Origin of the sequence: Peribacillus sp. NPDC076916 (assembly GCF_050269675.1) — a bacterium.
GTDB classification, from domain to species: Bacteria; Bacillota; Bacilli; order Bacillales; family DSM-1321; genus Peribacillus; species Peribacillus aracenensis.
On the sequence record NZ_JBNNIU010000003.1, the window covers coordinates 734,985 to 792,655 of the forward strand.

The window sequence follows — 57,671 nt, forward strand, 5'->3', positions numbered from 1 at the left end:
AAGTGGCAATCATTTCCCTTGGCGGAATCGTTACAAGCCAATCGATCCGTATTGCCGGTGATGAAATGGATGATGCCATTATCGTTTACATCCGTAAGAACTACAATTTGATGATCGGTGAGCGTACTGCTGAAGCGATTAAAATGGAAATTGGTTCTGCCGGTGACACGGAAGGCGTAGAAAACATGGAAATTCGCGGACGTGACCTATTGACTGGATTACCGAAAACAATCGAAATCACAGCTGAAGAAATATCCAAAGCATTAAGCGACACAGTTTCTGCAATTGTGGATTCCGTGAAAAACACTTTAGAGAAAACACCACCTGAATTAGCCGCTGACATCATGGACAGAGGCATTGTATTGACAGGCGGGGGTGCTTTGCTGCGCAATTTGGATAAAGTCATCAGTGAAGAAACGCAAATGCCGGTGATCATCGCCGAGAATCCACTGGATTGTGTTGCAATCGGAACGGGAAAAGCGCTGGACCACATTCATTTATTCAAGACTAAATCAAGAGATTCGCGATAAGCATTACTTCTCAAATAGGGCCGGCTCAACAAAAGGTGCAATTTTGAGCCGGTTTTTCTTATGTTCTGCAGTTTAATTAAATCCATAGTGTAAGTTTAAAACCATAGAGTAAATTTTTAGATAGAGGTGTAATCACCATGCCACAGTTTTTTAATAAAAAGCTCCTTCTCTTGCTCGTTAGTATTATCGTTCTCGTGGCATTGATCGGTTTTTCATTAAGGGAGAGAGAAGAGTTGACTTGGCCGGAGCAATTCCTGAAAGATACGACAGGCTGGGTAGGTAATGTGTTTAATAAGCCAGTATCGGGTATAACAGGTTTTGTAGGGGGCTTAAAAGACCTTCAACATACATACGATGAAAACAAAAAATTGAAAGCCCGCTTGGATGAATATGTATTATTGAAAACCCAAGTCCAGGATTTAAAGGAAGAAAATGAAGAACTTCGCGATAACCTCAAAAAAGAAGATGACCTGCGGAAATATTCGCCAACTCAGGCGACGGTCATTGGCCGTAATCCCGACCGCTGGCATGAAATGCTGACTATCAATAAAGGGAAGCGTAATGGGGTAGAAAAAAACATGGCAGTCATCACGTCCAATGGGTTAGTCGGTAAGGTGAAATCAGCGACGGATTTCACGGCATCGGTTCAACTTTTAAGTTCGATCGATAAAGCCAACCGTGTCTCGGCCATCGTTCAAGGTGATGATAAAGCATATGGCTTGATTGAAGGGTTCGATGATAAAAAGAACCTTTTGCTGATGAAACGGATTCCATATGATAAAAAGATCAAGAAAAATTCATTGGTCATCACATCCGGTTATGGCGGGATCTTTCCGAAAGGTCTGCTGATCGGGAAAGTTGTCGATGTAAAAGTGGATCAATATGGATTGAACCAGACCGCATATATTGAACCTTCGACGGATTTTTATGATATTAATAATGTTATGGTCGTTCAGCGCGAAGTGGACGGTGTACCGAAAGAAAGTGAAGGGGAGGATGAAGCTGAGTGAGATATTTCATCCTTTCTTTTATAGCCTTGGTTTTTTTTGTTTTTGAAAGCATCTTCGCCCAGATGTTCGCTGGAGATGCATTCGGGTCCGATAAAATACTCGTGCCCCATTTCATGATGATTTTCGTTTTTTTCCTGACCATGTACGGATCCAGGAAAATGGGTATGCTTTATGGGGCGATTCTTGGGTTGACTTATGATGTTGTATATACGGAAATCCTGGGGATTTACATGTTCCTGCTGCCTTTTCTTGCCTATCTGATATCGAAAAGCATGAAAATCCTGCAAAATAACATATTGATCGCCTGCCTTACTGCGCTTTTATCCACGGCAGTTTTAGAGGTTGTCATCTTTCAGATGAATATCATCCTATCTTTTGCAGATATGGGATTTGGTGAATTTGCGGAACGGAGATTGATTCCGACATTATTATTCAATCTAGCGTTCATTATCATCAGTTGCTATCCTTTAAAAAGAATGATTGAAAAGCTTGATTTGCAAGGAGAAACGGAATAACGTTCCTGTGTCTTAAGAAGCAGGGGAGGGAAATGTATTTTCTCTTTTCCTTGTACGTAGAAAAAGGAAATTTGTTTTCCTATGTCGAATTATATTTCATTGAGGTGAAACAAACGTCATGAATAAAAGAATTCAGCAAAATGTAATGATCAAGGGAACAAAAGACGGGTTTATGCTTCATCTCGATGATTCTTGCTCATTTTCCGAATTATTGAAAGAGTTAGAAGTGAAGCTTTCGGCAAACTATCAGTTTCAAGAAAATGACCCGTCCATTTCCGTAAAAGTACATACAGGGAACCGCTATCTTGATGAACAACAAGAAGAAAAGATTAAAGAGGTCATCCATAAAAAGAAGAAGCTTTTCGTGGATGAGATGATTTCGAATGTCCTGACGAAGGATGAAGCGAAACGATGGAAAGATGAAAACCAAGTGACGACCGTGACCAAGGTCATAAGGTCGGGACAGGTTTTTGAAGTTCCCGGAGACTTACTTTTAATTGGGGATGTCAATCCCGACGGTACGGTTCGTGCGGGTGGCAACATATATATCATGGGACAGCTAAAGGGAATAGCCCATGCCGGTTATAAAGGGAATAATGAGGCCATAATAGCAGCCTCTGTCATGAAGCCTGCCCAGCTGCGCATTGCCGGACAAGTGAATTTATCTCCTGACCAATATACGAAATGGGGACATGACTTGGAATGTGCCTTCATGGATGAAGAAGAAAATATCATAATAGAAAAACTGCAAGTCTTAAAGAAATATAGACCTAATTTAAATAGATTAGAAGGGGGTCTCTAATCGTGGGAGAGGCAATAGTTATAACATCCGGTAAGGGTGGTGTCGGGAAAACGACCACCTCCGCCAATTTAGGAACATCTTTAGCTCTTCTAGGCAAGAAGGTTTGCTTGATTGATACGGATATTGGTCTTCGGAATTTGGATGTGATCATGGGATTGGAAAATCGCATCATCTATGATTTGGTCGATGTGGTCGAAGGGCGCTGTAAGATACACCAGGCGCTCATTAAGGATAAACATTTCGAGGATTTGCTTTACTTGCTTCCAGCTCCGCAAAATAGTGATAAAACAGTGGTGAATGAAGAGCAGATGAGGAAACTCATAAGCGATATGAAGCCTGACTATGATTATGTCATCATTGATTGCCCTGCAGGCATTGAACAGGGCTTCAGGAATGCCATAGCTGGGGCGGATAAGGCAATCATCGTTACGACTGCAGAGAGACCGGCTGTCAGGGATGCGGACCGTATTATTGGCTTGCTTGAAAAAGAAGAGCATATTGAACCGCCTCAATTGATCATCAACCGGATACGCGGCCATTTGCTACATGAGGATGAAGAAATGGATATCGATGGTGTTGCCGATTTTCTTAAGATTGATTTGATCGGCGTCATTCCTGATGATGACCAAGTCATTGTGGCAGCGAATAAAAAGGAACCCATTGCCTATAATCCGGACAATAGAGTTTCGCTTGCCTATCGGAACATTGCCAGAAGGATCCTTGGTGAATCTGTGCCCTTGACTCCAATTGGCAGCGAACCAAAGGGCTTCATGTCCAAATTGAAAAAATTCTTTAGCGTGCGGTAAATCTATATTCTTTTTTCAGGAAGCGGGGTGCATTTGATGCCCTCGCTTATTTTTTATGCTTCTTGCAAAATAAAAAAGGCAAGCCATATTGGCTTGCCTGATCTATATGCTAAAAATGCAGCGCGGTTTATCCGCGTCTTCCGCCTCTTCCGCCGCGTTTTGATTCGGTGCTGCGTTTAAGAGTCGATAAATTTTCTTCACTAGTCTTTAAAAAGCGAACCATTTTATCTTCGAAATTTTCCTTTGGTTGAAAATTACTTTTAGAACGAAAATCTTTAGAACGGCTATCCCCTTGGCGTGGTGGGCGTTTGGTATAAGAAGAGGTTTGCCCTTCGGGTCTATCTATAGCCTTTTTGATGGACAAGGCAGTTTTTCCGTCTTTCTCACTAATCACTTTTACTTCAATTTGGTCGCCTACTTTAAGATGGTCATTTACGTCTTTTACATAGCTATCTGCTACCTCACTGATATGCACAAGACCTGTTGAGCCTCCTGGTAATTCTACGAATGCTCCAAAATTAGTGATACCTGTTACTTTACCTTGTACTTTGCTGCCTATTTCGATTGACATAAAAAAATGTTCCCCCTCAATAATGTTAAAACCACTTTATTATAACAAATTTCGGGGAACAATATCAATCTCAATTATTCGATTTTCTGAATTGATATCGAAATCCCTTTGGAAATTCATAAGTTTGCGGATGATTTTTCATTGAAAAAAATTTTTTCAGGGAAGTGCAGAAAGAAAATCTTTTCTCCGTCATAGTCTGGACAAGTTGCTCATACGCTGTAATATAGCGCTTTGACATGAGCAGGGGGGAAATCTGGAATGGATGATCGCAGGAAAGATATCCGAAATCGTATCGCCAAGAGACGCAAGTTCAATGATAAACCGGCAGGTGGCAGCAGTTGGACGGAGATCAACAATGAAGAACCATATGGGATTGATTCATATAACGGGTATTCCGAGAAAGATCATCCGCTTTTCAAGAAAGAATATTTTTTCTTTAAAATCCTTGCCAGTGTATGCCTGTTCCTGATTATCGCCGTGATGTTCAAACACCCTTCTGTGCGGCTGGACCCTGCCAGAAGTTTTGTCACGGAGAACATGAACAAGGAATTTCAGTTCGCTTCAATCTCCAACTGGTATGAAAGTGCGTTTGGTAAACCGATCGCCTTTTTACCGAAAGAAGCCGATAAGGAAACTGTGGATTCGAATGAAGAATATGCAATGCCAGCCTCTGCGAAGATTACCCAAAACTTCGAGACGAACGGTGAGGGAATCATATTGGAAACGAGCAAAGGCTCAAAGGTCGAGGCCGTCAATGAAGGGGTAGTCATCTTTGCCGGTGAAAAGGAGGGGATTGGAAAGACGGTCGTCATTCAGCATGCCAATAAAAGTGAGTCTTGGTATGGGCAGCTGGAAGGAATTGATGTGAAATTGTATGAGTTCGTTAAAAAGGGCAATGAAGTCGGACAGGTTACACTAAGTGAAGATGGATCCAAGGGAAGATTTTATTTGGCGATAAAAGAAAATGATGCTTTCGTCGATCCTAAAAAGGTGATTTCCTTTGAGTGAATATGGGAAATTACTGTTTAAAATCAGGGTGCACCCGACATTGTGGTTTGTCATTGGCATCGCCATCCTCACTGCCCATTTCGTTGAAGTGATGATGCTGTTGCTCATCGTCTTCATTCATGAAATGGGGCATGCTGTCTGTGCCCAGCATTTCAAATGGCGGATAAAGTCTATCCAGCTGCTTCCTTTTGGCGGGGCTGTCGAGACTGAGGAGTACGGAAATAAGAGTTTGAAGGAGGATTTGGCGGTGGTGCTTGCCGGTCCGCTTCAACATGTTTGGCTCATTGGTGCAGCTTTTTTGCTCTATTTCTTTTCTATCATCCCATATGAGCTGTATCAGCCCTTTTTGTATATGAATCTTATGCTGCTGATTTTTAATCTGCTGCCAATTTGGCCCTTGGACGGGGGACGGCTGCTATTCATCGGTGTATCCCTATACTGCACCTTTCTGGAAGCGCAGAAACATACACTTCACTTTTCTGCAGTATTCGCTGTCCTGGCTTTTGCGACCTGGATCATTCTGGATCCGCTCAATTTGAACATCTGGCTCATCATCTTTTTCATAAGTCTCTCACTGGTCATGGAATGGCGGCAGAGGTATTATGCTTTCATCCGTTTTCTTTTGCAGCGCCATTATGGGCATACGAATGATTTAGCGAAACTGAAGCCGATCTCGGTGGATTCACAAGAACCGATTTTTAAAGTGCTGGAACTGTTTCAACGCGGTTGTAAACACCCCGTCATCATCATGAAAAACGGGAAAGAGACCGGCTCGTTGGATGAAACGGAAATCCTTCACGCCTATTTTTCCGAGAAAATGACAAACGGGAAAATCGGCGACCTATTATATTCTTATTAAATATGTTATCCTTTCTTCAAATTGAGGAGAGGATTTTTTTTGATGAAAAAAATGATCGCGAACTTAGCTTCACGCGAAAAAAGAGTGGCCGTACTTGAGAATGGTGTTTTACGTAAACTTGAAATCATGCCGCCTCAAAAGCGCAGTACGGTCGGCAATATTTATCTTGGGAAAGTGACGAAGGTTTTACCGGGAATGGATGCCGTCTTCATTGATTATGGTGCAGAGAAGAATGGTTTTTTACACCGTGACGAGATTCCCTCTTTCCAGCAGACAAAAAAAACGGATGGGAAAGCATCCATCGGTCAATTTGTCCATCAGGGAGAAAAGCTGCTAGTTCAGGTGACTCGGGATGAAACGGGCACTAAAGGAGCTAAATTGACTGGGCTGATCGAGTTTTCAACAGAATCCCTCGTATACATACATGGAATAGATTATGTTGGTGTTTCAAAGAAATTCAAAAACGATGATCTTCAAAAGCAGTGGCGGGAAACGGCCTTACAGTATAAAAATGCTGATGAGGGATTGATTGTCCGCACCTCGATGGAGAACGAAAGTGAAGCGGTATTCCTTGACAGGTTAACTGGATTGCGCGAGCTCTATAAAGGGCTTGAAGTTAAGGCTGCTTCCCTCAAGGCCCCGTCCATACTCTATGAGAGGGACGCATACCTGGACATGATCATTTCTGAAATGTCGGGAGCGGCGACAGGGGAACTGGCCATCGATGATTTCGAGGCTTATCGGGAGCTGAAAAAGTGGATACAGGAAAACCGTAAGGAGTGGGAAATATCCCATGTATCGGGTCCAAAGAACATTTTTTCCGAATGGAATGTCGAAGCGCAAGTGGAGAAGATGGCCAAGAAAATCGTTTGGCTTGAGAATGGCGGATATTTAATTTTTGAAGAAACGGAAGCTTTCACCGTAATCGATGTCAATTCAGGTAAATTCACCGGCAAGGTGGCGAAGGAAGCTACATTGTTTGCGGTTAATCAGGCTGCGGCAAAGGAAGTCGCCCGTCAACTGAGATTGAGGAATATCAGCGGAATCATCTTGATAGACTTCATCAATATGGACAATTCGCGGCATGAGCAGGAAATCATCGACATCGTCAAAAAGGAAGCGGTGAGAGATGAGAAGCGAATTCAGGTCATCGGCTTTACGGAATTGGGCATTTTACAAATGACGAGAAAACGAACCTCCCCGTCTTTAAGTGAAATGATGTCGGTACCATGCCCGGTGTGCAGTGGAAGCGGTAAAATCGAGAGCCCGGAAACGGTGGCCTTCCGGTTGGAACGGGAACTGCTGGAACACAGGAAGACGGATGATGAAGCGGTCTGGGTGGAGGTCAGTAAAGCGGTGGCGGACGTGCTGCTTGGCGAAAAAGAATCATATCGGCCGACACTGGAGGAATTGATCGCTAAAAAGATTTTCCTATCTTTTATCCCAGGTTCGAGCAATGCCTATTCCATCAAGCGCTTCGGAAGCATGCAGGAAATCGGGCGGGCTTTCAATTGAAGAGCGGGAATTCTAATAAATATATTGACAGCCTTTCCTGTTTCATGATAGGATTTTAATGTTATGTTTGTAGCACCCGTGCTACAACCGCTCAACAACAGGTTTTAAGCTTTTGCCTATCTGGTAAAACGCCTGTGATTGGCGAGTCTGAGACATTTAAGGAGGTGCAAGTATGTACGCAATTATCGAAACTGGCGGTAAACAAATTAAAGTAGCAGCTGGCGAAGCGGTTTACATTGAAAAATTAAACGCAGAAGCAGGCGAAACTGTTACATTTGACAAAGTTTTATTCGTAGGTGGCGAAGACGTGAAAGTCGGTGCTCCACTAGTTGAAGGCGCTACTGTAACAGGTACTGTCGAAAAACAAGGTAAGCAAAAGAAAATCACTGTTTTCAAATACAAAGCGAAGAAGAACAATCGTAAAAAACAAGGTCATCGTCAACCATACACTAAAGTTGTTATCGAAGCAATCAACGCGTAAGGGCTGATTCTAGATGATTAAAGTTGTATTTGATGCTCCGCAGGAACGGATTGCTTCGTTCACCTTAAGCGGACATGCTAATTTTGCTAAAAAAGGTTCTGATATCGTTTGTGCAGGTGTATCGGCTGTTTCCTTCGGGGCAGTCAATGCAATCATGTCCTTAACGGACGTAGAACCTGAGATCGAGCAAGGGAGAGAAGGCGGCTATCTTCGCTGCGTCATTCCGGGGAATCTTTCGCCGGAATCGGAAGGGAAGGTTCAGCTGCTTTTGAACGGCATGCTCGTATCGCTGCAAACCATCGAACGTGATTATGGTAAATACATGAAAATTATCCTCAACCAATAGGAGGTGGAACAAATGTTAAGATTAAATCTTCAGTTCTTCGCTTCGAAAAAAGGAGTAGGTTCTACAAAGAACGGACGTGACTCAATCTCCAAGCGTCTTGGCGCTAAACGTGCAGATGGTCAATTCGTATCTGGTGGTTCTATCCTTTACCGTCAACGCGGAACGAAAATCTATCCTGGTGAGAACGTAGGCCGTGGTGGAGACGATACTCTATACGCTAAAGTAGACGGTGTTGTTAAATTCGAACGTTTCGGACGTGACCGTAAAAAAGTAAGCGTATATCCAGTTGCACAAGAAGCATAATTGGCATCTTTGAACAGAGGCTGACTCAAAAGGGTCTGATTCCTTCTACAAGACACTATATACCGCGTCATTTTTAATAATGGTATGTTATATAGTGATGAAGGGGTCCGGCCCTTTATTTATACTATAGGAACGAACCAGCATTTTGCAGGAGACTTTAGTCATTAGTATAAGGAAAACAACCTCTGACTTACAAAAGGCTCGCCAATAGGCGGGCTTTCTTAAACTTTCAGGGGGAAATCCAAGAATACTCATCCATCCGATTTGGTTAAACCAAATAGACACTCCAATTCAACTATAATATCTCCAATTGGTGCATAAATAAGGCCCATTCTCTTTTTTAGTTCAAATGGCTCTACCATCGTCCAAAGAACTCAGGGTGTGCGGCTGTATTTTTTGGACGGGGGCTTTCATGTGAAGACATGTGAATCAAGCTTCATTTCCTGTTTGTTGTTTTTTTGTTATACTGTACAAATGGAAGTATTCAACATGATAGAGCCGAAAAAAGTTTCTTTATCATAATTGAAGGTGTTAATAATGGATAAAAATTGGACGACTATTGAAACTCTGCGTCAAACCAGGCATGACTGGCTGAATAAAATTCAAATCATCAAAGGGAATCTGGAGTTGAACAGAATCGACCGTGTCAAGGGCATCATCGATGAAATCATTGTTGAAACCCAGAATGAAGCACGCCTTTCCAATTTGAATTTACCTAAGTTCACCGAGATGTTGTTGACGTCGAATTGGAATAATGGATCCTTTTATTGCGAATATGAAATCATTGATGTTTTTGAAGGTTCAACTGAGATGGACGGGCTGATGTATCGCTGGACAAACGATTTCTTTAAAATTCTCGATAAAAATCTCGATCCGTTTTTTGAAAATATACTGGCTGTTTCCATGTGTAAAAAAGAAGTGAGCGATATGCACTGTTCATTTCATATGCAAGGCAGGTTCATTGATCAATCTCCAGTGATCGAGTTTTTGGAAGGTTCATTGACGGCCGAGCAATCAATTGAAATTCTTGAATGTAATGAGGATGAAATATTTTTTAAGATGGATATTAATTTTTAGAGAAGTATACAGCAAGAAATGACTTGCAGAAAACAAGGAAGTGATAGCATGTTTGTCGATCAAACGAAAGTCTATGTAAAAGGCGGAGACGGTGGTAACGGGATAGTTGCTTATCGTCGTGAGAAATTCATACCTAAAGGCGGACCTGCCGGCGGAGATGGCGGTAATGGAGCCGATGTCGTTTTTGAAGTGGAAGAGGGCTTGCGTACATTAATGGATTTCCGTTATCAACGTCACTTTAAGGCACCTCGCGGAGAACATGGCATGTCTAAAAACATGCATGGTGCGGCTGCAAAGGATATGGTCATCAAGGTTCCACCTGGCACCGTTGTCATTGATGATAAGACGAAGGAAGTCATTGCCGATTTAGTTGAGCACGGACAACGCGCCGTTATCGCCAAAGGTGGCCGTGGAGGCCGGGGGAATTCCCGTTTTGCCACACCAGCCAATCCTGCACCTGAAATCGCTGAGAACGGCGAACCGGGCCAAGAACGCGATATAATCATGGAATTGAAACTGTTGGCTGATGTCGGTTTGGTTGGTTTTCCAAGTGTAGGTAAATCCACTTTGCTTTCGGTCGTATCCGCAGCAAGGCCCAAAATTGCCGAATACCATTTTACGACGATCGTACCGAACCTCGGTATGGTGGAAACGGAAGATCACCGCAGCTTTGTCATGGCCGATTTACCTGGTCTGATCGAAGGCGCTTCAGAAGGTGTGGGCCTTGGGCATCAATTCCTGCGCCATATTGAAAGAACGAGGGTAATCGTTCATGTAATCGATATGTCGGGTCTTGAAGGCCGGGATCCATATGAAGACTACCAAACAATCAATAAAGAGTTGGAAGAGTATAACCTGCGCTTGACTGAACGTCCGCAAATCATTGTAGCAAGTAAAATGGATATGCCGGACTCAGAAGATAACTTAGCGGCTTTCAAAGAAAAGCTGGAAGAAGACTATCCTGTCTTCCCGATTTCTGCCGTGACGCGTGAAGGGATCCGTGAGCTTCTTTATGCAATTGCGGATAAAATCGAAGAGACGCCCGAGTTCCCTCTTGAACATGAAGAAGAGAATACAGGAATCCACCGGGTTCTTTATAAACATACATCACAGACTGATGAATTTAACATTGAACGCGAATCAGATGGCAGCTTTGCCGTATCAGGATTCAAGATCGAGCGTCTATTCAAAATGACTGACTTCACCCGTGAAGAGTCCATACGTCGTTTCGCCAGACAGCTTCGTTCATTCGGAGTCGACGAGGGCCTTCGCCAAAAAGGTGCGACGAATGGCGATATCGTCCGTATCCTTGAATATGAATTTGAATTTGTTGATTAATTGTAAACCATGATGGCAGGCAAAAGGAGGCGTGCGGAGTTTGAATAAGGCCGATCAGAAATTTTTCCTCGTTCGAGAGGATGTCCTTCCCGAAGCGATGAAAAAAACGCTGGATGCAAAAGAAATGATTGAACGGGGAAAAGCAGAATCAGTTTGGGAAGCGGTACAGCGGGTGGACCTAAGCAGGAGTGCATTTTACAAATACCGTGACACGGTTTTTCCGTTTCATACAGTTGTTAAGGAAAAGCTGATTACACTGTTCTTCTATCTCGAAGATCGTTCTGGTACTCTATCGGAGCTCTTACGGCTCGTCGCCTCATCCGGTTGCAACATCATGACCATCCACCAAACGATTCCTTTGCAGGGACGTGCAAATGTCACCCTATCCCTTAATACGGGCGGGATGACGATGGATATTGATGATCTGCTCACTAAACTGCGTAAAATGGAGTTCGTCGAAAAAGTCGAAATCATTGGTAACGGCGCATGAAAACAGCCTGTACATTTCAGATGTACAGGCTGTTTTCTTTTGTAAGAGGAAATTAACGATTAAGTATTGTAAAAAATCAGAAAATGGCATAACATAAACAGTAGATTTTCCGTGAGAAGGAGTTTATAATATGACATCAAAAATTGCATTTCTTGGACCAAAAGCAACATTCACGGATTTAGCTGTATCGCGACTATTTCCTAATGATATAAAAATACCGATGAACACGATTCCGGACTGCCTTGATGCTGTTCGGGACGGGGAAGTGAATCACGCGCTCGTGCCGATCGAGAATGCTTTGGAGGGTTCGGTAAATATAACGATGGATTACTTAGTCCATGAAGTCACATTACCGATGAAAGGCGAAGTCACGATTCCAATCCAACAGCATTATATGGTGCATCCGGATCATGCATATCCTGGTTTCAAACCTGACATGGTTTATTCGCATTCCCATGCCATTGCTCAATGCCGCAAATTTCTACATAATGAGCTAAGGGGTGTTCCATATGAGTATGTCACATCCACTGCAGCCGCTGCGAAGATGGTGATGGAGAATCCCGATATCAATATTGCTGCGATTGCAAATGATATGGCTGCGGAAGAGTACGGTTTGACGATTGTAAAACAAAATATTCACGATTACGAACATAATCACACCAAGTTTATCGTCGTATCCAACAGTGAAGTCGACTTTGAAGGGCATTTGACCGTTGAAGGGGACAAGAAAACGACCTTGATGATTCAGCTGCCCGCTGACCACTCAGGGCAGCTGCACCAAGTCCTTTCCGCTTTTTCCTGGAGGAAACTTAACCTTTCCAAGATTGAATCGAGACCAATGAAAACAGGATTGGGCAATTACTTCTTCATCATCGACATCGAAATGTCCCTTGATGATGTCCTCATCCCAGGAGCGATCTCTGAGCTCGAGGCATTAGGATGTACGGTTTCGATCATGGGAAGCTATTCATGCTTTAAAGTCCAAACAGGTATACCACAACGATGAATGAATGGTATAACCTCATCAGAGGTTTATACACTGAATAAGAAGGGTGCCCAGGGAGTATTTCCGGGGCATTTTTTGTGTTCGTTAAGATTGTATTCAAGCGTATGGCGGAGGTACCGCTTTGGAAAGGCATACGAAAATACGGATAACCGGAGCAGGCTTTCCATGCTAAGGAAAATTTGTTGCAGGCGATAAGCGGAATTGCAGAAAGAATAGTGTTCTAGAAAAAGACCAAGAAAAGGATCAAAGGAAGAAGAGCAAGGTAAGGAGCAGGGACTACAAAAATATCAATATCCTTATTTGGAAGAGAAGCCATCTGATGCTGAATTAATCCAAGTGACGGGATGCTGGGTTCAGGCGGTCGGTACCGTCATTCGTCTTATCTGCAGTTGAATAGTAACGAGGAAGAAAACTCCGGGGGAGGCAGCTCAAATGAAAGCAATTCCGTTATGGGTGAGCATAATGGCCAATAAAAAAATCCTCAAAAGATATGGCTTTTGAGGATTTTGCGTTTCTTTCAATCGACTAAAATGCCAGCCTCCCTTAAAGCACACTCCGCTTCGTCGAGCAGTTCTTCAGATGCTGCGCTCAGTGTATGGAGATGAATGCCGCTCGTCAGTTCCGATAAAAAAGATGCTTTCGTTGCCGTCACCCTTGAAAGGAATTGCTGGACTTCCTTCCGGCTGCTGACCATGATGGAAGCGGTTAGGTCGCCGTATACGGGGTGCTCGATTTTGACATCTTTCACCGTGATGCCGATATCCACAAGTAAATATAGCTCTTCTTGGGTCCGGGAAGGATCGTGTTGGCAAGCAATGATCCTTTCCGGCTTTTGCGTGCTCCCCGTTTGTAAGTACAGATAGCCTTGGCTTGTGGCGATGATAGGTTCATTCCGCGCTTTGAGTAGGGTTATGTCACCAACGATAACCTGCCGGCTTACATTCGTTATCTGCGAAAGCTCGCTGCCCGTTACAGGCTCTGCGCTTGTTTGCAATAAATGTAAGAGTTTCGTCCGTCTTTCTTCCCCGAGTAATTTTTTTCTTTCCATAAACATTCACCTCTTTAATTACAAACATTCTAACACAGATTGGAGGGTTTTATCGAATGGCAGCTATTCCTTCGATGCAGTCCGCCAACTTGTGAATGTCGTCGGCCGTCGTGTTTTTGCCAAAGGAAAGGCGGACGAATTGATGGGCTTCATCTTCACTTTTCCCAATGGCCATCATCGTTTTTGAAGGATCCTGTTTACCGATTTGACAGGCGCTTCCCGTCGAAACAGCGAATCCTTTCTGATTTAATTCCAGCATGATGTACTGTCCTTGCAATCCAGCGAAGGTCAGCCCCAGAATGTGAGGCAATTGCTCGTTTTTTCCTTCGATGATTTGAAAATTGATTTTCCTTTCCATTAGCAGTCGGATCAATTGCATCCTAAGTGTGGAAATCCGTTTTCGTTCATCTTCCATGATATCCCCCAATTTCTTGGCAGCGGTTACGAAGGAAGCAACTCCGGGGACATCCACTGTTCCTGGTCTGAAACCATATTCATGAGTGATATTCGGTACCGAAGGCTTCAACTGATGGATGGCCGGGAAAATGACGGCCCCAATCCCTTTTGGACCATAAACTTTATGACTGGAAACGGATAGTCCATCACATGAGGCAGCTATCTTCCCAAGCGGTACTTTAGCAAATGATTGGACACAATCCACATGAAAAAAAGCCTGGTGTTTTCGAACGATTTCACTTATTTGCTCAATGGGTTGAATGACCCCGATTTCCGAATTCACATGCTGGACTATGACCAAGCATGTTTTCTCCGACATACATTCCTGCAGATGTTCAATATCAACCCGGCCATCTTCCAAATGCCGTAAATAAGTAACCTCGAATCCTTCTTGTTCAAGTTTTTCCACGAAATTGGCAAGAGATGCATGTTCAGTTCGGCTTACAATCAAGTGGTTCTGCCAGGAGGGTTTCGAAGCGATGAATGTATTGATCGCAAGCATATTGCTTTCCGATCCGCCGCTCGTAAAGATGATTCCTTCCTTTTTTATGTTCAGCATTTCTGCGAGTTGCTGCCGTGACATATCCAATAAACGTGCCGCCTCAGAGCCAATATCATGCAAACTGCTCGCATTCCCGAAAAATTTCCGGGAGGCTTGGCTGAATACCTCGAGAGCCTCCTCATCAATCGGAGTTGTAGCGGCATAATCCAAATAAATCAAGAAATCACTTCCATCCTTTAATCTAAAAAACTCTTGATAATAGTTTAATAATATGTAAATATAGTTGTCAAGACACCTGTAATAAACAGGAGGAATGAAAGAATGGTAAAAGCGGAAATCATCGTGATAGGCAGTGGGATTGCTGCCTTGAAAACGGCATTGGAAGCAAGTGAACATAAGCATGTGATACTCATCACAAAATCAAATATCCGTCATGGTAATTCTTATTTAGCCCAGGGCGGGATTGCCGCAGCATTATCTGATCGTGACCGAGTATCCTTTCATAAAAAAGATACGCTGGCAGCTGGTCAGCGATATAACAAGGTGAAGGCAGTGGAAAAGCTCGTTGAAGAGGCACCTTCTGTTATAGCTGAACTTATTGATTCGGGTATGCGATTTGACCATGATGATGACGGAACTCTATTGCTTGGCATGGAGGGCGCCCACAGTGAACGAAGAATCCTCCACAGTCACGGGGATGCTACAGGAAAGTACATGATGGAACATCTTATAGGGTGCTTGAAAAAATCATCGATTACTGTGATGGAGAACGTTGCTGCAGTGGAGTTGATCATCGGGCAAGATGATACTTGCATAGGCGTCAAAACATTTGATAAGGCAGGGGAACTTGTTGCCTATCATGCGGAACAGACGGTTTTGGCTACAGGCGGCTGTGGTTCCCTATACCATTTCACTTCAAATTCACAAACGGTTTCAGGTGATGGAATCGCACTTGCATTCAAGGCCGGTGCAAAAGTTCGTGATATGGAATTCATACAATTCCATCCGACCTTGCTTTTTGTGAATGGCAAAGCGAAAGGGCTCGTTTCAGAAGCGGTTCGCGGGGATGGAGCGAGATTAGTGACGGAAATGGGAAGGCCGATCATGGAGGATGTCCATAGCTTGAAAGATCTAGCACCAAGGCATATTGTTGCACAGACGATTTTTTCTTATTTGCAGCGCGGTGAAAAGATATTTTTGGATATTTCGATGATTAAGGATTTTAAAAATCGTTTTCCGACAGTGAGCTCATTATGTGAAAAAAGCGGGCTGGACCTTCATTTGGGGAAAATCCCGGTTGCACCAGGAAACCATTTTCTAATGGGAGGGATTGAAGTGGATGAAGCGGGGCAAACCTCAGTGCCTTTTTTGTATGCAGTTGGTGAAGTGGCATGCACTGGTGTACATGGTGCAAACCGATTGGCAAGCAACTCCCTTCTCGAAGGATTGGTTTTTGGAAATGCGCTTGGCCGTTTCCTTGCTAAAGTCCCGGCAAGGTCGATACCGGAAGAAAAAGAGCAGTCCAAGAGTTCCAGTCAAATTCCCTTTCTACCTGATCTTACGACATTGCGGGAAAAATTAATGAACGAAGCGGGAATCGTTCGAAATGAAACGGGTTTAACTCGACTGAAGGATTATCTTGAGACATTTCCTATCGAAAAATTGCTGCATATGGAAGTAACGGCATTATCGATACAAGAAATAACGAAAATCAACGCCATCATCGTGGCTTGGCTGATTGCCGAATCCGCATTGACCAGAACGGAAAGCAGGGGCGGCCATTTCCGCAGTGACTATCCTGACGAAGATGACGCAAAATGGCTTGAGAATTCGGTTATCCTTGCTTGCACGGATGTAAAAAACCGAGTGAAAGGGAGACGACTTTATGAATATATTGAAGCTTAAGCAGATGCTGCAACAATTTTTAATGGAAGATATAGGGGAATGCGATGTAACGAGTGATACGATTTTTGATCAAGGTGAACAAGGAACTTTGACATTCATCGCCAAAGAAGGAGGGGTCTTTAGTGGAGGGGATGTCATCAAGACGGGATTTGCATTGTTGGATAAGCAAATCGAGGTTTTCCTTTTTGTTCAAGATGGCGAATTTTTCGAAAAAGGACAGCAGCTTGCGAAAATGACCGGCGATATGGCCTCCCTTTTAAAAGGGGAACGGGTAATTTTGAATTTAGTGCAGCGTATGTCCGGCATTGCGACACAGGCTCATAAAGCTGCCATAATTTTGGCGGGGACGAAGACGAGAGCTTGTGATACGAGGAAAACTACACCAGGCCTGCGAATGCTTGAAAAATATGCGGTCCGTTCCGGCGGGGCATTCAATCACCGATATGGTCTTTATGATGCAGTTATGATAAAGGACAACCATATTTCTTTCGCTGGGTCCATAACGAAAGCGGTCCAAACGGTAAAATCCAAACTGGGACATACCATTAAAGTGGAAGTGGAAACGGAATCACCACAACAGGTACTTGAAGCAGTGGAAGCCGGTGCAGATATCATCATGTTCGATAACCGGAGCCCCGAAGAAATCAAGCAACTGATTAAATTGGTTCCCGCCCACATCATAACGGAAGCTTCAGGAGGGATCCATTTAGACAATCTAGCCTCATATCGGGAAACAGGGGTAGATTATATTTCGCTGGGCAGCTTGACGCACAGTGTCAGAGCACTTGATATTAGCGCAAAGGTCAAAGAGCGGGAGGAGATATTGAAATGAATATATTGGAGATGGCTAAAACAGCAGGAAATGCATTGCCTGAAAAATATAAAACGATGACAAAAGAAGAAATGGAGAATCGGGTCCTTGACATTAAGAAACGACTGGGGAACCGTCTTTATATTCCAGGTCATCATTATCAAAGGGAGGAAGTCATTCAATTTTCAGATTCAACGGGGGATTCACTTCAATTGGCCCAGCTTTCCGCGCAAAATCGTGAAGCGGATTATATCGTGTTCTGTGGCGTGCATTTCATGGCTGAAACAGCCGATATTTTGACAGAAGAAGGGCAGACGGTTATCCTACCTGACATGCGTGCAGGCTGCTCCATGGCAGATATGGCGGATATTGAACAAACGGAACGGGCATGGACAAAGCTTCAGGATTTATTTGGCGATACGATCCTTCCGCTAACTTATGTGAATTCCACTGCGGCCATCAAAGCTTTTGTAGGGAAAAATGGCGGGGCGACGGTGACGTCTTCCAATGCACAAGGGATGGTCTCGTGGGCCCTCTCGCAAAAAGAAAGAATCCTATTTCTTCCCGATCAGCATCTTGGGAGGAACACTGCCTTTGACCTTGGGATCCCATTGAATGAAATGGCTGTCTGGGATCCGCATAAAGATGAATTGATCTATGAAGGGGAACTGGAAGATCTGAAGGTACTTCTTTGGAAAGGACATTGTTCAGTCCATGAAAATTTCACTACGGCAAATATTGAAACGCTTAGAGCGGAGCAGCCTGAAATGAATATCATCGTTCATCCCGAATGTCGCCGTGAGGTAGTGGCCCTGTCAGATTATGCGGGTTCGACATCGTACATCATAAATATGATTGAAAAAGCCGAACCAGGCAGTTCTTGGGCAATTGGCACGGAAATGAACCTTGTCAAGCGTCTTATCGCCAATAATCCTGACAAGAACATCATCTCGTTAAATCCGAATATGTGTCCATGTCTTACAATGAACCGGATTGATCTGCCTCACCTGCTATGGGCGCTTGAATCCATTGAAGAAGGTATCATCATCAATCCGATAAAAGTGGAGAAAAGCATTGCGGATAATGCCATCCTAGCATTAAACAGAATGCTGGAGCGCGTTTGAGTCAGTGCTTTCTAAGAGGATTTTGGAGCATAAGAAAAAGGGGGATTAGACCCCCGAAACAGGCAATTACTTTTAAAGGTTATTCGCTTTAAAAGTATTGCCTTCATTCATATCACCCGATTTAAATCCTTTAGTGAACCACCGTTTCCTCTGTTCGGAAGTACCATGCGTGAAGCTGTCTGGCACCACGTAACCTTGTGCCCTTTCTTGGATACGGTCATCCCCCACACCACTTGCTGCATTCAAGGCCTCCTCAAGATCGCCTTCTTCAAGCAAATTCTCTCCTTGGACATGATGTGCCCAAACTCCAGCCAAATAATCGGCCTGTAATTCAAGACGGACAGAAAACTTATTATATTCGGTCTCGCTGACCTTTGAACGATCGGGCATTTCTTTTTCCGTTGTCCCTAAAAGTGTCTGAACGTGATGTCCGACTTCGTGGGCAATGACATAGGCCATGGCGAAATCCCCGGGTGCCTGGAATTCTTGCTTTAACTCTTGATAAAAGCTGAGATCAATATATAGTTTCATGTCACCCGGACAATAAAATGGCCCTACCGAAGAAGCTGCCAACCCGCATGCCGATTCGACACTGCCCGAATACAGGACAAGGTTCGGTTCCTTATATTCCAGCCCATTTTTACGGAATTCTTCTGTCCAGACCTGCTCCGTTTCTGCAAGGACGACAGATACGAACTGCGCAAGTTCCTCCTCCTCATCAGTTTCGACATAAGAGCTGCCATTGTTCGATTCAGTGGAATTCAAGCTGCCTAGCAATTCGCTTGGATTACCGCCAAGGAGCGTCAAGATCAAGACAATTACCAATCCGACACCTCCGCCGATTCCGGCCATGCCTTTTCCGCTCATGCCTCTTTTGTCTTCGACGTTCGTGCTGCCCTGTCTACCTTTCCATTTCATTATTATTACCCCCAGGGATGTAAGATAAGTACCTGAAGACAAAGCCTTAGGTCATTTCCTTTCTTATACCCGGATTTCCCTGAGTTTAGACAGAAGCCTGAAAGATGTGTTTCAGGAATGGAATTCAAAGGGGCGAACTTCCTTTTTTGAGACGTCCCATCATTTATTTCCTCTCCCAAAAAGTACCTTCTATGTCCCTAAATCATTGATCCAATCATAAAAGTCATTTTTCACGCATAAGTTTTCATGATAAAAATAATAGCAATTCACCCACTGCTTCATAGAATATATGGACATATGCACAGGAGGGGTTAACAGCGTGAAAATTCATATAGTCCAAAAAGGCGATACACTTTGGAAACTCGCCAAAAAATACGGCGTCAGTTTTGAAGAACTTAAAAAAGTTAACACGCAATTGAGCAACCCGGACATGATGATGCCCGGAATGAAAATTAAAATACCAGGGACATCCGGAGCAGTAATTAAAGAAACGGGTAAACCAAACGTGAATATTCATTCGGGAATGAAAGAATCCCAAATTCAACCGCAACCGAATCAGTCAGCAAATATGAAAGAGCAGCAAATTATGAAAAAACCGGCTGTTAAAGAACAGCCAAAATTTCAACTGCCGGTAAAAGAACAGCCGAAATTTCAACAGCCTGTAAAAGAGCAGCCAAACATTCAAAAACCAATGAAAGAGAAGCAGATCGTTCCACAGCCGGTTAAGAAAGAGAAGCAGATCGTTCAGCCAAAGCCAATCATTAAAGAGAAGCAAGTAATCGTTCCAAAAGAAGTGCCGGTGCCAATGCCGGTGATTCCGGAGATCGACGTCAATAATTATTATATGGTCAACATGACCAATATGAGTGTGCAAAAGCCTCCAGCACCACCACCTTTACCGAAGAAAAAAGAAAAGCCTGCAGTGACAAAAAAGAAGAAAAAGCCAGCTGTACAGCCAGCTCAGGAATATAGTGAGCCGGTGGATGATTGTATTCCTGTAACGCCAATCTTGCCTGGAAGCGGTTATTGCATTCAGCCGCCACCATGGGCGCATATGCATGGCATGCAAGCACCATATCAAGGTGCACAAGGGTATCAGGCGGCTCCGGAAATGCAAGGTTATCCAATGATGGAAGAGAGCTCTGAAATTATGGAGGAATCTTCTGACATGCAAATGATGGATCAAGGATTCGTCCAAGGGGCGAGCATGAATGCAACAAGCCCGCAACATTATCCATATCAAGCCTCCGCACCGGTTCCGCACCATTATTATGGAGGGATGAATCAACAAGCTCATGCAGCAGGTTCATATATGCAACAAGGTTATGAGTCACCAGGCGAATCGCCTTCTTTATACAATCAAAACTTCCCTCAGCATTATTCCCAGACTGCCGGTGAGGAGGATTGCGGCTGTAATAAGGGGTTACTTGGAACTTATGGGCCGGAAGTGAAGGGGCAGTATCAAGGGAACAAGAAAATGGATGCCAATGCACATCACCATCCAGATTATCACCAATATCAATCCGTTCAATCACATGCCCCATACCCAGGGGTGTCACCAAAAGAGTCTCAGATGGGAATAGCGATGCCATCCCAATATGAAGATGAGTCAGAAGAATCATATGATGGATTCATGATGATGGGCGGCCAAAACCCAGGTCAGCCGGGTATGATGATGGGCGGCCAAAACCCAGGTCAGCCAGGTATGATGATGGGCGGCCAAAACCCAGGCCAGCCAGGTATGATGATGGGCGGCCAAAACCCAGGCCAGCCAGGTATGATGATGGGCGGCCAAAACCCAGGTCAGCCAGGTATGATGATGGGCGGCCAAAACCCAGGCCAGCCAGGTATGATGATGGGAGGCCAAAACCCAGGCCAGCCAGGTATGATGATGGGAGGCCAAAACCCAGGCCAGCCAGGTATGATGATGGGCGGCCAAAACCCAGGTCAATCAGGTATGATGATGGGCGGCCAAAATCCAGGTCAGCCAGGTATGATGATGGACGGCCAAAACCCAGGCCAGCCAGGTATGATGATGGGCGGTCAAAACCCAGGTCAGTCAGGTATGATGATGGGCGGTCAAAATCCAGGTCAGTCAGGTATGATGATGGGCGGCCAAAACCCAGGCCAGCCAGGAATGATGGGCGGCCAAAACCCAGATCAGCCAGGTATGATGATGGGCGGTCAAAACCCAGGTCAGTCAGGTATGATGATGGGCGGCCAAAACCCAGGTCAGTCAGGTATGATGATGGGCGGTCAAAACCCAGGTCAGTCAGGTATGATGATGGGCGGTCAAAACCCAGGCCAGCCAGGAATGATGCCGGGACAGTTTGATGGTCAGCCAGGAATGATGCCGGGACAGTTTGGTGGTCAGCCAGGAATGATGCCGGGACAGTTTGGTGGCCAGCCAGGAATGATGCCGGGACAATTTGGTGGCCAGCCAGGAATGATGCCGGGACAATTTGGTGGTCAGCCAGGAATGATGCCGGGACAGTTTGGTGGTCAGCCAGGAATGATGCCGGGGCAATTTGGTGGTCAGCGAGACATGATGCGCGGCCAGCTTGGTGGTCAGCCGGAAGCTATGTTACCTGGACAAATGGGAGGCCAGCCAGGCCAATTCGGGGGCGTCCGTGCGCCTGAAACATTTGGGATACCGACATATGTAGATGAAAGCGATGACTACTAATTATCAAGGAGACAGTGTTTTTAACACTCGTCTCCTCTCTTATTTAAATCGTAAGCCAAAGAATGTCCACCATATTCAAAGCAGTGTCTATTTATTAACTTTTGAAAAGGGTCATCCTATGATCCTTAAAGGATTCGACAGTTTTGAAAAATGGGATCGGCAAAGGGAATTGACTTCTTTGTTAAAACAAAAGGGGTTTCATCAAACGTATTATATTCATCAGAATCTAATGCCCTTTCAATTTAAAGGGAAATGGTATGGCAGTATGGACTATTTTCCGCCGAGTAAGAAAAAATTCAAATACTCCAATCATAAGGACCGCTTAGAGGGCATTCAGTTACTGGAAAGCTTCCATGATGTGTCGGAACATGTCTCCATTAACGCTCCAGTGTTCAATCAATCAAAAAAGTGGAAAGAACGCTTATCACTATTTAAAAAGAACTTTTCTTATGTTCGCCAATATGTTTCCGAAGATATTATCAAGGAATGGATTAGATGGGGGGAATGGTCGCTAGAGGGGTTTGATAAAAATCAGTCTTTATGGAATAAGGAAAAGAAAGTCATCATTCATGGTGATTGTGCCCACCATAATTTCTTGCGGAGAGCGGACGGCACTTTGACGTTAATCGATTTTGATTTAATGGCGAATGCCCCGAGGTGCATTGATTATTTACAGTATGCAAATCGTATTTTGCCTCATTTGGGAGATGCGGCCACCGAAATGTGGGAAGTTCCGCAATTGCAAAGGTATCAGTCAGACCCGGCCTTTTTATATGCTTTAACTTATCCTACCGATATTTTCCGTGAATGGAATCGTCTTAATAAAAGTTCTTCCCAGATTCATTCGGTTTGGAAAATGTCCGTGGAAGGATTTTCGAAGCGAATGGAGATGAATGAAAAATTGAAGGAAAGGATTTCTTCCCTTAATAGGAATTAAAACGGGTTTTTGGCCGTATCTTACAGAGTACATTTCCCGTTCGACACCCATGCTAATTATGAGCGGAATATAGCTCATTCTATTGCAATGGGAGGGTTATTGGTGCAGAAAATAAAATGGGCACATCCGCTTTGTACGGTATTGGCTGTCGTCAGTTTGGTTGGATGTGCTAATAATGATACAGCGGAAAATGAAAAAATAACGAATGATACAGGGTACCATGAAAAAGATGCATTGGTACGCAACATCAATTATGAGAATATGGTGCAAGGTTTATACAATAAAGATGATGCGTACAGTAAGAGTGACCGTAACTACCATGGACATGAAAGTAAACCGCTTAAGGCAAAATCATCTTATTATAATTCTTATGAAGGTACTTTTGCCGATCAAGTTAATGGTATCGCCAAGAAAGCGGAGCCGGTCATCGATGCCAGGACAATCATTATGAAAGATGAAATGCTGGTCGCTTTGCGGCTTGATGACTACAGCCATGCAAATGATGTTAAAGAGGGAATCAGGAGGGAAATCGAACCCCTTACAAATGGCCGCACCCTATATGTAACCACCGATGAAGGTGTCTATTTCAGGACGATGACACTTGATAACAATCTTCGGGATGGCGATACGCGGGAAATGATCATTTTGGATGCCAATGACATGTTCGATAACCTTAACATTCACGAAAAGCACTTAAAATAACAAGTGGGCTGACCCAATATGGAGTCAGCTCTTTTTGATTTTTTTCTGGTTAATAATCCTTATTTGGGGTCAAACTACATAAAAAGTAAACGCCTTAAGAGGTGAATATATTGATTAATCAACTTAGAATCCAATTTTTCATGACGCTTTTCATATTGCCAATTTGCCTAACCGTTTTTGCGGAAGAAACCGTTCAAAAGGAAAATGATCCTATTGAAAGGAAGGTCATTCTTCAGCGTATGTATCTGGATGGTGAATTAAGTGAAGAGAAATTGACAGAAACAATTTGGTCGATGGAGGACTTTTGGTCAAAATATGAAGGATGGATAGTGGTCGATCAAAATGAAGAGCAGATTGTCATGAAGAAAATTGAAAATGACATATCGCCGCTTTTAAAAGCGAATGGTTACCTTGGGATGAGGGAAGATGGTACGTTATCCATTTTTATCGGAAGGCCCGAGCACGCCAAGATCATTCATACTTTCTACCAAATAGACGTTGGTAAACTTGAAGCATACAAGCAGGAGGAACTGCAAAAAGGGATTCCAATCATGAATAAAGACCAATATAAACAGCTCATTAAAGAATATGAGCCATATTCGGTAAACTAGGATGGGATGATACCCACCCTTCAGACTGTAGGTAAACTCGATGAAAATCGGGTTTGTCTGCAGTTTTTTTAGGGTTAGTGCTATGTGAACGTTGACTGCTGTCACTCGCTTTCCCCGCGGGAGTCCAGTACACCCGTTCCAATTAACTTGTTTAAAATTTAGGTAGAACCCCAATTGTCTACGAATGGATAATACCCAAATGTAATGAAACGGGATATCCTCCATTGTAAAAGTCTTTGCGCCCACTAAATAACTTTTAATGAACAACGCTTCTTTTTATGATAAAATGAGAGGTACAGCAAAATCAGGGAGAGAATGAATTTGTATGATTATATAAAAGGCAAGGTCGATTATATTGGACCTGAATACATAGTTGTGGAAAATGGGGGAATCGGATATCAAGTGATGACACCGAATCCTTTTATTTTTTCCGCTCAATTCCAGAAAGAAATTCAAGTTTTCTTGTATCATTATGTTCGTGAGGATATGGTCGCATTATACGGGTTTCAGACTCGTCAAGAAAAGGCGTTATTCACAAAATTATTGAATGTAACGGGAATCGGGCCGAAGGGTGCTCTAGCCATATTGGCATCAGGCCAGGTTGATCAGGTGGTACAGGCGATCGAAAATGAAGATGAATCGTTTTTGGTGAAATTCCCGGGAGTCGGAAAGAAAACGGCACGGCAGATGATTCTCGATTTAAAAGGGAAACTTGAGAACATTATTCCGGATGCGTTTCCAAGCTTGTTTAACGAAGGAGTAACGGCTGCACTCAGTCCAAATGGCTATACGGAGGAATTGGATGAAGCCATTCTTGCATTGAAGGCTCTTGGTTATTCTGAAAAGGAAATCCAAAAGGTTGCCAAGAAATTGCAGGCTGAAGATATGACGACCGAGCAATATATTAAGAAAGCATTGCAAATGATGTTAAGATAAGGAGTGGCGCAATGGAGGAGAGAATATTCAATCAGGAAGCCGATTTGAACGAACTGTCCTTTGAACAAAGCCTGCGGCCTCAAAACTTAAAGCAATATATCGGACAGGATAAAGTGAAAGCGAATTTAAGTGTATACATCGAAGCGGCAAGGATGCGTGAAGAAACGCTCGATCATGTACTTTTATATGGACCGCCTGGTCTTGGAAAGACGACGCTTGCCGTCATCATCGCCAATGAAATGGGTGTGAATATCCGCACGACTTCCGGTCCCGCCATTGAGCGGCCGGGAGATCTGGCGGCCATTTTGAGTGCACTTGAACCAGGTGATGTATTGTTCATCGATGAGATTCACCGTCTTCCGCGTGTCGTTGAAGAAGTGCTATATCCGGCTATGGAGGACTTCTGTCTGGATATTGTAGTAGGTAAGGGACCGGAAGCCCGTTCGATCAGGATCGACTTGCCGCCGTTCACCCTCGTAGGGGCCACGACACGTGCAGGCTCATTGTCTGCACCGCTCAGGGACCGTTTTGGCGTTTTGAGCCGTCTTGAATATTACACGGAAAACCATTTGACTGATATCATCATCCGTACAGCAAGAATCATGGATACGGAAATGGATGATCAAGCAGCGGCCGAGCTTGCAAGAAGGTCAAGGGGCACCCCGAGAATTGCCAATCGGCTTTTACGGAGGGTCCGGGATTTCGCCCAGGTGCGCGGTGATGGTACGATAACGGCCGAGCTTGCCGATTATGCGCTTGAATTAATGCAGGTCGACCGTTTAGGACTCGATCATATTGACCATAAATTACTTAAAGGGATCATTGAAAAATTCCGTGGCGGACCAGTGGGTCTGGAAACGATTGCGGCAACGATTGGCGAAGAGGCACATACGATCGAAGATGTGTATGAACCATATCTGTTACAAGTCGGTTTTCTTCAGCGTACCCCAAGAGGCCGGATGGCAACACAGCTAGTTTATGAGCATTTCGGCATGGAGTTGCCTGAATGATGAATATACCAAAGATGGTTATGATTCTGGGTGTGATTATATTCGTGATTGGTTTTGCGATGAAATATATACATCTCGGCAGGCTGCCGGGAGATATTTTTCTGAAAAAGGGGAATACGACGTTTTACTTTCCTATCGTTACATCAATCATCGTCAGTGTTGTGTTGTCCGCGATTTTTTATTTGATCGGCCGTTTTAAATAATGATTACAGCTTGATAGACATGTAAGGAAGTGGAACAGATGAAATTGGATATGTTTGATTTTCATTTACCGGAGGAACTGATTGCCCAAGTTCCTTTGGAAGATAGGGAAGCTAGTAGATTGATGGTGCTGGACAAAGAAACCGGTAAGCTTCAGCATGATGTATTCAGCCATATTACGGAATATATCAAACCGGGAGATTGCCTGGTGTTGAATGATACAAAGGTGCTTCCGGCCCGACTATACGGCAGTAAAGAAGGAACCGGTGCAAAAATCGAAGTATTGCTGCTTAAGCAAGAGCATGATGATGTATGGGAAACGCTTGTGAAGCCGGCCAAACGGATTAAAGAAGGATCGACGATCGTTTTTGGCGATGGTAAGCTGAGTGCCGTCTGTACAGGCGTGCTTGAGCATGGCGGCCGAATCCTTGAATTTAAATATGACGGCATATTTTATGAAATACTGGAGCAGCTTGGCGAAATGCCGTTACCTCCATACATCAAGGAGCAACTCGACGACCAGGACCGCTATCAAACGGTATATGCACGTGAACGTGGATCTGCTGCGGCACCTACTGCTGGCCTGCATTTTACGGAGGATTTACTTGAGAAACTTAAAGGGATGGGGGTCCACATCGCCTTCATCACACTGCATGTTGGACTTGGTACATTCCGTCCAGTAAGTGTCGACGATATTGACAGCCACGAAATGCATTCGGAATTTTATCAAATGACGGAAGGCACAGCCAGATTGCTGAATGATGTGAAAGCTAAGGGCGGGAAAATCATTACGGTCGGCACAACGTCCACAAGGACATTGGAAACGATTGCGTCCCGCAATGATGGGGTCTTCAAGGAAGAGAATGGCTGGACGAGCATCTTCATTTATCCTGGTTATGAGTTCAAAGGGATCGATGCGATGATAACGAATTTCCATTTGCCCAAATCTACTTTAATCATGCTTATTTCTGCACTCGCAGGCAGGGAGCATGTCCTACATGCTTATGAAACGGCTGTGGAAGAAAAATACAGGTTCTTTAGTTTTGGAGATGCAATGTTAATTAAGTAATATAAGAGTGTGAGGCTCTTGAAGGGAGTTATTGCGTTGACTGCAATACGATATGAGTTAATCAAAACATGTAAACAGACAGGGGCAAGGCTAGGCCGCGTCCATACGCCGCATGGTTCTTTTGAAACGCCGGCATTTATGCCGGTTGGAACGATGGCTACTGTCAAAACGATGTCCCCGGAAGATTTGAAACAAATGGGGGCAGGTATCATCCTGAGCAATACGTACCACCTATGGCTGCGTCCGGGGCATGAAATCATCAAGGAAGCTGGCGGATTGCATAAGTTCATGAACTGGGATCGGGCGATTTTAACCGACTCAGGCGGCTTTCAAGTCTTCAGTTTGAGCGAGTTCCGTAAAATTGAAGAAGAGGGCGTGCATTTCAGGAACCATCTGAATGGCGATAAATTATTCTTATCTCCGGAAAAAGCGATGGAAATACAAAATGCGCTTGGTTCCGATATTATGATGGCATTCGATGAATGTCCTCCATTTCCGGCGACTGAAGAGTATATGAAGAAGTCGGTAGAACGGACGTCGCGCTGGGCGGAACGCTGTTTGAATGCACATGAGCGCCCAAATGACCAAGGTCTGTTCGGAATCGTTCAAGGCGGGGAGTTTGAAAATCTTCGCAAACAAAGTGCAAAAGACCTTGTCTCCCTTGACTTCCCGGGTTATGCTATTGGAGGACTATCCGTAGGGGAACCGAAGGATATCATGAACCGCGTCCTTGAGTTTACAAGTCCGCTTTTGCCAACTGACAAACCGCGTTACCTTATGGGAGTCGGTTCACCGGATTCATTGATCGATGGTGCACTCCGCGGTATCGACATGTTTGACTGTGTACTGCCGACGCGAATTGCGCGTAATGGTACGCTCATGACAAGCAATGGGCGTCTGGTTGTGAAAAATGCGAAGTATGCACGCGATTTCGGTCCAATCGATGAAAATTGCGATTGCCATGTTTGCAAGAATTATAGCCGGGCATATATCCGCCATTTGATTAAATGTGAAGAAACCTTTGGGATTCGTCTTACGACTTACCATAATCTTCACTTTCTGTTAAACTTGATGGAACAGGTCAGACAAGCTATTCGAGAAGATCGTCTTGGAGACTTTAGGGAAGAGTTTTTTGAGCAGTATGGTTTCAATGAACCAAATGCGAGAAACTTCTAATTCCATAAATATTTTAATGAACGAAAGGAGTGAATATACAAGATGGGTTCTTTAACACAAATACTTCCATTGATTTTAATGTTCGTATTGTTCTATTTCTTATTGATCCGCCCGCAGCAAAAACGCCAAAAGGCTACGCAAAACATGCAAAGCAGTTTGAAAAAAGGTGATAAAGTTGCTACAATCGGCGGCATGCACGGAACAATTGATGCAATCGATGACTTGAAAATCGTCATTAAATCACCAGACGGCACAAAACTGACTTTTGACCGTGCAGCAATCCGTGAAATTACGGAAAGCGCACCGAATAAAGAAGTATCCGTATAAAACAAACGAAAACCGGGCCATGTGCCCGGTTTTCGTTTGTTTTTTAATCGGGACGGGAGTCGGAACTCATGTTGACCCCAAGCACGCCGCCCATCATGGCCGTAATCACAAAACAGCCATAGTATATCCATTGCTTGATGGTGAAGAGTGCATCGTGGCCTAAATATTGAAAAAGGAACACGACCAACAGATAAAGCAGCCCAGTGCTCCCGCCCAAGAATAGTCCTTGCTTTTTCCCTTTGCCTCCTGAAATGAATCCACCAATGAACAGCGATAAAAAGGACACGATCATGATCACGTATGTCAGGGATGATTCCGTCAATGAAGTAAAACGAAGAAGGATGGAAACGATTAAACTAGCAATCATCGCTATTGCAAAGATGGAGCCTACGCCATAAATCACGGCGACACTCATTTTTTTAGTTTCGATGGGTATTCCTCCTTTTTGAAAGGCTGATACGTATAGCCTGTTTATGTGTTTGTACAAGCATATTCCCGATATCGAACCTTTAGACCAGGTTTAAGGAGCTTCCGGAAAAATTAGAAAAGATTATGGAGTAATTTTTCAGCTCCCAAGCCATGCTATGGATGAAGGAGTGTTATTCATTGGATACCCTGGCTATTATTTTTAGAACAACAGTGATCTATCTAGTCATATTATTACTTTTCCGATTGATGGGTAAGCGGGAAGTTGGGGAACTGAGCATTCTTGATTTGGTGGTATCCATCATGATAGGGGACATTGCCGTCCTTTCCTTTGAAGATTTGGATAAACCATTTTTAAGGCAAATCATACCGATGTTCGTACTTGCTTTCATCCAAATAATCATGGCCTACATTTCATTGAAAAGCATAAGGTTTCGAAACATCGTGGACGGTAAGCCGCAGATCATCATCAATCAAGGGAAAATAGATGAAAAAGCGATGCGTAGGCAAAGATATAATTTCGATGATTTATTGACCCAGCTGCGTGAACAGGGGATAAGCGATTTAAATGAAGTGCAATTCGCCATCCTCGAATCCTCAGGAAAGCTTTCAATCATCAAGAATACCAAAGGTAAAAGGTCTAAAACCAAGGAAACACCTTATCCCCTTATAATAGACGGGGAAATACAGGAGAGGAATCTCGATAGAATTGGCAAAAATCATTTTTGGCTCCGGCACCAGTTGAAAAAACGGGGAGAAACGAAGATTACAGAAATTTCGATTTGTGGGTACATAGATGGCCAATTTTATATCGATAAAAATGAAACGAAGAAATGACCGAAGCCTTTTAATGCTTCGGTTCATTTTATTTCCAAGCGAATTTTGATAAAAAGCCGCCCACTACAGGAATCCTGATCAGATCCGCCTTTTTTATGCTGCCGGTCATGAGCAGGAAAAATGTGAACAGCAGGATAACGATCGTCACGGAAAACATAAGCCGTGTGCCAAGTGGCAGTGAGGAGAGCGGGAATTGATAAAGATAATAACCGCCCCATCCTGAAATTAAAGCAAGGACCAAAGCTGATATATAGCTGCGGAAATGAAGCGTGAAAGGAACGACCTTCAGCACGGTTGAAAAATGCAGGAAGGTAACGAGCATCGTACCGACAGCTATCCCCACTGCGGCACCCATGATCCCGAAGCTTTCCTTTGACGCCAGCAGCCAGATCACACCGATTTTAAGGATGTTCCCAGCTAGGCTGTTGAACATTGCGGCCTTTGCAAGATCCAATGCTTGCAGCATGGATTGCAGCGGATATTGAAAGTAATAAAGAATGAAAAAAGGTGCCAGGAATTTAATGAAAACAGCAGCATGCGATGAGCCATACATGACTTGTAAAATCGGTTCGGCAAAGATGAACAGAATGACGATAGCTAAACAGCCTGTAATAAAGGTGATTTTCAGGGCCTGCTGAAGCCTGTGTTCAACGAGTAAAAAGTTTCCGGTCGTACGGGCTTCACTCACTGCCGGGACAAGTGCCGTCGCCAATGATGATGTAACGAATGATGGAAGCATGAGTAAAGGCAGTGCGTACCCTGTCAGCTCCCCGTATTGACTGGTGGCTGCGGCTGCGGTGACTCCGGCGATTGCCAAACTTTGAGCGACCACGATCGGTTCGAAAAACCACGAAACCGATCCGATCATCCTGCTTCCTGTGGAGGGAAGGGCGATCCCCATCAATTCCGTGAACGTTCCTTTTCCGGATTTGACATTCTTGAAGAAACCCTTTCTGAACTTAAAATGTTTCTTTAATTTAAAGCTTGTCAATAAGTAGAAGAGGGATACAAGTTCACCGATAATCGATGCGAACATCGCACCGGCTGCTGCATATTCAATTCCATATGGCAAAAAGGCCTTCGTCAGGACGGCTATGAAAGTAATTCTGGCCACCTGTTCGATAACTTGGGAGAAAGCGAAGGGCTTCATATTTTGCTTGCCTTGGAAATAACCGCGCAGTACGGATGAGACGGCGATGATCGGTACGATAGGGGCAATCGCCATGAGCGGCCATAGCGTCCGTTTATCAGTGAATAGGTAATCTGAGAGAACCGGCGCGAAAAGCAGCATCGCAGGAGTGAAAATCATCGATAGAGTAATGGTGCAGGCCAAAGAGACGACAAGGATTTTCTTGATTTTCCGCTCATCACCTCTGGCATTGGCCTCAGCCACGTATTTCGAAATGGCGATTGGCAGGCCTAACTGGGTTATGTTCACGACGAGAAAGAGGGTCGGTAATGCCATCATATATAAACCAACGCCTTCTTCGCCGATGAAGCGGGCGATGACAATGCGGTTAATGAAACCAAGAACCCTTGTAATCAGGCTTGCGATTAATAAAATCAGCGTCCCTTTTAAAAATTTGGACATTGAACTCCCTCCCTGCCTTCTCAAAAAAGCGGTTATGCTATACAATTATCTATATGCTTGTACTTGGACAAAGCATGACAAAAGTGTTTGTTTGCGTTCTAACAAATGATCGAAACCCTTCTAAGAAAATGCGCATTTATTTGAGAATCATTTTTACTGGAGGCAAAGTGATGGCAAAAAAGAATCATCCCTATCAAAGGTATTATCTAAAGGTACGTCCATTTTTGAAGAGCAAGCGTGAGGAATTCCAAATGGTCGGATTGAATGCCGTAACGGAGGAAGACATTTGGGGAACTTTAACGAAAAATAAATGGAAGCGTCCGCAGGAAAATATTCACCTTCATGAACTTGTCGCAGATATCGTGACATTTTCGAGCAATCAGTTCATGAACTTCCAAATGGTTGAAGCATATAAATCACCAAACCTATTTGAGCCGCTTTCTGAAGAAGAACTGAAGGAACTTTTTAAAGAATAAAGCAAAGATATACTTAAATTGACAGCTGTTTATATATGACTCATAATAGATATGGTTATGCTTTTTTTGGAAAAAGCAGGGAAGCTGTATCCTTTTTCTCAAGAAGCAAAGGGTTTGCAGTTATCATATAAACTAAAAATGACAGTTTTTTTAACTTCAGGAACAGGCGTATTATAGAAAGGGGCCTACTACATAATGGTAAAAAGAAGCAGGATCGTTGCGTTTTTTCTAATCGCACTATTGATTTTCGCAGCGATGGGGACGACTTCAAAAGGAATCCTAAAGGATATCAAGCTGGGTCTTGATCTTCAAGGCGGTTTTGAAGTGTTATATGAAGTAAAACCGCTGTCTGGGGAAAAGATCACCCCGGAAGTTTTACGGGCTACAGTAAGCTCGCTTGAGCGGCGTGTCAATGTTTTGGGCGTTAGCGAACCTAACATTCAAATCGAAGGGAAAGACCGGATTCGCGTTCAATTGGCTGGAGTCAAAGACCAAAACAACGCTCGCGAAATCCTCTCGACACAAGCTAAATTATCTTTTCGTGACTACAACGATAAGGAAATGATGACCGGTGCCGACCTGAAAGAAGGCGGCGCGAAACAAACGTTCCAAGATAATAAACCGGTTGTCGAAGTCACATTGAAAGATGTAAATAAATTTAAGGACATCACTCAAAAAATATCCTCGATGCCAAGTCCGACTAATGTACTTGCAATCTGGCTGGATTTCGAGGAAGGAAAAGATTCGATTAAGGATACAGCCTCACAGGACAATATGATATCCGCTCCGGCTGTCAGTGAAGTTTTCAATACGAAGAAGGTGTATATTACCGGTCAATTCACGGTGGAAGAAGCGAAAGAGCTTGCAGACCTTCTGGATGCCGGTGCTTTGCCTGTAGATTTAAAAGAAAAGTATTCCACTTCTGTAGGTGCCCAGTTCGGTGCGGGTGCACTGAATGATACTATTTTCGCAGGAATCATCGGAATTGCACTTGTTTTTATCTTCATGCTTGTGTATTACCGCTTCCCGGGATTCATTGCGGTCGTCACGTTGAGCATATACCTTTTCTTGACGCTTTTAGTGTTTGATTGGATGAATGCGGTCCTAACGCTGCCTGGTATTGCTGCATTGGTACTCGGGGTCGGGATGGCAGTCGACGCCAATATCATAACCTATGAGCGGATCAGGGATGAATTGAAACTGGGCAGATCGGTTAAAGCGGCTTATAAAGAAGGTACCAAGAATTCACTTGCTACGATCATGGATGCCAACTTAACGACCCTGCTGGCTGCGGCTGTTCTATTCTTTTATGGAACAAGCTCGGTTAAAGGGTTTGCCACCACTTTGATCATTTCAATTTTAATGAGTTTCATTACAGCCGTCTATGGTACACGCCTCTTCATGAGCCTTTGGGTGAATAGCGGGTTCCTGGACAAACATGCATCGTGGTTTGGTGTGAAGAAGAAATACATTCACGATTTATCCGAGAAAATGGATTTAATGTCATTGCCAACACGCTTTGATAAAATTGATTTCGTCAAACATCGGAAAGTTTTTTATGGCATTTCAATCGGTGTCACCATTATCGGGATCATTTTCCTGCTCGTCTTCAGATTGAATCTTGGGATTGATTTCACGAGCGGTACCCGAATCGAGGTTGCGTCCAAAGACGTCTTGACGACTCAGCAAGTCAAAACCGAAATGGAAAAGGTCGGTATCGACGCGGATGATATCAAGGATGTCAGGCTCGCTGGTAAAGACAATAAAAATGCTGTCGTTCGGACAGTCGGTGTCCTCGATAAACAGGAAATCGCTGAATTGAAGGACCATTTCAAGAAGGATTACGGAGCGGAACCGAATGTCAGCACCGTATCACCGACTGTAGGAAAAGAGCTTGCAAAAAATGCCATGTATGCGTTAGCGATCGCATCAATCGGAATCATATTGTATGTATCGATACGATTTGAATGGCGAATGGCCGTACCTGCCGTGGTCGCGCTCATACATGATGCCTTCTTCATCATCACGATTTTTAGCTTGCTCCGGCTCGAAGTGGATATCACCTTCATTGCTGCGGTTCTGACGATCGTCGGTTATTCGATCAATGATACGATCGTAACCTTTGACCGTATTCGTGAAAACCTGCGCTTCAGCCGTAAAGTCAAAACCGTCGAAGAACTTGAGAACATTGTGAATATCAGTATCAGGCAAACTTTGACGAGATCCATTAACACGGTTCTGACCGTTCTCATCACGGTCGTTGCATTGATGATCTTCGGCAGTGAAGCTATCCGTAACTTCTCCATTGCCCTGTTTATCGGTTTAATTTGCGGCGTGTATTCATCGCTATTGATCGCTTCCCAATTCTGGCTTGATTTGAAAATCAGGGAATTGAAGAAGAAAGGTCCGCTGAATACCGCGAAAGAAAAGAAACAAAGTCTTGAAGGACAAGTTTAATAGGTGAAAGGGGGCTGGCATGATGCCAGCCTTCTTTTTATTGAACTAAGCTTATCGAACAGGGAATTGCAGCCAATTATGAGTTTAAAATAAAATTGAAACTGGTATATTCGTTTTGTATAATGAGTAAGTTGAGGGGTGAATAAATGTTAAAGCCAAAAACCCGGTGGAACTTACGAACTGCCGATGAAAACAAAGTTGCTGTACTAGCTGAAGAGCTTCATATCACACCTTTGGTTGCAGCCCTGCTTGTGAATCGAGGCCTGGATACGATTGAAAGTGCCCGATCATTTTTATTTGTAAAAAATCAAACTTTTCATGATCCATTTTTATTGAAGGATATGGATAAAGCAGTATATAGAATAAGAGAAGCGATTCAAAATGGAGAAAAAATACGTATATTCGGTGATTATGATGCGGATGGCGTGACATCGACCACAGTGATGATGACGGCGCTGACGAGATTGGGTGCAGATGTTGACTTTTATATCCCGAATCGGTTTACAGAAGGATATGGTCCGAATCCGATGGCATTCCGCCTTGCAGCCGAGCAAGGGGTGAAGGTATTAATAACCGTTGATACCGGAATTTCTGCAGTCGATGAAGCGAAACTTGCAGGCGAGCTTGGCATGGATTATATTTTGACCGACCACCATGAACCGGGACCGGAACTGCCTGAGGCATTGGCAATCATCCATCCTAAGCTTGAGGACAGTTCCTATCCATTTAAAGAGCTTGCCGGAGTAGGGGTCGCATTTAAGCTGGCACACGCCTTGCTTGGGGAATTGCCTGAGGATTTGCTTGAGATAGCGGCAATCGGCACGATAGCGGATTTAGTGCCTTTACAAGGGGAAAACCGCGTCATTGCTGCGAAAGGCATCGAGCAGTTACGTTTGACGCGCCGCCCGGGACTTGTTGCCTTAATGAAAGTGGCGAATGTTCAGCAGGAAGCATTGAATGAAGAATCGATCGGCTTTGCGATGGCACCGCGGATCAATGCTGTCGGGCGCCTTGGAGATGCCGATCCCGCTGTCGATTTATTGATGTCACAAAGTCTGGAAGAAGCGACGGAACTTGCCAATGAAATCAATGATATCAATAAAGAGCGACAGGAAATGGTTGCGGCAATGGCGGAAGAAGCGATTGCTGAAGTCGAGGAAAACTACCCGCCGGAGTCCAATGGAGTGCTCATCATCGGCAGGGAGGGCTGGAACGCCGGAGTTGTGGGAATTGTGGCCTCTAAACTTGTTGAACGCTTTTACCGGCCGACGATTGTATTGAGCTATGACCGGGAAAAGGGATTAGCTAAAGGTTCTGCTCGGAGCATCGCCGGTTTCGATTTATTTCAAAGTCTTTCCGCCTGCCGTGAAATGCTGCCTCATTTCGGTGGACATCCGATGGCTGCTGGAATGACCTTGAAAATAGAAGATGTTCAGGAGCTCAGGGACCGCATGAACTTGATTGCGAAGGAACAACTGAACGAAGAGGACTTCACACCCATCACAAACTTGGACGGAGCAACGACTTTAGCTGAAGTTTCCATTCAAACGATTCAGGAAATGAGCTTGCTGGCGCCATTCGGGGTTACGAATCCTAAGCCGAAGATTTTGATAGATTCCGTCCAGCTTTCTAGTGTCCGCAAAATTGGTGCCAACCAAAATCACTTGAAGGTACAGCTGGAAGATGGTGAAAATCACAAACTTGACGGTGTGGGCTTCGGTCTCGGTCATTTTGTCGATGAAATAGCTCCGCACGCTGAAGTCTCGGTTATTGGTGAGCTTTCCATCAATGAGTGGAATAATATGAAAAAGCCCCAGATCTTTGTCCAGGATGTCTCGGTGAACCATTGGCAGTTATTCGATTACCGCGGCAAGGGACAGGCAGAGAAGTGGCTTGCCGACATTCCTGTACAAAACCGGAAGATCGTCATTTTCTCGGAAGATATTTATCGCAGATACCCATTTTTGCAAAACCATCCAGATCTCGTTCATATCAAGAATGAACTGGATGCAGAGCAGCTCGACTGCTTCGAAGGTCATTTGGCATTCATGGACATGCCGCCGTCCAGGGAATATTTGAAACGGGTGATTTCCAATAAGAACCCTTCGCGTATCTACGCTCACTTTTCCCATGAACAGGACCATTTCTTAAGTACGATGCCAACAAGGGATCATTTTAAATGGTTCTATGCCTTCCTTGCCAAAAAAGGTCCGCTCGATGTGAAAAGATACGGTGATGACCTGGCCAAATATCGCGGCTGGTCAAGAGATACAGTGGATTTTATTTCTAAGGTGTTTTTTGAGCTTGATTTTGTTACAATAGAGAATGGGTTAATTATGCTCACAACCAATGCGAAAAAACGCGATCTCAGTGAATCTGAATCGTATACAAGAAAGAAAGAGCAATTTGAGCTTGAACAAGAGCTTGTTTATTCTTCCTATCAGCAATTATTCGATTGGTTCAATCATTATTTAGTTCATGAGGCAACAGACCTTGAGGAGGAAACAAAGCAATGGATTTAAAGCAATATGTAACAATTGTGCAAGACTGGCCAAAACCGGGTATTGTCTTCAAAGATATTACAACATTAATGGATAACGGCGCAGCTTATAAATATGCAACAGACCAAATCGTCGAGTACGCCCGCGATAAAAATATCGACTTGGTGGTCGGGCCGGAAGCACGCGGATTCATTATCGGATGTCCAGTCGCATACTCATTGGAAGTGGGCTTTGCGCCAGTGAGAAAAGAAGGAAAACTTCCACGTGAAACGATAAAAGTCGAATATGGATTAGAATATGGCAAGGATGTATTGACAATCCATAAAGATGCCATTAAACCGGGACAGCGTATCCTGATCACGGATGATTTGCTTGCTACCGGGGGAACAATCGAAGCGACGATCAAATTGGTTGAACAGCTTGGCGGAATTGTAGCCGGGATTGCATTCCTTATTGAATTGACAGACTTGGATGGTAAAGATAAATTAGACGGCTATGATGTCTTGACATTAATGAGCTTTTAATAAACGAGAGCACTCTTAACAGGGTGCTCTTTTTCTCTTTTTACTCATTTTAGCTGGATTTTGTCGAATTTCCAGTGAAAAAATGCCCTATTCTTAATAAAATACACGTTTAACTCTTTACATCCTTGCCTTTTTTTTCGATAATAGTAATAATAAAGAGTTTTTCTGCTAATAAGTTTATTTGCACTTTATCCGTTTAAGCGGATTTATTTTTTTTCGCAAAAATTGTCACGTTTTGCAGAATAAAGGGAAGTGCTACCAATCATACTCAATCCGGATCATATCCGGTGGCAGTTAAAGTGGGGTTAAGGTGATTAAATGGCTAATGATCAAATATTGACTGCCGAGCAGGTTGTGGAACGGGCCAGCTTATATCTTCAGCCGGAAGAAGCTGAATTTATCCATAGAGCGTTTAAGTATGCAGAGTATGCTCACCGAGAACAATTCCGTAAATCGGGAGAGCCGTATATCATTCATCCGATTCAAGTGGCGGGCATTCTGGCTGATCTTGAAATGGACCCTGCAACCATTGCGGCAGGTTTTTTACATGATGTTGTTGAAGACACGGAGATCACTTTGAAGGACATTGAAGAAAATTTCAGTCCTGAAGTCGCCATGCTTGTGGATGGTGTGACCAAGTTAGGAAAAATCAAATACAAATCACAGCAGGAGCAACAGGCGGAAAACCATCGGAAAATGTTCGTGGCGATGGCCCAGGATATACGGGTCATCTTGATCAAGCTTGCGGACAGACTGCATAATATGCGGACATTGAAGCATCTGCCGCAGGAAAAGCAGAGAAGGATATCGAACGAGACGTTGGAAATCTTCGCACCGCTTGCCCATCGTCTTGGTATCAGCACGATTAAATGGGAACTGGAAGATACTGCTCTAAGGTATTTGAATCCTCAGCAGTATTACCGAATCGTCAACCTGATGAAGAAAAAGCGTGCAGAACGTGAAAACTATCTGGAAGAAGTCATTGATGAAGTGCGTAAAAACGTTGAGGAAGTCAACATTAAGGCTGACCTATCCGGCAGGCCGAAACATATATACAGCATTTATCGCAAAATGGCTTTGCAGAATAAGCAGTTCAGCGAAATTTATGATTTGCTTGCAGTTCGGATCGTCGTCAATAGCATAAAAGATTGCTATGCCGTTTTAGGGATCATCCATACATGCTGGAAGCCGATGCCTGGCCGATTCAAAGACTATATCGCGATGCCGAAGCCGAATATGTATCAATCGCTTCATACGACGGTGATCGGACCGAAAGGCGATCCGCTGGAAGTGCAGATCCGTACTTCCGATATGCATCGCATTGCCGAGTTCGGGGTTGCTGCGCACTGGGCTTATAAAGAGGGAAAAGATGTCGGTGAACAGCCTTCATTGGAAGAAAAATTGACATGGTTCCGGGAAATTCTTGAATTCCAGGATGATGCGACTAATGCCGAGGAATTCATGGAATCCCTTAAAATAGATCTTTTTTCCGATATGGTATTCATTTTCACTCCAAAAGGCGATGTCATCGAACTGCCATCAGGATCCAACCCGATTGATTTCGCTTACCGGATTCACTCGGAAATCGGAAATAAAACGATTGGTGCCAAAGTGAACGGGAAAATGGTACCGCTGGATTATAAACTGAAAACTGGCGACATCATAGAAATCTTAACATCGAAGCATTCATATGGCCCAAGTCAGGATTGGCTTAAGCTAACGCAAACATCTCAAGCGAAAAATAAAATCCGCCAATTTTTCAAGAAGCAGCGCCGAGAAGAAAATATCGAAAAAGGCAAAGAGCTTGTTGAAAAGGAAATCAAGGATATGGAGTTCGACCTGAAGGAAATCCTGGCTGCCGAGAATATCAGGCGTGTTGCGGATAAATTCAACTTCCTGAATGAAGAGGATATGTATGCAGCAGTCGGATATAACGGAATAACAGCCCTTCAGGTAGCTAATCGCCTTACCGAAAAATGGCGTAAGCAGAAAATGGTCGAGCAAGAAGCAGATATTTCTGAAGCGGTAGCCGATCTGAAAACCTTCTCCAATACATCTAAAAAACGTGACTCAGGCGTACAGGTACCGGGGATTGATAACCTGCTTATCCGTTTATCACGCTGTTGTAACCCAGTTCCAGGGGACGAAATCGTTGGTTATATAACCAAAGGCCGTGGAGTTTCAGTTCATAGACAAGATTGCCCGAACCTGGATAGCGGAGATGCCGATCATCGCCTCGTACCGGTTGAATGGGAAAGTACGATTAACGAACGCAAGGAATACATCGTAGAAATTGAAATCAGCGGCTATGACCGTCGCGGCTTATTAAACGAAGTGCTGCAAGCCGTCAATGAAACCAAGACCAACATTTCAGCGGTCTCGGGTAAATCCGACAGGAATAAGGTAGCGACCATTCACATGTCGATTTATATTCATAACATTGCCCATTTACAAAAGGTCGTCGACCGCATAAAACAAATTTCAGATGTTTATTCCGTCAGAAGGATAATGAACTAAGGAGTTTTTATTGCCATGCGTGTTGTTTTACAACGTTCCAAAGCGGCAAAAGTCGTTGTCGCAGACCAAATAATCGGGCAAATCGACAGCGGGATCGTCCTGTTGGTTGGTATCACCCATGGGGATACCATCGATGACGCCGCCTATTTGGCCGATAAGATTGTCAATCTAAGAATATTTGAAGATGAAAATGAAAAGATGAACCATTCACTATTGGATGTGGGAGGTTCGATTTTATCAGTTTCACAATTCACCTTATACGGCGATTGCCGTAAAGGCCGTCGCCCCAACTTCATGGACGCCGCCCGTCCTGAAGAGGCGAATGAATTATATGAAGCATTTAACGACGAACTCCGCAAGAAAGGCGTCCATACGGAAACAGGCCAATTCGGTGCCATGATGGATGTTCAGCTTACAAATGACGGTCCCGTTACATTAATACTTGAAAGCAAAAAATAACCTGCTGCGACAGGTTTTTTTGTTGGGGTGAGAGAAGAAAAGCCAGCTTCGATGCGAAGCTGGCTTTTCTTCTCTTTATTTAAAATACCGTGCCAATCCATTATAGATGGCCGATGTGACTTTTTCTTGATATTCATTCGATGTTAACGTCAATTCTTCCACTGGATTACTTAAATAACCTAGTTCAATGAGTGTAGCCACCCGTTTATTTTCACGGATAACATGGAAATCCCCGTATCGTGATCCACGATTGGGCACCTGCATGGTAGAACCGAGTGAATTGGCCAGGGTAGCCGCCAATGCACGCTGATAGTCATGATAGTAGTATGTTGTTATCCCGCTGGTGATCTGGTCCTTGGTGCTATCATAATGGAGGCTGATGAAAGCATCCGCGTTATGTATATGTGAAGTGCTGACCCGGGAAGGGAGTGGAACATAGGTATTTCCGCTTCTGGTCAGGATCACTTTAGCTCCTGCCGCCTGAAGTTTGTCACGCAGCAATTCTGCCGTTCGTGTCGTCAAGTTTTTCTCAAGTGTTCCACCGACGCCGATTGTACCGCTATCCCTGCCGCCATGGCCGGGATCGATCACAATGGTTTTATCCTTTAAGTATTTCTCAACGCCAGGCCGTTGGATCTGCTCGGGATTCCCTTCGATCGTCACGATCCATCCGGCCACATAAGCTGTTTTTCCGCTCTTAAGTTTAATGGAATACCAGTCGCCTTCCATACCCGATGCGGAGAAAGTTTCACCTGCATTGGCCTGCTTTACAATCTCTGAGTTGCCATCAGGCTCGCTTCTAAGGATCGTACCATCATGAATGATGGTAATCTTGTTTCCTTTTACATCAACCTTTTTTTCCTTCCCCGTTTCTTCAGCACTCTCTTTTTCCAGGTACCAACTCACGACCCAGCCCTTTTTTGAACCGGAGAGCTTTATTTGTGTCATATTTCCCTTTGATTGCAGCACGGCGTAAATCTCATCCTTGTTCACCGAACCGATGACCTTGCTTGAGAGAGAGGCTTCTTTCCTGACATTTAAACCCGTAGCGGTCACCCTTGCGGTGGCGCCTGCCGTATCATTTTTCATATCAGCTTTATCTTCGCTTACTTGTATGTAAGATTCAGCTACCCAACCGCGGACTCCTTGGAAATCAATTTCAGCCCATTCATTTTCAACCCCGTAAACGGTCACTGACGTATTTTTATTCAGCTTTCCAAGCGAGGCACTGCTTGTCGATGGTTCCGAACGGACATTGAGCCGATCCACCAAAGTTACACCGGTTCTTACTGATGGATTCGTTTCTTTTTCCTTAGTTGAATCTTTCTTCACTGCATTTCCTGATGCGGCAGGAAGCTTCAAGTAGTCAGATGAGACCCAGCCTTCGATATCAGCCATTTCGACCTTTATCCAATTTTCATTCTTTTCAATGATGTCAACAGCCGTTCCTTTACTCAAGGACCCAACCGTTTGAAATGTAGTGCCGGGACCTGTGCGGACACGGACGGAGCTGCCTGTTATCACGCCTTGTCCGGATTCTTTTTTGACCTGATTGGTTTCGGACCCCGTTTGTTTCTCCACTAACCAATTGGCAACCCATCCCGTTTTGCCGACGCCGATCCGGATTTCGATCCAGTCGCCATCCTCATTCAGAATGGGATACGATTCCCCTTTTTCCAGTTTTTTTACGATAGGGAAACTGAGGCCAGCACCTTCACGGACATTGACCACTTGGGTCGTTACGATATTTTCCCCTTCATCTTTTCCATAAGCGTGATTGATGGGGAAAAGCGCTGAGAATATCAGCATCAGTGTCAGGCCGAATAAACCCGATTTCTTCTTCATATACTTGTCTCTCCCTTTAATGTCTATATGTATGTATTCTCGTTCAATGAAAATTTCCCTCTTTCCCTGTGCAAAAAACATTTTTTTTAGGAAAGAATAGAGCTTATATAACTCTAGGAGGGAACCACATGAAATTCAGCGAAAAAGATCAAACGAGCTTAAGCGGAGGCAATCAAGTACTGGGTGTCGATTTTCACGATTTCATTCAAAAGGAACAAAGCGCAAACCTTGTTGAATTGGCATCCGAATTCGGGGTCAATGTCCGGACGATCAAAAATTTGAAAAAACGTATGAACCAATAAAATGCGACAAAATCCTCAGTCTGCCTTGACATTTGATGTTAACGTCCGTATGATTATAAAATATCAGACTTATTACTGCAATAACCAATGATGGAGAAGAGTAATTAAGAAACACATGAAAAGAGAGGAAATGCCGAGGCTGAAAGCATTCCACATGATGACTTAATGAAAGAACCCTCCGTAGGCTTCACTCCGAACGGATTTACTTAATAGGAGATGGACGTAAAACAGGCGTTAACTGTTCTTGAGCGGGGGCACTTTTTTTGTGCTTCAACTAGGGTGGCACCACGGGATATCCAAACTCTCGTCCCTTGTAACGGATAAGTTACAAGGGGCGGGAGTTTTTTGTTTGGAAAAAATCAGTATAGCGCCGTATCAGAAATGGCGTCTTGCTTTAAAGGAGGAAACACACATGTCTATTCAGATTCCTAGAGGTACCCAGGATTTATTGCCTGGCCAAACGGAAATTTGGCAGTATATCGAGAACACAGCGCGTGAGATTTGTCACCGTTACCAATATAAAGAAATCCGCACACCGATTTTTGAGCACACGGAATTATTTTTACGTGGTGTAGGGGATACAACCGATATCGTCCAAAAAGAAATGTATTCATTTCAAGATCGCGGTGAAAGGAATTTAACCCTTCGTCCGGAAGGCACTGCATCGGTTGTACGGTCATATATCGAGAACAAAATGTTCGGGTGGGCCAATCAACCGGTCAAGCTTTATTATATCGGGCCGATGTTCCGTTACGAACGTCCGCAAGCAGGCCGGTTCCGCCAGTTCGTTCAATTCGGCATTGAAGCTTTAGGAAGCAAGGATCCCGGAATCGATGCAGAGGTTCTGTCACTTGCGATGAACCTTTACAAGGAACTTGGTTTGAAAAAGCTGAAACTTGTGATCAACAGCCTTGGTGATAAGGAAAGCCGGACAGCGCATCGCAATGCGTTAATCAAACATTTCGAACCACGCATCGGCGAGTTTTGCGGCGATTGTCAAAACCGTCTCGAAAAAAATCCTTTGCGCATCCTGGATTGCAAAAAGGATCACGATCACGAATTGATGAACACGGCTCCTTCCATCATTGAATATTTAAATGATGAATCCCGCATTTATTTCGAAAAGGTGAAACAGCACTTAACCGATTTGGAAATCGAATTCGTCGAAGATCCGACCCTAGTGCGGGGCTTGGATTACTATAATCATACCGCATTTGAAATCATGAGTGATGCAGAAGGCTTTGGCGCCATCACTACCCTTTGCGGAGGCGGCCGTTATAACGGGCTGGCTGAAGAACTTGGCGGACCGGAAACACCAGGAATCGGCTTTGCACTTAGCATTGAACGCCTGATTGCTGCCCTCCAAGCAGAAAGCATCGAGCTTCCGATCAAAAAGGGAATTGACTGCTATCTTGTTTCATTAGGGGAAACAGCCAAGGATTATACCGTCAAACTTGCCCACCAATTGCGGAATGCCGGTTTTACCGTCGAAAAAGACTATCAAGACCGTAAAGTGAAAGCACAATTCAAATCAGCCGACCGCCTTGAAGCAAGATATGTGGCGACACTCGGGGATGATGAATTGGCAAATAATAAAATCAATGTGAAGTTCATGGAAACCGGTGAACAAGTCCAAATGGATCTTGCTACATTCGTTGAACAATTCAAAAAGCTACAGGCTTAAGGGGGAAATACCATGTTTGGCAGAACATACTTCAATGGTGAAGTGACAGAAGCAGCTATTGGTGAAAAAGTTACATTAAAAGGATGGGTACAAAAACGTCGGGATTTGGGCGGGGTCATTTTTATCGACCTACGTGACAGAAGCGGAGTCGTCCAAGTCGTTTTCAATCCGGACATCTCGGCAGACGCACTGGCCACTGCCGAAAAGATCCGTAATGAATACGTCCTTGATATCCAAGGAACAGTCATCAAACGTGATGAAGCCAATTTCAATCCGAACGTAACAACAGGGACCGTCGAAGTTCAAGCTGAAAACGTTACAATTTTAAACGAAGCAAAGACCCCTCCATTCATCATTGATGAAAGAACTGATGTATCAGAAGACATCCGCTTGAAATATCGTTATTTGGACCTGCGTCGTCCAGCGATGTTCGAAACTCTGAAAATGCGCAACCAAACAACAAAAGCGATCCGTGATTACTTGGACGGTGAAGGCTTCCTTGATATCGAAACACCGATCTTAACGAAAAGCACACCTGAAGGAGCACGTGATTATTTAGTGCCTAGCCGTGTACACGAAGGTGAGTTCTATGCACTTCCGCAGTCACCGCAAATCTTCAAGCAGCTATTGATGGTATCCGGTTTCGAACGCTATTATCAAATTGCCCGCTGCTTCCGTGATGAAGACTTACGTGCTGACAGACAGCCCGAATTCACGCAAATCGATATTGAAACAAGCTTCATGAGCCAAGAAGATATCATCAACACCGCTGAAAACATGATGGCTAAAGTGATGAAAGACGTAAAAGGATTGGACGTAACACTGCCATTCCCTAGAATGACGTACAATGAAGCGATGGGCCGTTACGGTTCCGACAAACCGGATACACGTTTCGGAATGGAACTTAAAGATGTTTCCGAAATCGTCAAAGACAGTGACTTCAAAGTGTTCACCGGCGCTGTTGCAAACGGCGGACAAGTTAAGGCGATCGTCGTTAAGGACGGAAATGCGGATTATTCCCGTAAAGATATTGATGCATTGGCTGAATTCGCAGCGATTTACGGTGCAAAAGGCCTTGCATGGCTGAAAGTTGAAGAAGACGGCGTAAAAGGGCCAATCGCCAAATTCTTCGCAGAAGATCAAGAGCAATTAGTATCTGCATTGGAAGCTGAAGTGGGTGATTTAATCTTATTCGTCGCAGATAAGAAAGGCATAGTCGCCGATGCACTTGGAGCACTTCGCAACAAGCTTGGTAAAGAAAGAGGCTTGATCGATCAAAGCAAATTCAACTTCCTATGGGTGACGGACTGGCCATTATTTGAATATGACGAAGAAGAAGGACGCTACTATGCAGCACACCATCCATTCACAATGCCATTCCGTGAAGACATGGACAAACTGGAATCAGACCCAGCAAGCGTCCGTGCACAAGCATATGACCTTGTCTTGAACGGCTACGAACTTGGCGGTGGATCACTGCGGATATTCGAACGCGACGTTCAGGAAAAAATGTTCAAAGTACTTGGATTCTCAGAAGAAGAAGCAAACGCACAATTCGGCTTCCTAATGGATGCATTCGAATATGGAACGCCGCCACACGGCGGGATTGCCCTTGGACTGGACCGCATGGTCATGCTGCTTGCAGGCCGCACGAACCTTCGCGACACCATCGCGTTCCCGAAAACAGCAAGCGCAAGCGACCTGCTCGTTGACGCACCAAGTACTGTAAGTGACAAGCAATTGGCCGAACTTAACCTAAGACTTGCTGCACTTAAAAAATAATTCATTTGGAAAAAATATGAAAAAATACCTAGGTGTTTTTTCTTGAAACAGTGTTAAGTATTATGATATGATGTCTTCAATAAGTAAGAGTCCTGATGTGTTCGTTCTTTAACCTATAAGTTTTGACCGAACACTTATAGTTACCGGGAGCACTAGTTTCCTGGCCGCGTAAAAGCCTCCCTCGAAGAGGACTTACAAACGCGAGGAACCGAGCACCCACCTGCGGAGAGCGGGTTCAAAACAAAGGCGTAAACGGCACAATTGGGACTCTTACACCTTACAAAGCAACTCATGTTAAACAACATGGGTTTTTTTGTGCGCCAAAATAGTTAACTCACGAGTAAAAGGCGAGAATTTACGAGTAAATGGTGCAAACTCACGAGTAAATGGTGCAGATTCACGAGTAAATGGTGCAAACTCACGAGTAAATGGCGTAAACTCACGAGTAAATGGTGCAAACTCACGAGTAAATGGTGCAGATTCACGAGTAAATGGCACAAACTCACGAGTAAACAGCGTAAATTCACGAGTAAACAGCATAAACTCACGAGTAAAAGACGAGAATTCACGAATAAAACGCAAATTTACGAGTAAACAGAGTAAATTCACGAGTAAACAGAGTAAACTCACGAGTAAATGGCGGAAACTCACGAGTAAAACGCAAATTCACGAGTAAATGGTGAAGATTCACGAGTAAATGGCACAAACTCACGAGTAAACAGCGTAAATTCACGAGTAAACAGAGTAAATTCACGAGTAAACAGCGTAAACTCACGAGTAAATGGCGGAAACTCACGAGTAAAACGCAAATTCACGGTAAAACGACTGATTTCATTTCCTAGCAGGAAAAAAGGGCATTTACAAAGAAGCTAAAGGAGAAGGAGTTGATGTATGGATGCTAAAACCGTGTGAAATGCCTATGAAAATGCTCAAACTGGAGGCATTAAGCAGGAGGCTCTCAGCCAATCATCCAAAACAGGAAAGAATCAGGAACGACTTCCAGAAAATCCGTGCAGGATTTAACGGTGAGCGGAGTATCGGAAAAGAGCTGAAGAATCTTTCGAAAGAATATTGTGTAATTCATGATTTGAGATTAAGCTGCGATGGGAGCCGTTATTTTCAAATGGATTTCCTAATATTCACCCGGAATTACTGTATCATCATCGAAGTGAAAAATTTTGCGGGTACGCTCTATTTTGACCGCACCTATCCCCAATTGATTCGGACAAAAGATGGACAGGAACAGGCATATCTGGATCCGCTAATCCAGGTTGACGTGCAAAAATCCCGATTAAATGATTGGCTTACATCTAACAATTTCCCCTCGTTGCCGATTGAAACGCTCATTGCCAATGCAAACTCGAATACCATCATCAGGACTACCCCAGGTTTTACCCCCATTTTCAAAAAAATCACGGGAAAAGAAACTCTGTTAACCAAAATTCACACTCTTGAAGAAAAGTATCCTTCTGAGCTATTAACCCAAAGGCAGAGGAATAGACTTTCGAACACGATTCTGCATAAAAACACTCCGCATAATCCTGATATACTCGAATTGTATCAAATTGATGATCAAGATCTGCTCAAAAGCGTTCAATGTCCTGAATGCTCTGCTCCCCATATGCAATATCACTGGGGCAAATGGTCATGCAGTCAATGTTCTTACGCCGCGAAAGATGCTCACATTCAAACTCTTCGTGATTTTGCTCTCCTCATAAAACCCAATATTACAAATAAACAAGCACGGCTCTTTTTACAAATCGATTCAATTGATATCATGCAACGGATACTATCTGCACTGGAATTGCCTTATTCGGGGCAATTTAAAAATAGAGTGTATAAACTTGATGGATTAATTCACGAGTAAATGACGCGAACTCACGAGTAAAAAGCGTAAATTCACGAGTAAATAGTGCAAACTCACGAGTAAATGACGCGAATTCACGAGTAAACAGCGTAAACTCACGAGTAAATGACGCGAATTCACGAGTAAACAGCGTAAACTCACGAGTAAACAGCGTAAACTCACGAGTAAAAACCCCAAACTAACGAAAAAATCCCAAAAACCATCGAATAAACTTAAATTCCCCTATTTAAGTAACATTCCGCAATATAGATTCGTAAATTATAGTAAGGTTGAGCGATAGTCAGCCAAGGATAGAAAGTAGTGAGGGCTTTGAAAGATTTATTGTATGCAAAGAGGATGGAAATGCTTCAATTAGTGGAGCGGCTAGTGAATATAGATAGTGGTTCTCATACGAAAAAGGGTATTGATGAAATTGGTTCGATTTTAAAAGGGAAATTTGAAAGTCTGGATTTTATTGTGAATACCGTTGAGCAACAGAATCATGGCAATCAGCTGGTCATCCAGCATCGTGATGCGCATCAACCGCATATTCTGGTCGTCGCCCATATGGATACGGTTTTTCCGGAAGGCACAGCGCAAAAACGTCCTTTTAAAGTGAAAGGAAGTCGGGCATACGGTCCCGGTGTAGCGGATATGAAGTCCAGTCTGGTTGAGCTTTTTTATGCGATCCTTTGCTTGAAACAGACGGGGCAGACAGGCTATAAGCATATCCAAATCATTCTTAATAGTGATGAGGAGATCGGATCTCCGTCGTCCGGTTCACTCATATCCGAAAAAGCGGCCAATAAGAAGTTCGCGTTAATTCTTGAACCGGCTAGGACGGATGGTTCTCTTGTCACGGCAAGAAGGGGCTGCGGTCAGTTTAAAGTGGATATCGTCGGGGTGGCTGCCCATTCAGGAATCGAACCGGAAAAGGGACGAAGTGCGATCGAAGAATTGGCCCATAAGATCATCGCCTTACACCGATTGAATGATCAACAGAAAGGAATCAGCGTCAATGTTGGCATGATTGAAGGAGGTTCCGCTGTCAATACGATCGCTTCCCATGCGGCTGCTTTTGTGGATGTGCGGATTTCAGAAAAAAAACAGGAAGGCATCATCCTCCAGCAACTGAAAAAAATCTGTGCTGAAACCTATATTCCAGGAACGAAAACGACATTAAGCGGGAAAATGGACCGGTCTCCCATGGAAAAGAATGAGAAAACGAACTTGCTTTTAGAGACGATCCGTCAGGCTGGGAAGGAAATCGGCATCGAGATCACGGATACGGCCACGGGTGGAGGTTCGGATGCTTCCATCACGTCTGATTTGGGAATTGCGACAGTGGATGGGCTCGGGCCAATTGGAGGTAATGCACATAGTGAAGAGGAGTATTTGGAAATTCCAAGCCTGACGGAAAGGACTCTCCTATTGGCAACCGTCATTCAAAAATTATCAAAAATGACCTAGTGCACCAATTCCGATTAGACTGCTCATATTTCGCTTGTCATTAATGATGTTTATGATATATTGTTAATTGGGAAGCTAATAAGAACAGAATTTATTGGAGTTGAATATATATGCTGCATCAGTTTTCACGAAATGAATTGGCAATTGGCAAGGAAGGAATCGATATTCTGAAAAATACGACCGTTGCTGTCCTGGGTGTTGGAGGCGTTGGTTCATTTTCAGCCGAAGCATTGGCACGTACCGGGGTAGGCCGTATTATTCTTGTGGATAAAGACGATGTCGACATCACGAATGTAAACAGGCAGATCCATGCCCTATTATCAACAGTCGGTCAACCGAAAGCGGAATTGATGAAAAATCGCATTCAAGATATCAATCCCGACTGCGAAGTGATCGCTCTTAAAATGTTCTATACAGAAGAGACGTTTGAAGAATTCTTCAGTTATGGCCTGGACTATGTCATTGATGCATCGGATACGGTCATTTATAAGATCCATGTGATGAAGGAATGCCTGAAACGGAATATCAAGGTGATTTCAAGCATGGGGGCCGCTAATAAGATGGACCCGACGCGTTTTCAAATTGCCGATATCTCCAAAACGCATACCGATCCGCTTGCCAAGGTCATTCGTACTAGATTACGTAAAGAGGGGATAACAAAGGGGATTCCCGTTGTTTTCTCCGACGAGAGCCCTATTGTCATTCGTGAGGATGTCCGAAAAGAAGTCGGCAATGATGAGGCAAAAATCCGTAAAGCCCAAATGCCACCGTCTTCGAATGCTTTCGTACCATCCGTTGCGGGTTTAATTGCAGCAAGCTGGGTGATCAATGATATATTGAAAGACATTGAAGTTCGCCGTGTAAATGATTGATAAAAATTAACTGACTCTATAAAGGGTCAGTTTTTTTTGTCGAATAGTAGATAATAACTTTTTTATCCATATCATATAGACGGGGTCGAAAGAATGAGATACACTATTTTCAGAATATTGTTTTTATTCAGATATTCTTTTTATTTAAAAGAACACACAAAACAAGGGGGTTTCAAATGAAGAAGAAAAAGCTAGCAGGAGTGTTTCTATCACTTTCATTGGTTGCAGGGGCGCTGGCAGGTTGTAGTGGCGACTCGAAAACTAGCAGTTCAGGCGGAGGTTCTTCAAAATCGGACGACACAATTAAAATTGGGGCCAACCTTGAATTGTCTGGAGGTACGGCATCATTCGGCCAATCGGCTGCAGATGGTTTGAAACTGGCCATCGAAGAGATTAATAAAGAGGGCATCAATGGTAAGAAACTGGAAATCGTTAAGGTTGATAATAAATCAGATGCAGCAGAAGCTACAAGCGGTTCAATCAAATTAGTCAGCCAGGACAAGGTTGTGGCTGTAGTCGGATCTGCGACAAGCACGAATACATTGGCACAGGTTCAAGTCGCACAAGATAATAAAGTTCCTCTACTCACACCAACTGCAACAAATCCCGACATTACCAACAAAGCTGGAAAATTAAATGATTATGTGTTCAGAACTTGCTTTATCGATCCATTCCAAGGTACGGTGGCAGCCAATTTCGCATCTGACGAAATAGGGGCAAAGACGGCTGCGATCTATGTGGATAGTGCAAGTGATTATTCTAAAGGACTGGCCGCGGCTTTTAAAGAAGCGTTCACTGCCAAGGGCGGTAAAATCGTGGCGGAAGAAGCTTATGTAACGAAAGATACTGATTTCCGCTCTACATTGACACGTATCAAATCCGCAAAACCGGAGTTCGTTTTCCTTCCTGGTTATTATGAAGAAGTCGGATTGATTTTAAAACAGGCACGTGAAGACGGCATAGACCTTCCATTCATGGGCGGGGACGGCTGGGATTCCCCGAAGGTCGTTGAAATTGCCGGAGCGGATGCTTTAAAAAATACCTATATCACGAATCACTATTCCCCGGAAGATGAAGATGCCAAAATCCAGGATTTCGTTGCAGCCTACCAAAAGGAATACGATAAAACACCGGATGCCTTTGCCGCACTTGGCTATGACACTGGGTACTACCTGGCCGATGCCATCAAGAGATCTGGAGATGCTTCTCCTGAAAAAATCAGACAGGCATTGGAAGATGTCAAAGATCTTCAATTAGTTTCCGGAACACTGAACCTTGATGAAAATCATGATCCAATCAAATCGGCGACCATCCTGGAATATGTAGATGGCAAACAAACGTTCAAGACAAAAATCAATCCATAATACCTTACGTGGATAGGGGGCAAGTTCCCCCTATTCTATATTCACTTAAAAAACGCCTTAACGGGGAGAGTGCAATATGGAACTGATTCAGCAATTGGTAAATGGCATTTCACTCGGAAGCATTTATGCTTTGATCGCGCTTGGTTATACGATGGTATATGGAATCGTCAAGCTCATAAACTTCGCCCATGGAGACGTATTCATGGTCGGTTCATTTGTAGGGTTTTACGCCATTACCGTAATGGACTTATCCTTCATCCCGGCTTTATTGATTTCGATGGTCACATGTGCCATCTTTGGCGTTTTAATTGAACGCATTGCTTATAAACCCCTTCGTAATGCAACACGGATTGCTGCCTTGATAACGGCCATCGGTGTTTCCCTTCTTATAGAAAATGGGCTGATTTACATCCGGGGCGCCCAGCCGGAAGCCTATCCAAATAATGTCCTTCCGATGGATAAACTCGATATATTGGGAGTTTCCATCAGCAGTCAATCGATATTGATCTTATCTGTTTCCATCATATTAATGATCATCCTACAATTCGTTGTCCATAAAACCAAAATCGGCAAAGCGATGCGTGCCGTTTCATTCGATTCCGAAGCGGCAAAGCTGATGGGAATCAATGTGAATAATACGATTTCAGCTACGTTCGCCATAGGTTCGGCCCTTGCAGGGGCGGCCGGTGTCATTTTTGGAATCTACTATATTAAAATCGAACCGTTGATGGGTGTCCTTCCTGGCCTTAAAGCATTTGTTGCAGCCGTCTTGGGCGGCATCGGCATCATTCCTGGAGCGATGGTCGGCGGTCTGCTGCTTGGAGTGATCGAAGCTTTGGTCAGTGCAGCCGGTTACTCATTATGGCGCGATGGTGTGGCTTTCGTCGTACTTATCTTGATTTTGATTTTCTTGCCGCAGGGACTGTTCGGTAAAAATAAAAGAGAAAAAGTATAGGGGAGACATGGCGATGACTACTTTAAAGAATTCAAAGGGTTTTTGGCTCTCGATCGTGCTCGCACTTATTTTTTTCGGAATCATGCAGTACACCATTTCAAACGGTATCCTCAATCCATTTTATATCAACACGCTCATGTTCATCGGCATCAATATCATGCTGGCGACAAGCCTTCATTTAATCATTGGAATAACCGGGCAGTTTTCGATCGGGCATGCAGGTTTTTTAGCGGTTGGGGCCTACGCCTCCGCAGTCATGACAATGAAGCTGGAACTTCCTTTCATCATAGCCGTATTGGCTGGGGGCGTCATCGCTGCTGTTGCGGGTATGGTGATCGGGATACCCAGCTTGCGTCTGAAGGGGGATTACCTGGCGATAGCTACGCTTGGATTTGGGGAAATTGTCAGGATCGTCCTTTTGAATATTGACTATGTAGGCGGGGCAAGCGGGATGCAGGTATCCCACCTGACCACTTGGCCATGGGTTTTTGCTTGTGTCATGATCACCGTCTTAGTGATCAGGAATTTCACCAATTCGACTCACGGGCGTGCATGCATATCCGTAAGGGAAGACGAAACGGCGGCAGATGCGATGGGAATCAATACGACCTATTATAAAGTGGCGGCTTTCGTCATCGGAGCTTTTTTTGCCGGAATTGCCGGGTCGCTGTATGCCCATAATTTTTATATTATCCAGCCATCGAATTTCGGTTTCCTGAAATCCTTCGATATACTGATTTTCGTCGTACTTGGCGGTCTTGGAAGTCTTTCAGGCTCTGTGTTGGCCGCAATTCTATTGACGATCGTGACGACATTCCTTCAGGATTATCCGGAAACGAGGATGATCATCTACAGTCTTGTCCTGATCCTGATGATGATTTTCCGCCCGCAGGGTTTAATGGGAACAAGAGAAATCACATCCTTGTTCAAACATAAAAAAACGAAAGGGGGCAAAAACGATGGAAGTCACAATACCGTTGCTTAAAGTAGATTCTGTGGGTATCCGTTTTGGCGGATTGAAAGCGGTGTCCGATGTGAATGTCGAATTATTTCCAGGGGAACTAGTAGGCTTGATTGGACCGAATGGAGCTGGGAAAACGACCTTCTTCAATTTATTGACGGGTGTGTATGTCCCTGCAGAAGGGACGATTGCCTTGAACGGGGAAAATCTAAATAAGCAGCCGCCATATAAAATTACCCGGAAAGGGATTTCAAGGACCTTTCAAAATATTCGCCTCTTCAGTGAGTTATCCGTGATCGATAACGTGAAGGTTGCTTACCACTCGCTTGCCAACCATGGAATTGCAAGCTCCATATTCCGGGTGCCGGGACATTTTTCCGGGGAAAAGGAAATGAATGAAAAGGCGCTGGAATTCTTGAGGATATTCAACCTTGACCATTTTAAGGATGAAAAAGCGAAGAATCTTCCATACGGACAGCAAAGGCGGCTGGAAATTGCCCGTGCTCTTGCCGCCAATCCGAAACTTCTATTACTGGATGAACCCGCAGCCGGGATGAATCCGCATGAAACGAAAGAATTGATGAACCTCATTGCTTTTATCCGGAAGGAATTCAATCTTACCGTTTTGCTCATCGAACATGATATGTCATTGGTCATGGGGGTATGCGAACGGATTTATGTCCTTGATCATGGACAGCTTATCGCTCACGGAAAGCCGGAAGAAATCCGCAACGATCCAAAGGTTATCGAAGCATATTTAGGGGAGGAGGTTTCCTGATGCTGATAATAGAGGACATCAATGTTTATTATGGCAATATCCAAGCGTTGAAAGGGGTTTCCATGGAGATAAACGAGGGGGAGATCGTGACTTTGATCGGGGCGAACGGGGCGGGAAAAAGCACGCTGCTCAAAACGATATCCGGCCTGTTAAAACCAAAGCAAGGAAGAGTTCTGTTCGAAGGCAGTCCGATTGGAGGAAAAGCTGCCCAGTCCATCGTGAAAATGGGTATATCCCATGTACCTGAAGGGCGCCGTGTCTTTGCTAACATGACGGTTTCCGAAAACCTGGAACTTGGGGCCTATTTACGAAAAGACAAAGAGAACATTCTTAAAGACATGAAAAAGGTCTATGAGTTATTTCCGAGACTGCTGGAGAGAATCAAACAGCAGGCTGGTACGCTTTCAGGCGGAGAACAGCAGATGCTTGCAATGGGCCGGGCTTTAATGGCGAAACCACGTTTATTATTGCTCGATGAACCTTCGATGGGCCTTGCACCGCTTCTGGTGAAGCAAATATTCAACATCATCCAGGAAATCAGTGAGTCCGGCACAACGATCCTTTTGGTCGAGCAAAACGCCAACCTTGCTCTATCCATTGCAGATCGGGCTTATGTCGTTGAAACGGGGCGGATCGTCCTCTCGGGCAATGCCGATGAACTCACTTCAAGTGAAGAAATAAAAATGGCCTATTTAGGAGGCCATTGAACCGCCGTTTGGCCGTTTGAGATTGTAGACAAAAGGAGTTGTATTTAAATTTTAGGCTTTGTTAAGCAGTATTGTCGTTTTTTAGGTATAAAATATGGGAACGTCCGATTTGGACGTTCCCGTTCTTATTCCATTAAAGCCTACTATAATGAATGAAAGCTTTTTTAAAAGCTGCGTTTCTCTGGCCAAGCTCCTTGCATTTTACTAAGGAATACAATTTGCCCAATATGATATGCGTCGTGCATTGCTAAACTCTTCAGTTCAAGCACTAATGGATTATCTCCTGGAATCTGTCTATACAAATCTTCATGTTCTGATTTTGCTAGTATTTTTCCAAGTTCACGATGAACATAAAAGTATTCTTGTTTTGTTTCCTTCCAATTTTCTAACGTCTCAGTTGGTAATCGAAATGTAGAGTCATTATTTTCTGCCTGTGGTTCATTCGCTGTTTCACCAAGAAATCGCATTAGATATCTCTTTTCAAAGAAAAGTAAATGACAAACTAATTCCCAAATGGAATTCATTGCCCCATCAGCTGGTTTCCAAATCGCCTGTTCAAAAGTGATGTCTTCTAGCACTTTTTCAAGTGGTGGAAACCAGTCTTCTTCATCTAAGCAGCTTGCCCATTGCTGCAACAAAAGTTTCTTTACATCCATTTTCTATTCCCTCCAATTTAATCCCTTTGGTCAAAATTCATTTGCGTCGTGTTGTAGATAGCTAACTAATTAAGGTGTCATGCCAATCCCTTGGTCAATTAAACTGGCCCTTTAACGGAACAATGAATGTTCCGTTATTTTAAAAATTCTGACAACCTTAGTTTATTATAGACTGTGTTAACTGAGAAAGAACAACTCTCTAAAACCATTTTGATTATCGTAAACGGCATTTGGCGGTTTTTTTGATTGATATGCATAATATACAGGGGAATGAAAGCAGGGGATATTCATGCATGATTTTATACATCCAGAATAGTATTATTCAATTTTGATATAGGAATTAAGACTAAAAAACAACGAAAAAACTGGGTTTAATTCCCTACCAATATACTTGTATTTTGGTAAAAATGTAATTAATAGGATGAAGGAAATAAGAAAATGAATAAATTTTTTTGAGCAATAATTAAAGAGTTTACAATACCACTATAATTAAATTATCAGTCTTTTCTGATTATATTGCATATTTCGCAATATTTAAAATATATAAAGATAAAAATGATATAGTTCTACCTGTGAAAAATATCCTATTTAGCGAAATCTTCTCACAATTATTGTATAGACGGAATGAAAATTATGCGGTAAACTATTTTTCGAAATATTAATTTAATTTGAAACATTTCATCTAATCAATTTTTTCTGAGGCATCTTGAATAAATATTCATGCATCAGAGCTTGATTACAAAATGGGGGGATTATTTATGAAAAAGAAAAAGTTAGCAGGTGCATTCCTTTCACTTACACTTGCTGCAGGAGTGCTGGCAGGTTGTTCCGGGTCTGGTTCATCAGAAAAAACAAGCGGGGATGGAGATACGATCAAAATCGGTGTCAACCTTGAATTATCTGGCGGCGTAGCCTCATATGGACAATCGATTGCAGAAGGCCTGGAGCTTGCGACTGCAGAAATCAATAAAGAAGGCATTGACGGTAAAAAAATCAAACTTATAAAAGTCGATAATAAATCTGAAGCGTCTGAAGCGACAAGCGGAGCGATCAAGCTGACATCACAAGATAAGGTTGCAGCGATCGTCGGTGCAGCGACAAGCACGAACTCGATTGCCCAAGTGCAGATTGCCCAAGATAATAAAGTTCCGGTCATCTCACCATCTGGTACAAGCCCTGAAATCACTTTCAGCAAGGATAAATTGAACGATTACATTTTCCGGACAAGCTTCATCGATCCGTTCCAAGGGACGGTAGCTGCGAATTTCGCCACTAAAGAAATCAAAGCGAAAAGTGCAGCCATCTATATTGACAGTGCAAGTGATTATTCAAAAGGGTTAGCAGCAGCTTTTAAAGAACAATTCGAAAAAAATGGCGGAAAGATCGTGGCTGAGGAAGCTTACATTGCGAAGGATACTGATTTCCGTTCTACATTGACTCGTTTGAAATCGGCAAAACCTGACTTCATTTTCCTTCCTGGTTACTATGAGGAAGCTGGCCTGATCGTGAAGCAGGCACGCGAAACTGGACTTGACGTACCATTCATGGGCGGCGACGGCTGGGATTCTCCTAAGCTAGTTGAAAT

The 57,671-nt window shown here is 43.8% G+C and carries 58 protein-coding genes, 1 other RNA gene and 2 other annotated features (2 of these 61 cut by a window edge); of the genes, 49 read left to right on the plus strand and 10 right to left on the minus strand.

Features of this window, described 5'->3' with window-relative positions; genetic code table 11:
- From ACQKFG_RS13120 to minD, 5 genes are all read left to right on the plus strand, one after another.
- Positions 1–530, plus strand: the 3' portion of a protein-coding gene (locus ACQKFG_RS13120) for a rod shape-determining protein (protein WP_034308871.1). 490 nt of this gene lie to the left of the window's left edge; 530 of the gene's 1,020 nt are visible here — the last part of the coding sequence; the start codon falls outside the window, past its left edge; the stop codon is at positions 528–530.
- Positions 531–667: 137 nt separating this feature from the next.
- Positions 668–1,540, plus strand: a complete 873-nt coding sequence (gene mreC / locus ACQKFG_RS13125) for a rod shape-determining protein MreC (protein ID WP_034308869.1) — start codon at positions 668–670, stop codon at positions 1,538–1,540.
- Positions 1,537–2,055 carry a rod shape-determining protein MreD gene (mreD, locus tag ACQKFG_RS13130; RefSeq protein WP_427559493.1) on the plus strand — a complete coding sequence of 173 codons (519 nt, stop codon included), beginning with the start codon at positions 1,537–1,539 and terminating at the stop codon, positions 2,053–2,055. The genes mreC and mreD overlap by 4 nt, the downstream gene beginning before the upstream one ends.
- A 118-nt stretch (positions 2,056–2,173) precedes the next feature.
- Positions 2,174–2,857 carry a septum site-determining protein MinC gene (gene minC, locus ACQKFG_RS13135; protein ID WP_063232834.1) on the plus strand — a complete coding sequence of 228 codons (684 nt, stop codon included), beginning with the start codon at positions 2,174–2,176 and terminating at the stop codon, positions 2,855–2,857.
- A 2-nt stretch (positions 2,858–2,859) separates the two neighbouring features.
- Positions 2,860–3,663 (plus strand): septum site-determining protein MinD, encoded by an 804-nt coding sequence (gene minD, locus ACQKFG_RS13140; RefSeq protein WP_034308862.1) that lies wholly within the window; start codon positions 2,860–2,862, stop codon positions 3,661–3,663.
- A 127-nt stretch (positions 3,664–3,790) separates the two neighbouring features.
- Here minD and ACQKFG_RS13145 read toward each other — a convergent pair whose 3' ends face one another.
- Positions 3,791–4,234, minus strand: coding sequence for a S1 domain-containing RNA-binding protein (locus ACQKFG_RS13145; RefSeq protein WP_192205955.1), 444 nt, complete (start codon positions 4,232–4,234; stop codon positions 3,791–3,793).
- 258 nt (positions 4,235–4,492) lie between these two features.
- Here ACQKFG_RS13145 and ACQKFG_RS13150 point away from each other — a divergent pair, with 258 nt between their 5' ends.
- The 10 genes from ACQKFG_RS13150 (at position 4,493) to pheA (ending at position 12,657) form a co-directional block, all read left to right on the plus strand.
- Positions 4,493–5,242, plus strand: coding sequence for a M23 family metallopeptidase (locus tag ACQKFG_RS13150; protein WP_192205954.1), 750 nt, complete (start codon positions 4,493–4,495; stop codon positions 5,240–5,242).
- Positions 5,235–6,101, plus strand: a complete 867-nt coding sequence (locus ACQKFG_RS13155; RefSeq protein WP_342614238.1) for a M50 family metallopeptidase — start codon at positions 5,235–5,237, stop codon at positions 6,099–6,101. The genes ACQKFG_RS13150 and ACQKFG_RS13155 overlap by 8 nt, the downstream gene beginning before the upstream one ends.
- Before the next feature lie 42 nt (positions 6,102–6,143).
- Positions 6,144–7,616, plus strand: a complete 1,473-nt coding sequence (locus ACQKFG_RS13160; protein WP_427559730.1) for an Rne/Rng family ribonuclease — start codon at positions 6,144–6,146, stop codon at positions 7,614–7,616.
- A 75-nt stretch (positions 7,617–7,691) separates the two neighbouring features.
- Positions 7,692–7,775 (plus strand) — a sequence feature (ribosomal protein L21 leader region).
- Between the two features lie 13 nt (positions 7,776–7,788).
- Complete coding sequence (rplU, locus tag ACQKFG_RS13165) at positions 7,789–8,097, plus strand: 50S ribosomal protein L21 (RefSeq protein WP_034308849.1); 309 nt, start codon at positions 7,789–7,791, stop codon at positions 8,095–8,097.
- Positions 8,098–8,110: 13 nt separating this feature from the next.
- Complete coding sequence (locus ACQKFG_RS13170; RefSeq protein ID WP_192205951.1) at positions 8,111–8,443, plus strand: ribosomal-processing cysteine protease Prp; 333 nt, start codon at positions 8,111–8,113, stop codon at positions 8,441–8,443.
- A 12-nt stretch (positions 8,444–8,455) separates the two neighbouring features.
- Entirely contained in the window at positions 8,456–8,746 is a 291-nt protein-coding gene (gene rpmA, locus ACQKFG_RS13175; protein WP_061143474.1) for a 50S ribosomal protein L27, read from the plus strand.
- Positions 8,747–9,283: 537 nt separating this feature from the next.
- On the plus strand, positions 9,284–9,823 hold the full coding sequence (locus ACQKFG_RS13180; RefSeq protein ID WP_427559499.1) for a Spo0B domain-containing protein: 540 nt from the start codon (positions 9,284–9,286) through the stop codon (positions 9,821–9,823).
- A 48-nt stretch (positions 9,824–9,871) separates the two neighbouring features.
- A complete protein-coding gene (obgE, locus tag ACQKFG_RS13185; RefSeq protein WP_427559502.1) occupies positions 9,872–11,161 on the plus strand; it encodes a GTPase ObgE in 1,290 nt (429 codons plus the stop codon).
- 40 nt (positions 11,162–11,201) lie between these two features.
- Complete coding sequence (locus ACQKFG_RS13190; protein WP_076364968.1) at positions 11,202–11,651, plus strand: ACT domain-containing protein; 450 nt, start codon at positions 11,202–11,204, stop codon at positions 11,649–11,651.
- 130 nt (positions 11,652–11,781) lie between these two features.
- Complete coding sequence (pheA, locus tag ACQKFG_RS13195) at positions 11,782–12,657, plus strand: prephenate dehydratase (RefSeq protein ID WP_192205948.1); 876 nt, start codon at positions 11,782–11,784, stop codon at positions 12,655–12,657.
- Between the two features lie 517 nt (positions 12,658–13,174).
- On the opposite strand, the gene ACQKFG_RS13200 is transcribed toward pheA, so the two are convergent.
- The gene (locus tag ACQKFG_RS13200) at positions 13,175–13,705 is read right to left on the minus strand and encodes a transcription repressor NadR (RefSeq protein WP_427559506.1); all 531 of its coding nucleotides are present in this window, start codon (positions 13,703–13,705) and stop codon (positions 13,175–13,177) included.
- A 49-nt stretch (positions 13,706–13,754) separates the two neighbouring features.
- Positions 13,755–14,882 carry an IscS subfamily cysteine desulfurase gene (locus tag ACQKFG_RS13205; RefSeq protein WP_427559509.1) on the minus strand — a complete coding sequence of 376 codons (1,128 nt, stop codon included), beginning with the start codon at positions 14,880–14,882 and terminating at the stop codon, positions 13,755–13,757.
- Positions 14,883–14,984: 102 nt separating this feature from the next.
- Between ACQKFG_RS13205 and nadB the strand changes: the two genes are divergently transcribed.
- From nadB to nadA, 3 genes are read left to right on the plus strand one after another with little or no spacing between them, the layout of a single operon-like run.
- A complete protein-coding gene (nadB, locus tag ACQKFG_RS13210) occupies positions 14,985–16,568 on the plus strand; it encodes an L-aspartate oxidase (RefSeq protein ID WP_427559512.1) in 1,584 nt (527 codons plus the stop codon).
- A complete protein-coding gene (gene nadC, locus ACQKFG_RS13215; RefSeq protein ID WP_427559515.1) occupies positions 16,549–17,400 on the plus strand; it encodes a carboxylating nicotinate-nucleotide diphosphorylase in 852 nt (283 codons plus the stop codon). Before nadB ends, nadC begins: the two co-directional genes overlap by 20 nt.
- On the plus strand, positions 17,397–18,503 hold the full coding sequence (gene nadA / locus ACQKFG_RS13220; protein ID WP_260285306.1) for a quinolinate synthase NadA: 1,107 nt from the start codon (positions 17,397–17,399) through the stop codon (positions 18,501–18,503). The genes nadC and nadA overlap by 4 nt, the downstream gene beginning before the upstream one ends.
- A 72-nt stretch (positions 18,504–18,575) precedes the next feature.
- Here the strand turns inward: nadA and ypfJ are convergent, their stop codons facing one another.
- Positions 18,576–19,421 carry a KPN_02809 family neutral zinc metallopeptidase gene (gene ypfJ / locus ACQKFG_RS13225; protein ID WP_427559518.1) on the minus strand — a complete coding sequence of 282 codons (846 nt, stop codon included), beginning with the start codon at positions 19,419–19,421 and terminating at the stop codon, positions 18,576–18,578.
- Between the two features lie 319 nt (positions 19,422–19,740).
- On the opposite strand from ypfJ, the gene safA reads away from it, so the two are divergent.
- The 10 genes from safA (at position 19,741) to yajC (ending at position 29,076) form a co-directional block, all read left to right on the plus strand.
- Positions 19,741–22,107, plus strand: a complete 2,367-nt coding sequence (gene safA, locus ACQKFG_RS13230; protein ID WP_427559521.1) for a SafA/ExsA family spore coat assembly protein — start codon at positions 19,741–19,743, stop codon at positions 22,105–22,107.
- Positions 22,097–23,044, plus strand: coding sequence for a phosphotransferase (locus ACQKFG_RS13235; RefSeq protein ID WP_192205940.1), 948 nt, complete (start codon positions 22,097–22,099; stop codon positions 23,042–23,044). The genes safA and ACQKFG_RS13235 overlap by 11 nt, the downstream gene beginning before the upstream one ends.
- Positions 23,045–23,146: 102 nt before the next feature.
- Positions 23,147–23,746 (plus strand): YhcN/YlaJ family sporulation lipoprotein, encoded by a 600-nt coding sequence (locus ACQKFG_RS13240; RefSeq protein WP_427559524.1) that lies wholly within the window; start codon positions 23,147–23,149, stop codon positions 23,744–23,746.
- A 101-nt stretch (positions 23,747–23,847) separates the two neighbouring features.
- A complete protein-coding gene (locus ACQKFG_RS13245; protein WP_427559527.1) occupies positions 23,848–24,357 on the plus strand; it encodes a BofC C-terminal domain-containing protein in 510 nt (169 codons plus the stop codon).
- Positions 24,358–24,678: 321 nt separating this feature from the next.
- Complete coding sequence (ruvA, locus tag ACQKFG_RS13250) at positions 24,679–25,293, plus strand: Holliday junction branch migration protein RuvA (protein WP_387604455.1); 615 nt, start codon at positions 24,679–24,681, stop codon at positions 25,291–25,293.
- A gap of 11 nt (positions 25,294–25,304) precedes the next feature.
- Positions 25,305–26,303, plus strand: a complete 999-nt coding sequence (gene ruvB / locus ACQKFG_RS13255) for a Holliday junction branch migration DNA helicase RuvB (protein WP_427559531.1) — start codon at positions 25,305–25,307, stop codon at positions 26,301–26,303.
- Entirely contained in the window at positions 26,300–26,506 is a 207-nt protein-coding gene (locus ACQKFG_RS13260; protein ID WP_034308809.1) for a DUF2905 domain-containing protein, read from the plus strand. The genes ruvB and ACQKFG_RS13260 overlap by 4 nt, the downstream gene beginning before the upstream one ends.
- 38 nt (positions 26,507–26,544) lie before the next feature.
- On the plus strand, positions 26,545–27,573 hold the full coding sequence (gene queA, locus ACQKFG_RS13265; protein ID WP_342614232.1) for a tRNA preQ1(34) S-adenosylmethionine ribosyltransferase-isomerase QueA: 1,029 nt from the start codon (positions 26,545–26,547) through the stop codon (positions 27,571–27,573).
- A gap of 36 nt (positions 27,574–27,609) precedes the next feature.
- Positions 27,610–28,749: a tRNA guanosine(34) transglycosylase Tgt gene (gene tgt / locus ACQKFG_RS13270; RefSeq protein WP_076365000.1), complete on the plus strand. Its 1,140-nt coding sequence runs from the start codon at positions 27,610–27,612 to the stop codon at positions 28,747–28,749.
- Positions 28,750–28,791: 42 nt separating this feature from the next.
- Entirely contained in the window at positions 28,792–29,076 is a 285-nt protein-coding gene (gene yajC, locus ACQKFG_RS13275; protein WP_192205936.1) for a preprotein translocase subunit YajC, read from the plus strand.
- A gap of 43 nt (positions 29,077–29,119) precedes the next feature.
- On the opposite strand, the gene ACQKFG_RS13280 is transcribed toward yajC, so the two are convergent.
- A complete protein-coding gene (locus tag ACQKFG_RS13280) occupies positions 29,120–29,491 on the minus strand; it encodes a TIGR04086 family membrane protein (protein ID WP_192207988.1) in 372 nt (123 codons plus the stop codon).
- Between the two features lie 173 nt (positions 29,492–29,664).
- On the opposite strand from ACQKFG_RS13280, the gene ACQKFG_RS13285 reads away from it, so the two are divergent.
- Positions 29,665–30,339, plus strand: a complete 675-nt coding sequence (locus tag ACQKFG_RS13285) for a DUF421 domain-containing protein (RefSeq protein ID WP_192205935.1) — start codon at positions 29,665–29,667, stop codon at positions 30,337–30,339.
- A 28-nt stretch (positions 30,340–30,367) separates the two neighbouring features.
- On the opposite strand, the gene spoVB is transcribed toward ACQKFG_RS13285, so the two are convergent.
- Positions 30,368–31,930, minus strand: a complete 1,563-nt coding sequence (gene spoVB / locus ACQKFG_RS13290; RefSeq protein WP_192205934.1) for a stage V sporulation protein B — start codon at positions 31,928–31,930, stop codon at positions 30,368–30,370.
- A gap of 170 nt (positions 31,931–32,100) precedes the next feature.
- Between spoVB and ACQKFG_RS13295 the strand changes: the two genes are divergently transcribed.
- The 6 genes from ACQKFG_RS13295 to dtd all read left to right on the plus strand — a co-directional run bounded on the left by ACQKFG_RS13295 (position 32,101) and on the right by dtd (position 40,864).
- A complete protein-coding gene (locus ACQKFG_RS13295) occupies positions 32,101–32,406 on the plus strand; it encodes a post-transcriptional regulator (protein ID WP_192205933.1) in 306 nt (101 codons plus the stop codon).
- A gap of 195 nt (positions 32,407–32,601) precedes the next feature.
- Entirely contained in the window at positions 32,602–34,863 is a 2,262-nt protein-coding gene (secDF, locus tag ACQKFG_RS13300; protein ID WP_427559538.1) for a protein translocase subunit SecDF, read from the plus strand.
- Positions 34,864–35,009: 146 nt separating this feature from the next.
- Complete coding sequence (gene recJ, locus ACQKFG_RS13305) at positions 35,010–37,385, plus strand: single-stranded-DNA-specific exonuclease RecJ (RefSeq protein ID WP_427559541.1); 2,376 nt, start codon at positions 35,010–35,012, stop codon at positions 37,383–37,385.
- Entirely contained in the window at positions 37,376–37,888 is a 513-nt protein-coding gene (locus tag ACQKFG_RS13310) for an adenine phosphoribosyltransferase (protein ID WP_061464220.1), read from the plus strand. Before recJ ends, ACQKFG_RS13310 begins: the two co-directional genes overlap by 10 nt.
- A 318-nt stretch (positions 37,889–38,206) precedes the next feature.
- A complete protein-coding gene (locus tag ACQKFG_RS13315; protein WP_034308787.1) occupies positions 38,207–40,405 on the plus strand; it encodes a RelA/SpoT family protein in 2,199 nt (732 codons plus the stop codon).
- Positions 40,406–40,420: 15 nt separating this feature from the next.
- Positions 40,421–40,864 carry a D-aminoacyl-tRNA deacylase gene (gene dtd, locus ACQKFG_RS13320; protein ID WP_427559544.1) on the plus strand — a complete coding sequence of 148 codons (444 nt, stop codon included), beginning with the start codon at positions 40,421–40,423 and terminating at the stop codon, positions 40,862–40,864.
- A 75-nt stretch (positions 40,865–40,939) separates the two neighbouring features.
- Here dtd and ACQKFG_RS13325 read toward each other — a convergent pair whose 3' ends face one another.
- A complete protein-coding gene (locus ACQKFG_RS13325; protein WP_427559547.1) occupies positions 40,940–42,709 on the minus strand; it encodes an SH3 domain-containing protein in 1,770 nt (589 codons plus the stop codon).
- 128 nt (positions 42,710–42,837) lie between these two features.
- On the opposite strand from ACQKFG_RS13325, the gene ACQKFG_RS13330 reads away from it, so the two are divergent.
- The 4 genes from ACQKFG_RS13330 (at position 42,838) to ssrS (ending at position 46,749) form a co-directional block, all read left to right on the plus strand.
- Complete coding sequence (locus tag ACQKFG_RS13330) at positions 42,838–43,011, plus strand: hypothetical protein (protein ID WP_048683752.1); 174 nt, start codon at positions 42,838–42,840, stop codon at positions 43,009–43,011.
- A 78-nt stretch (positions 43,012–43,089) separates the two neighbouring features.
- Positions 43,090–43,326: a binding site (T-box leader), on the plus strand.
- Between the two features lie 97 nt (positions 43,327–43,423).
- Complete coding sequence (gene hisS, locus ACQKFG_RS13335; RefSeq protein ID WP_192205927.1) at positions 43,424–44,695, plus strand: histidine--tRNA ligase; 1,272 nt, start codon at positions 43,424–43,426, stop codon at positions 44,693–44,695.
- Between the two features lie 12 nt (positions 44,696–44,707).
- Positions 44,708–46,477, plus strand: a complete 1,770-nt coding sequence (gene aspS / locus ACQKFG_RS13340; RefSeq protein ID WP_260285289.1) for an aspartate--tRNA ligase — start codon at positions 44,708–44,710, stop codon at positions 46,475–46,477.
- Between the two features lie 86 nt (positions 46,478–46,563).
- Positions 46,564–46,749, plus strand: a non-coding RNA gene (ssrS, locus tag ACQKFG_RS13345) — 6S RNA.
- Positions 46,750–46,771: 22 nt separating this feature from the next.
- On the opposite strand, the gene ACQKFG_RS13350 is transcribed toward ssrS, so the two are convergent.
- Both ACQKFG_RS13350 and ACQKFG_RS13355 read right to left on the minus strand, forming a co-directional pair.
- On the minus strand, positions 46,772–47,128 hold the full coding sequence (locus ACQKFG_RS13350; RefSeq protein ID WP_427559552.1) for a hypothetical protein: 357 nt from the start codon (positions 47,126–47,128) through the stop codon (positions 46,772–46,774).
- Positions 47,125–47,292 (minus strand): hypothetical protein, encoded by a 168-nt coding sequence (locus ACQKFG_RS13355; protein WP_427559555.1) that lies wholly within the window; start codon positions 47,290–47,292, stop codon positions 47,125–47,127. Before ACQKFG_RS13355 ends, ACQKFG_RS13350 begins: the two co-directional genes overlap by 4 nt.
- A gap of 80 nt (positions 47,293–47,372) precedes the next feature.
- Between ACQKFG_RS13355 and ACQKFG_RS13360 the strand changes: the two genes are divergently transcribed.
- The 9 genes from ACQKFG_RS13360 (at position 47,373) to ACQKFG_RS13400 (ending at position 55,430) form a co-directional block, all read left to right on the plus strand.
- Positions 47,373–48,344, plus strand: coding sequence for an NERD domain-containing protein (locus ACQKFG_RS13360; RefSeq protein ID WP_427559558.1), 972 nt, complete (start codon positions 47,373–47,375; stop codon positions 48,342–48,344).
- Entirely contained in the window at positions 48,329–48,526 is a 198-nt protein-coding gene (locus ACQKFG_RS13365; RefSeq protein WP_427559733.1) for an alanine-zipper protein, read from the plus strand. Before ACQKFG_RS13360 ends, ACQKFG_RS13365 begins: the two co-directional genes overlap by 16 nt.
- Before the next feature lie 160 nt (positions 48,527–48,686).
- Positions 48,687–49,793, plus strand: a complete 1,107-nt coding sequence (locus ACQKFG_RS13370) for a M20 family metallopeptidase (protein ID WP_427559561.1) — start codon at positions 48,687–48,689, stop codon at positions 49,791–49,793.
- A 110-nt stretch (positions 49,794–49,903) separates the two neighbouring features.
- Positions 49,904–50,665, plus strand: coding sequence for a tRNA threonylcarbamoyladenosine dehydratase (locus tag ACQKFG_RS13375; RefSeq protein ID WP_101222756.1), 762 nt, complete (start codon positions 49,904–49,906; stop codon positions 50,663–50,665).
- A 176-nt stretch (positions 50,666–50,841) separates the two neighbouring features.
- Positions 50,842–52,029, plus strand: a complete 1,188-nt coding sequence (locus ACQKFG_RS13380) for an ABC transporter substrate-binding protein (protein ID WP_427559564.1) — start codon at positions 50,842–50,844, stop codon at positions 52,027–52,029.
- A 76-nt stretch (positions 52,030–52,105) separates the two neighbouring features.
- Positions 52,106–52,984 (plus strand): branched-chain amino acid ABC transporter permease, encoded by an 879-nt coding sequence (locus ACQKFG_RS13385; RefSeq protein WP_098369668.1) that lies wholly within the window; start codon positions 52,106–52,108, stop codon positions 52,982–52,984.
- 13 nt (positions 52,985–52,997) lie between these two features.
- Positions 52,998–53,969 carry a branched-chain amino acid ABC transporter permease gene (locus ACQKFG_RS13390; protein ID WP_427559568.1) on the plus strand — a complete coding sequence of 324 codons (972 nt, stop codon included), beginning with the start codon at positions 52,998–53,000 and terminating at the stop codon, positions 53,967–53,969.
- Complete coding sequence (locus ACQKFG_RS13395; RefSeq protein ID WP_427559571.1) at positions 53,944–54,723, plus strand: ABC transporter ATP-binding protein; 780 nt, start codon at positions 53,944–53,946, stop codon at positions 54,721–54,723. The genes ACQKFG_RS13390 and ACQKFG_RS13395 overlap by 26 nt, the downstream gene beginning before the upstream one ends.
- Positions 54,723–55,430: an ABC transporter ATP-binding protein gene (locus ACQKFG_RS13400; protein ID WP_427559574.1), complete on the plus strand. Its 708-nt coding sequence runs from the start codon at positions 54,723–54,725 to the stop codon at positions 55,428–55,430. Before ACQKFG_RS13395 ends, ACQKFG_RS13400 begins: the two co-directional genes overlap by 1 nt.
- Before the next feature lie 164 nt (positions 55,431–55,594).
- On the opposite strand, the gene ACQKFG_RS13405 is transcribed toward ACQKFG_RS13400, so the two are convergent.
- On the minus strand, positions 55,595–56,086 hold the full coding sequence (locus tag ACQKFG_RS13405; RefSeq protein ID WP_353872284.1) for a DinB family protein: 492 nt from the start codon (positions 56,084–56,086) through the stop codon (positions 55,595–55,597).
- Between the two features lie 758 nt (positions 56,087–56,844).
- On the opposite strand from ACQKFG_RS13405, the gene ACQKFG_RS13410 reads away from it, so the two are divergent.
- Positions 56,845–57,671, plus strand: the 5' portion of a protein-coding gene (locus tag ACQKFG_RS13410; protein ID WP_192205916.1) for an ABC transporter substrate-binding protein. Its footprint extends 352 nt past the window's final position; the window shows 827 of its 1,179 coding nt (coding positions 1–827); it begins with the start codon at positions 56,845–56,847; the stop codon falls past the right edge of the window.

What these genes read in the sequence shown, in the direction of transcription:
- mreC (WP_034308869.1), top strand. Translation starts at nt 668, where the DNA reads ATGCCACAGTTTTTTAATAAAAAGCTCCTTCTCTTGCTCGTTAGTATT.
- minC (WP_063232834.1), top strand. Translation starts at nt 2,174, where the DNA reads ATGAATAAAAGAATTCAGCAAAATGTAATGATCAAGGGAACAAAAGAC.
- ACQKFG_RS13145 (WP_192205955.1), bottom strand. Translation starts at nt 4,234, where the DNA reads ATGTCAATCGAAATAGGCAGCAAAGTACAAGGTAAAGTAACAGGTATC.
- ACQKFG_RS13150 (WP_192205954.1), top strand. Translation starts at nt 4,493, where the DNA reads ATGGATGATCGCAGGAAAGATATCCGAAATCGTATCGCCAAGAGACGC.
- ACQKFG_RS13160 (WP_427559730.1), top strand. Translation starts at nt 6,144, where the DNA reads ATGAAAAAAATGATCGCGAACTTAGCTTCACGCGAAAAAAGAGTGGCC.
- rplU (WP_034308849.1), top strand. Translation starts at nt 7,789, where the DNA reads ATGTACGCAATTATCGAAACTGGCGGTAAACAAATTAAAGTAGCAGCT.
- ACQKFG_RS13170 (WP_192205951.1), top strand. Translation starts at nt 8,111, where the DNA reads ATGATTAAAGTTGTATTTGATGCTCCGCAGGAACGGATTGCTTCGTTC.
- rpmA (WP_061143474.1), top strand. Translation starts at nt 8,456, where the DNA reads ATGTTAAGATTAAATCTTCAGTTCTTCGCTTCGAAAAAAGGAGTAGGT.
- ACQKFG_RS13180 (WP_427559499.1), top strand. Translation starts at nt 9,284, where the DNA reads ATGGATAAAAATTGGACGACTATTGAAACTCTGCGTCAAACCAGGCAT.
- obgE (WP_427559502.1), top strand. Translation starts at nt 9,872, where the DNA reads ATGTTTGTCGATCAAACGAAAGTCTATGTAAAAGGCGGAGACGGTGGT.
- pheA (WP_192205948.1), top strand. Translation starts at nt 11,782, where the DNA reads ATGACATCAAAAATTGCATTTCTTGGACCAAAAGCAACATTCACGGAT.
- ACQKFG_RS13200 (WP_427559506.1), bottom strand. Translation starts at nt 13,705, where the DNA reads ATGGAAAGAAAAAAATTACTCGGGGAAGAAAGACGGACGAAACTCTTA.
- nadB (WP_427559512.1), top strand. Translation starts at nt 14,985, where the DNA reads ATGGTAAAAGCGGAAATCATCGTGATAGGCAGTGGGATTGCTGCCTTG.
- nadC (WP_427559515.1), top strand. Translation starts at nt 16,549, where the DNA reads ATGAATATATTGAAGCTTAAGCAGATGCTGCAACAATTTTTAATGGAA.
- nadA (WP_260285306.1), top strand. Translation starts at nt 17,397, where the DNA reads ATGAATATATTGGAGATGGCTAAAACAGCAGGAAATGCATTGCCTGAA.
- ypfJ (WP_427559518.1), bottom strand. Translation starts at nt 19,421, where the DNA reads ATGAAATGGAAAGGTAGACAGGGCAGCACGAACGTCGAAGACAAAAGA.
- ACQKFG_RS13235 (WP_192205940.1), top strand. Translation starts at nt 22,097, where the DNA reads ATGACTACTAATTATCAAGGAGACAGTGTTTTTAACACTCGTCTCCTC.
- ruvB (WP_427559531.1), top strand. Translation starts at nt 25,305, where the DNA reads ATGGAGGAGAGAATATTCAATCAGGAAGCCGATTTGAACGAACTGTCC.
- ACQKFG_RS13260 (WP_034308809.1), top strand. Translation starts at nt 26,300, where the DNA reads ATGATGAATATACCAAAGATGGTTATGATTCTGGGTGTGATTATATTC.
- queA (WP_342614232.1), top strand. Translation starts at nt 26,545, where the DNA reads ATGAAATTGGATATGTTTGATTTTCATTTACCGGAGGAACTGATTGCC.
- yajC (WP_192205936.1), top strand. Translation starts at nt 28,792, where the DNA reads ATGGGTTCTTTAACACAAATACTTCCATTGATTTTAATGTTCGTATTG.
- ACQKFG_RS13280 (WP_192207988.1), bottom strand. Translation starts at nt 29,491, where the DNA reads ATGAGTGTCGCCGTGATTTATGGCGTAGGCTCCATCTTTGCAATAGCG.
- ACQKFG_RS13285 (WP_192205935.1), top strand. Translation starts at nt 29,665, where the DNA reads ATGAAGGAGTGTTATTCATTGGATACCCTGGCTATTATTTTTAGAACA.
- spoVB (WP_192205934.1), bottom strand. Translation starts at nt 31,930, where the DNA reads ATGTCCAAATTTTTAAAAGGGACGCTGATTTTATTAATCGCAAGCCTG.
- ACQKFG_RS13295 (WP_192205933.1), top strand. Translation starts at nt 32,101, where the DNA reads ATGGCAAAAAAGAATCATCCCTATCAAAGGTATTATCTAAAGGTACGT.
- secDF (WP_427559538.1), top strand. Translation starts at nt 32,602, where the DNA reads ATGGTAAAAAGAAGCAGGATCGTTGCGTTTTTTCTAATCGCACTATTG.
- recJ (WP_427559541.1), top strand. Translation starts at nt 35,010, where the DNA reads ATGTTAAAGCCAAAAACCCGGTGGAACTTACGAACTGCCGATGAAAAC.
- ACQKFG_RS13310 (WP_061464220.1), top strand. Translation starts at nt 37,376, where the DNA reads ATGGATTTAAAGCAATATGTAACAATTGTGCAAGACTGGCCAAAACCG.
- ACQKFG_RS13315 (WP_034308787.1), top strand. Translation starts at nt 38,207, where the DNA reads ATGGCTAATGATCAAATATTGACTGCCGAGCAGGTTGTGGAACGGGCC.
- dtd (WP_427559544.1), top strand. Translation starts at nt 40,421, where the DNA reads ATGCGTGTTGTTTTACAACGTTCCAAAGCGGCAAAAGTCGTTGTCGCA.
- ACQKFG_RS13325 (WP_427559547.1), bottom strand. Translation starts at nt 42,709, where the DNA reads ATGAAGAAGAAATCGGGTTTATTCGGCCTGACACTGATGCTGATATTC.
- ACQKFG_RS13330 (WP_048683752.1), top strand. Translation starts at nt 42,838, where the DNA reads ATGAAATTCAGCGAAAAAGATCAAACGAGCTTAAGCGGAGGCAATCAA.
- hisS (WP_192205927.1), top strand. Translation starts at nt 43,424, where the DNA reads ATGTCTATTCAGATTCCTAGAGGTACCCAGGATTTATTGCCTGGCCAA.
- aspS (WP_260285289.1), top strand. Translation starts at nt 44,708, where the DNA reads ATGTTTGGCAGAACATACTTCAATGGTGAAGTGACAGAAGCAGCTATT.
- ACQKFG_RS13360 (WP_427559558.1), top strand. Translation starts at nt 47,373, where the DNA reads ATGCTAAAACCGTGTGAAATGCCTATGAAAATGCTCAAACTGGAGGCA.
- ACQKFG_RS13370 (WP_427559561.1), top strand. Translation starts at nt 48,687, where the DNA reads ATGCTTCAATTAGTGGAGCGGCTAGTGAATATAGATAGTGGTTCTCAT.
- ACQKFG_RS13375 (WP_101222756.1), top strand. Translation starts at nt 49,904, where the DNA reads ATGCTGCATCAGTTTTCACGAAATGAATTGGCAATTGGCAAGGAAGGA.
- ACQKFG_RS13380 (WP_427559564.1), top strand. Translation starts at nt 50,842, where the DNA reads ATGAAGAAGAAAAAGCTAGCAGGAGTGTTTCTATCACTTTCATTGGTT.
- ACQKFG_RS13385 (WP_098369668.1), top strand. Translation starts at nt 52,106, where the DNA reads ATGGAACTGATTCAGCAATTGGTAAATGGCATTTCACTCGGAAGCATT.
- ACQKFG_RS13390 (WP_427559568.1), top strand. Translation starts at nt 52,998, where the DNA reads ATGACTACTTTAAAGAATTCAAAGGGTTTTTGGCTCTCGATCGTGCTC.
- ACQKFG_RS13395 (WP_427559571.1), top strand. Translation starts at nt 53,944, where the DNA reads ATGGAAGTCACAATACCGTTGCTTAAAGTAGATTCTGTGGGTATCCGT.
- ACQKFG_RS13400 (WP_427559574.1), top strand. Translation starts at nt 54,723, where the DNA reads ATGCTGATAATAGAGGACATCAATGTTTATTATGGCAATATCCAAGCG.
- ACQKFG_RS13405 (WP_353872284.1), bottom strand. Translation starts at nt 56,086, where the DNA reads ATGGATGTAAAGAAACTTTTGTTGCAGCAATGGGCAAGCTGCTTAGAT.